The organism is Pseudomonas baetica (assembly GCF_019733355.1).
In the GTDB taxonomy this organism is placed as follows: domain Bacteria; phylum Pseudomonadota; class Gammaproteobacteria; order Pseudomonadales; family Pseudomonadaceae; genus Aquipseudomonas; species Aquipseudomonas baetica_A.
Genome location: NZ_JAIHLQ010000029.1, coordinates 56,679 through 97,395, shown reverse-complemented (window position 1 = coordinate 97,395; position 40,717 = coordinate 56,679). Strand labels below are relative to the sequence as shown.

At 54.3% G+C, this 40,717-nt stretch carries 37 protein-coding genes and 5 pseudogenes (1 of these 42 running past the window's edge); 23 read left to right on the top strand and 19 right to left on the bottom strand.

From position 1 onward, the window contains the following. From K5E40_RS23935 to K5E40_RS23910, 6 genes and pseudogenes are all read right to left on the bottom strand, one after another. A pseudogene (locus tag K5E40_RS23935) lies at positions 1 to 1,246 on the bottom strand (type IV secretion protein Rhs); the annotation flags it as partial. A gap of 237 nt (positions 1,247 to 1,483) precedes the next feature. Next, the gene (locus K5E40_RS23930; RefSeq protein ID WP_221732915.1) at positions 1,484 to 1,891 is read right to left on the bottom strand and encodes a sel1 repeat family protein; all 408 of its coding nucleotides are present in this window, start codon (positions 1,889 to 1,891) and stop codon (positions 1,484 to 1,486) included. Then, complete coding sequence (locus K5E40_RS23925; RefSeq protein ID WP_003223109.1) at positions 1,892 to 2,263, bottom strand: hypothetical protein; 372 nt, start codon at positions 2,261 to 2,263, stop codon at positions 1,892 to 1,894. Beyond that, positions 2,260 to 2,601, bottom strand: coding sequence for a helix-turn-helix domain-containing protein (locus K5E40_RS23920; protein WP_221732914.1), 342 nt, complete (start codon positions 2,599 to 2,601; stop codon positions 2,260 to 2,262). Before K5E40_RS23920 ends, K5E40_RS23925 begins: the two co-directional genes overlap by 4 nt. Before the next feature lie 112 nt (positions 2,602 to 2,713). Further along, a complete protein-coding gene (locus tag K5E40_RS23915; protein WP_221732913.1) occupies positions 2,714 to 3,169 on the bottom strand; it encodes a YkvA family protein in 456 nt (151 codons plus the stop codon). Positions 3,170 to 3,462: 293 nt separating this feature from the next. Then, positions 3,463 to 4,179: an FKBP-type peptidyl-prolyl cis-trans isomerase gene (locus K5E40_RS23910; RefSeq protein ID WP_221732912.1), complete on the bottom strand. Its 717-nt coding sequence runs from the start codon at positions 4,177 to 4,179 to the stop codon at positions 3,463 to 3,465. A gap of 271 nt (positions 4,180 to 4,450) precedes the next feature. Between K5E40_RS23910 and K5E40_RS23905 the strand changes: the two genes are divergently transcribed. The 9 genes from K5E40_RS23905 to K5E40_RS23865 all read left to right on the top strand — a co-directional run bounded on the left by K5E40_RS23905 (position 4,451) and on the right by K5E40_RS23865 (position 13,960). Beyond that, entirely contained in the window at positions 4,451 to 6,259 is a 1,809-nt protein-coding gene (locus tag K5E40_RS23905; RefSeq protein ID WP_221732911.1) for a di-heme-cytochrome C peroxidase, read from the top strand. Positions 6,260 to 6,288: 29 nt separating this feature from the next. Continuing rightward, positions 6,289 to 7,425: a catalase family protein gene (locus K5E40_RS23900; protein WP_221732917.1), complete on the top strand. Its 1,137-nt coding sequence runs from the start codon at positions 6,289 to 6,291 to the stop codon at positions 7,423 to 7,425. Between the two features lie 917 nt (positions 7,426 to 8,342). Beyond that, positions 8,343 to 9,191, top strand: coding sequence for a transporter substrate-binding domain-containing protein (locus K5E40_RS23895; RefSeq protein WP_042558395.1), 849 nt, complete (start codon positions 8,343 to 8,345; stop codon positions 9,189 to 9,191). 7 nt (positions 9,192 to 9,198) lie between these two features. Continuing rightward, positions 9,199 to 9,858 (top strand): amino acid ABC transporter permease, encoded by a 660-nt coding sequence (locus K5E40_RS23890; protein WP_221732910.1) that lies wholly within the window; start codon positions 9,199 to 9,201, stop codon positions 9,856 to 9,858. Beyond that, entirely contained in the window at positions 9,858 to 10,505 is a 648-nt protein-coding gene (locus K5E40_RS23885) for an amino acid ABC transporter permease (RefSeq protein WP_221732909.1), read from the top strand. Before K5E40_RS23890 ends, K5E40_RS23885 begins: the two co-directional genes overlap by 1 nt. Positions 10,506 to 10,509: 4 nt before the next feature. Further along, positions 10,510 to 11,316 carry an amino acid ABC transporter ATP-binding protein gene (locus tag K5E40_RS23880; protein WP_221732908.1) on the top strand — a complete coding sequence of 269 codons (807 nt, stop codon included), beginning with the start codon at positions 10,510 to 10,512 and terminating at the stop codon, positions 11,314 to 11,316. Next, the gene (locus K5E40_RS23875; RefSeq protein WP_221732907.1) at positions 11,313 to 12,545 is read left to right on the top strand and encodes a M20 family metallo-hydrolase; all 1,233 of its coding nucleotides are present in this window, start codon (positions 11,313 to 11,315) and stop codon (positions 12,543 to 12,545) included. Before K5E40_RS23880 ends, K5E40_RS23875 begins: the two co-directional genes overlap by 4 nt. A 16-nt stretch (positions 12,546 to 12,561) precedes the next feature. After that, a complete protein-coding gene (locus K5E40_RS23870; RefSeq protein ID WP_221732906.1) occupies positions 12,562 to 13,272 on the top strand; it encodes a DUF1989 domain-containing protein in 711 nt (236 codons plus the stop codon). An 82-nt stretch (positions 13,273 to 13,354) separates the two neighbouring features. Continuing rightward, positions 13,355 to 13,960, top strand: coding sequence for a cupin domain-containing protein (locus K5E40_RS23865; protein WP_042558390.1), 606 nt, complete (start codon positions 13,355 to 13,357; stop codon positions 13,958 to 13,960). A gap of 463 nt (positions 13,961 to 14,423) precedes the next feature. Here the strand turns inward: K5E40_RS23865 and K5E40_RS35155 are convergent, their stop codons facing one another. After that, entirely contained in the window at positions 14,424 to 14,630 is a 207-nt protein-coding gene (locus K5E40_RS35155) for a helix-turn-helix domain-containing protein (protein ID WP_260455982.1), read from the bottom strand. Between the two features lie 116 nt (positions 14,631 to 14,746). Here K5E40_RS35155 and K5E40_RS35150 point away from each other — a divergent pair, with 116 nt between their 5' ends. Next, complete coding sequence (locus K5E40_RS35150) at positions 14,747 to 14,986, top strand: hypothetical protein (protein WP_260455981.1); 240 nt, start codon at positions 14,747 to 14,749, stop codon at positions 14,984 to 14,986. 536 nt (positions 14,987 to 15,522) lie between these two features. On the opposite strand, the pseudogene K5E40_RS23855 reads toward K5E40_RS35150, so the two are convergent. Beyond that, a pseudogene (locus K5E40_RS23855) lies at positions 15,523 to 15,711 on the bottom strand (serine dehydratase beta chain); the annotation flags it as partial. Between the two features lie 770 nt (positions 15,712 to 16,481). Between K5E40_RS23855 and K5E40_RS23850 the strand changes: the two are divergent. Continuing rightward, positions 16,482 to 17,501 (top strand): GlxA family transcriptional regulator, encoded by a 1,020-nt coding sequence (locus K5E40_RS23850; protein ID WP_221732905.1) that lies wholly within the window; start codon positions 16,482 to 16,484, stop codon positions 17,499 to 17,501. Between the two features lie 88 nt (positions 17,502 to 17,589). Here the strand turns inward: K5E40_RS23850 and K5E40_RS23845 are convergent, their stop codons facing one another. The 4 genes and pseudogenes from K5E40_RS23845 to K5E40_RS23835 form a co-directional block, all read right to left on the bottom strand. After that, entirely contained in the window at positions 17,590 to 18,930 is a 1,341-nt protein-coding gene (locus tag K5E40_RS23845; RefSeq protein WP_221732904.1) for an MFS transporter, read from the bottom strand. 295 nt (positions 18,931 to 19,225) lie between these two features. After that, the gene (locus tag K5E40_RS23840; protein WP_221732903.1) at positions 19,226 to 20,437 is read right to left on the bottom strand and encodes a M24 family metallopeptidase; all 1,212 of its coding nucleotides are present in this window, start codon (positions 20,435 to 20,437) and stop codon (positions 19,226 to 19,228) included. Positions 20,438 to 20,942: 505 nt separating this feature from the next. Then, positions 20,943 to 21,202: pseudogene (locus K5E40_RS35145) on the bottom strand (GlxA family transcriptional regulator); the annotation flags it as partial. Positions 21,203 to 21,457: 255 nt separating this feature from the next. After that, complete coding sequence (locus K5E40_RS23835; RefSeq protein WP_221732902.1) at positions 21,458 to 22,147, bottom strand: isochorismatase family protein; 690 nt, start codon at positions 22,145 to 22,147, stop codon at positions 21,458 to 21,460. Between the two features lie 120 nt (positions 22,148 to 22,267). Here K5E40_RS23835 and K5E40_RS23830 point away from each other — a divergent pair, with 120 nt between their 5' ends. Further along, positions 22,268 to 23,167: a LysR family transcriptional regulator gene (locus K5E40_RS23830; protein WP_221732901.1), complete on the top strand. Its 900-nt coding sequence runs from the start codon at positions 22,268 to 22,270 to the stop codon at positions 23,165 to 23,167. A 147-nt stretch (positions 23,168 to 23,314) separates the two neighbouring features. Here the strand turns inward: K5E40_RS23830 and K5E40_RS23825 are convergent, their stop codons facing one another. Further along, positions 23,315 to 24,649, bottom strand: a complete 1,335-nt coding sequence (locus K5E40_RS23825; protein WP_221732900.1) for an MFS transporter — start codon at positions 24,647 to 24,649, stop codon at positions 23,315 to 23,317. A 291-nt stretch (positions 24,650 to 24,940) separates the two neighbouring features. Between K5E40_RS23825 and K5E40_RS23820 the strand changes: the two genes are divergently transcribed. Next, positions 24,941 to 26,146 (top strand): ISL3 family transposase, encoded by a 1,206-nt coding sequence (locus tag K5E40_RS23820; RefSeq protein WP_221732899.1) that lies wholly within the window; start codon positions 24,941 to 24,943, stop codon positions 26,144 to 26,146. 9 nt (positions 26,147 to 26,155) lie between these two features. Here K5E40_RS23820 and K5E40_RS23815 read toward each other — a convergent pair. The 6 genes and pseudogenes from K5E40_RS23815 to K5E40_RS23790 all read right to left on the bottom strand — a co-directional run. Next, a pseudogene (locus K5E40_RS23815) lies at positions 26,156 to 27,346 on the bottom strand (beta-ketoacyl synthase N-terminal-like domain-containing protein); the annotation flags it as partial. A gap of 863 nt (positions 27,347 to 28,209) precedes the next feature. Then, entirely contained in the window at positions 28,210 to 28,842 is a 633-nt protein-coding gene (locus tag K5E40_RS23810; RefSeq protein ID WP_221732898.1) for a hypothetical protein, read from the bottom strand. A 129-nt stretch (positions 28,843 to 28,971) separates the two neighbouring features. Then, positions 28,972 to 29,769 carry an amino acid ABC transporter ATP-binding protein gene (locus K5E40_RS23805; protein WP_034128263.1) on the bottom strand — a complete coding sequence of 266 codons (798 nt, stop codon included), beginning with the start codon at positions 29,767 to 29,769 and terminating at the stop codon, positions 28,972 to 28,974. Positions 29,770 to 29,777: 8 nt separating this feature from the next. Then, positions 29,778 to 30,443 (bottom strand): amino acid ABC transporter permease, encoded by a 666-nt coding sequence (locus K5E40_RS23800; RefSeq protein ID WP_311775977.1) that lies wholly within the window; start codon positions 30,441 to 30,443, stop codon positions 29,778 to 29,780. Between the two features lie 3 nt (positions 30,444 to 30,446). After that, positions 30,447 to 31,097 carry an amino acid ABC transporter permease gene (locus K5E40_RS23795; RefSeq protein ID WP_169836215.1) on the bottom strand — a complete coding sequence of 217 codons (651 nt, stop codon included), beginning with the start codon at positions 31,095 to 31,097 and terminating at the stop codon, positions 30,447 to 30,449. A gap of 30 nt (positions 31,098 to 31,127) precedes the next feature. After that, positions 31,128 to 31,979, bottom strand: coding sequence for a transporter substrate-binding domain-containing protein (locus K5E40_RS23790; protein ID WP_221732896.1), 852 nt, complete (start codon positions 31,977 to 31,979; stop codon positions 31,128 to 31,130). 178 nt (positions 31,980 to 32,157) lie between these two features. Between K5E40_RS23790 and K5E40_RS23785 the strand changes: the two genes are divergently transcribed. The 10 genes and pseudogenes from K5E40_RS23785 to K5E40_RS23745 form a co-directional block, all read left to right on the top strand. Further along, positions 32,158 to 33,084, top strand: a complete 927-nt coding sequence (locus tag K5E40_RS23785) for a LysR substrate-binding domain-containing protein (RefSeq protein WP_221732895.1) — start codon at positions 32,158 to 32,160, stop codon at positions 33,082 to 33,084. Between the two features lie 114 nt (positions 33,085 to 33,198). Continuing rightward, positions 33,199 to 34,413, top strand: coding sequence for an aminopeptidase P family protein (locus K5E40_RS23780; RefSeq protein ID WP_221732894.1), 1,215 nt, complete (start codon positions 33,199 to 33,201; stop codon positions 34,411 to 34,413). A gap of 320 nt (positions 34,414 to 34,733) precedes the next feature. Next, the gene (locus tag K5E40_RS23775) at positions 34,734 to 35,483 is read left to right on the top strand and encodes a hypothetical protein (RefSeq protein ID WP_042558378.1); all 750 of its coding nucleotides are present in this window, start codon (positions 34,734 to 34,736) and stop codon (positions 35,481 to 35,483) included. 115 nt (positions 35,484 to 35,598) lie between these two features. Further along, the gene (locus K5E40_RS23770) at positions 35,599 to 35,823 is read left to right on the top strand and encodes an AlpA family transcriptional regulator (RefSeq protein ID WP_042558377.1); all 225 of its coding nucleotides are present in this window, start codon (positions 35,599 to 35,601) and stop codon (positions 35,821 to 35,823) included. A gap of 5 nt (positions 35,824 to 35,828) precedes the next feature. Continuing rightward, entirely contained in the window at positions 35,829 to 36,674 is an 846-nt protein-coding gene (locus tag K5E40_RS23765) for a ParA family protein (RefSeq protein ID WP_169864291.1), read from the top strand. Between the two features lie 85 nt (positions 36,675 to 36,759). Further along, positions 36,760 to 36,968: pseudogene (locus K5E40_RS35440) on the top strand (hypothetical protein). Positions 36,969 to 36,982: 14 nt separating this feature from the next. Further along, on the top strand, positions 36,983 to 38,572 hold the full coding sequence (locus K5E40_RS23760) for a ParB family protein (protein WP_042558374.1): 1,590 nt from the start codon (positions 36,983 to 36,985) through the stop codon (positions 38,570 to 38,572). Then, the gene (locus K5E40_RS23755; RefSeq protein WP_010565142.1) at positions 38,569 to 39,117 is read left to right on the top strand and encodes a DUF2857 domain-containing protein; all 549 of its coding nucleotides are present in this window, start codon (positions 38,569 to 38,571) and stop codon (positions 39,115 to 39,117) included. The genes K5E40_RS23760 and K5E40_RS23755 overlap by 4 nt, the downstream gene beginning before the upstream one ends. Continuing rightward, a complete protein-coding gene (locus K5E40_RS23750; RefSeq protein ID WP_131672194.1) occupies positions 39,114 to 40,304 on the top strand; it encodes an STY4528 family pathogenicity island replication protein in 1,191 nt (396 codons plus the stop codon). Before K5E40_RS23755 ends, K5E40_RS23750 begins: the two co-directional genes overlap by 4 nt. A 264-nt stretch (positions 40,305 to 40,568) precedes the next feature. Then, positions 40,569 to 40,717, top strand: the 5' end (the start) of a protein-coding gene (locus K5E40_RS23745; protein WP_221732893.1) for a PFL_4669 family integrating conjugative element protein. 607 nt of this gene lie beyond the right edge of the window; 149 of the gene's 756 nt are visible here — the first part of the coding sequence; the start codon lies at positions 40,569 to 40,571; the stop codon falls past the right edge of the window.

Below are 40,717 nucleotides of genomic sequence, written 5' to 3'. Positions count from 1 at the left end.
CGGTGAGGGTCAGCAGTTCTTCGCCGGTGACCATCGATACGGGGCAGCCGTTGGTGCAGGTCGACGGCACACAATCGGCGCTGTCACCGTTGGGGTTTTTTGCCTGATTAGGGGCGTCGTCGTGATGTTCGTCTTTCTTCAACAAGGCGTTGCGCCTGGCATTCCAGCGCAGTTGCATCCGGCCTTTTTTCACCCCGGCGGCGATACCGCGCGCGGCGACGGTTTTGTATTGATCAACGTACTTGATGAAGCCGTTGACGATGCCAAACAACGCCTTCACCAATCGCTTCACTGCCGACAGCAACTGAACCGCGCGATCCGCCAGACGCAGCGTCAGATACGCGATCCCTGCGCCACCGCTGGCGAAAGTCAACACAACGCTGATCAGCACATCGATCAGCAACTGCACGATCATCATCGACGCCGCTTCCGCGGTTTTGCCGGCGAGTTCACTGGGCGGCAGCATTTCCAGCCAAAGACTCGCGGTGCGCAGCAGCAAGCACAGCGCCGCCTCGTCACTGACCAGCAATTGAAGCTGTGCCATGACTTTGGGAGCCGTTGCAGCCAGATTGATCAGATCAGTCGCACCATTGCCTAACCGCCCCACAAAGGCGCCCGGATCCTGAAGGATCTCCGACAGCAATCCAATGCTGTCCCACACACCCTCGATCGCCGCCCAGCTCCCGGCCAACATGCCGTTGCCTGCCGCCGTCGCCACCGACTGCGACCACTGCGGCTTGAAACCCTGCCACTCGCTGCGCAGCCAGCCATCCAGCTCGCCAGTCAAACCGTCATAGGACTTGAACAGCGCCTCGACCTGCTCTGGGGTGACTTCGCTGTGTACATGCACGCGATAGAACTTGCCCGGCGTTCCCTTGAATTTGCCTTTACCTTCGGCATCCAGGGTGATGGGCGTCGTTTCGCCACCGTCCATGGCCATCACATCGACCACAATGTTGCCCAGCGGGATGTCGTACACCGACTCGAACTTGCTCTCGATCAGCATCAGCCCGCCCTTAGGGCACTGGACGACGCCGGAGAAAAACTCGTTGTCGCTGCTGCTGACGGCAGTACTGCGGTCGCCTAAGCGGATGACCCGCTCCATACCCATCAGGGACGGCAGATCCATGGCATGGCTGACGGTGTCGGCCGCACGGCTGGCCCAGTGCTTGAGCTGCTCGCGATAAAGACTGAGGGTGTCGGGAAAGCTGTCGAGTGCTTGCTCGATACGGGTGATGGCTTCCATCAACGCACGCTTGAGTGCGAGATAAACTGAATGACCGGGTCGAACATGAGCGTTCCCTCGCGCAGAAATTAGGCGCGAGGACTTTGCGGGGGATCACTCAACAAATAAGTCAGGCGAGTAGGCAATTACTGTAGGAGAAGTCTGCAATAAAGCTTTTGATGCCAAGCCAATAAGCGAAAACGCAAACGGGGCGTGAGTTTTCCTCACGCCCCGTTTATTGATCAGACACAAATGGATTTACTGCGTTGAATCCCTAGCACCCAGCTCTTTCAATTTCAGCTCGGCCAATGGATGCCCGGCCTTCGCGGCCATACCCCACCAGCGTGCGGCTTCAGCAGGATCCGGGGCTTTGCTCGCGGTCCCCGCGAAACTGATGACGCCGACTTGATAGGCCGCTTTGCCATCGCCAGCCAGTGCCGCCAGACGCAACAACCGCACGCCCTCCTCACGCGCTGCCAACCCCACGCCGCGAAAGGTCAGGATGTGTCCGTAGAAGCTTTGCGCACCGACATCGCCAAGGTTGGCCATGCGCGCAAACTGGCCTTCAAGCCAGCGCCAGCCACGCGGCTGGCGAACAAACCACGACCAGTGAAACAGCCTACGCGCCAACCAGTAACTTGCCTGCGCCTTGAGTCGTAAAAACACTCAAGCCTCCGCCGATTCCGGGTACTCGTATTCGAACACCCTGACCACTTCCGATGCATGCCAGGACGCCGCCGCAACGCCATCGGACGGCCCGGAAAACCGCCCAAGACGTTCGACACATTCAAAAAAACCGGTACGCGGCAAACGACTGGCGCCTTGGCTGATGACGAGCGAACTGCGCAGCGGTTGTTCGGCCTTGGCATCCAGTGCCGCGAGATGTTCAAGTGCGGCGGTCAAGGTTTGCATTGCCGGCGTCGGCAATTGCAAACGCTCGAGCAAAGCCCGATAAGTCAGAAGATGGCGCTGTCGGCGCGCCTGATCAAGTTCCCCCAGCAATCCGTCCCAATGTTGACGACTGATGCGTACGCTCACGATTCATCCCTCCACCCGGGCACCGTCAGTTCCCAGGCCAGGCTGCGGCGAATCGCGGCGTCGGGTTGACGCTCACCACTTTCAATCATGGCCAGGTAAGACGGGCTGATGCCTACCGTGCGGGCCAACGCCTCAATGGCGATGCCCTTCCCTTCGCGCAAACTGCGTAGTTGATCCAGACCTGGAAGAATCGGGTCTGGCGACGCCGCGAGCGGTGCTTGAGCCTGCCGCGGCGGTGCTTCGTTGATGCCTGCTGCTTTCAGTAGAGCCTGATACTGAGCCCATGGCAAAACCGCATATTCGGGTTCGCCATCGCGTGCAATTATCTGAATATCCATGACTACCCCGTAGGACAACAACACTTAGCGAGTCGGCACTTTTCCCTAGAAGTGTAATCCTAACAGCGGCTAAGGTCGCGGGGGGGATCTATCTGAAAGCGGCCTTCGTGAATCAGGGCTTTTTCGGGCCCTGAAGTTGAAGTTGCTGGGGGGTATCGGGCAGACGCTCGACCACCGCGAGTTTTTCCGGTTGCTGGCGCTTGCGCCAGAAGCGGAAAGCCGTCAGTTCATCGTCGAGGGTTTTCATCAGCCAGGCGAGGACGGCGATGTCGTCGAGCATACCGAATACCGGGATGAAATCCGGTATCGCATCGACCGGACTGAGGAAGTACATCAACCCCGCCACTACCGAAATCAACGCTTTCGGGCTGATCGCGCGGTACTCACCGCGCCAATAGGCCAGGCACAATGCCTGTAGCAAACGCAGATCGTCCTTGAGTTTGCCGAGCCGATTACCTTGCGCGGCGCCTTTGCTGGCGACGGCAAACAATAAGGTCGGCAGGCGACCGCGAGCCAGCAGGCGGCCGGCCAAGGGCAGGAATCGAGCGAAATTCCACGGAGCTTTCATCTATTCCTCCCGTTGAAATGTTATCCACACAAATTGTGGATAACCTTGTGAACAGAGCTGCATTTCAACGCTGAAAGCCCCGTTTTATAAGGGCTGCGCTCAGATCGGGCGTTTTTTACTCACATAAAAAACCCCAATATTTCATTGACTTGGCAGCTCAGGGCGTCTAGTGCGGGCAGCCTCAAAGCTATGACTGTCATGACCGGCATCGGTTCGCTCTGTTTACCTTTGCCATCCTACAGATGCAACAACGCCCCGCATAAGCGAGGCGTTGTTGTTGAAACCGATGCTGATTACTTTGCAGCAGCGTCTTCTTTGGCTGGATCCTTGATGGCCAGCAGTTCCAGGTCGAACACCAGAACCGAGTTGGCCGGGATTGCCGGGCTTGGCGACTGTGCGCCATAAGCCAGATCGCTAGGGATGAACAGTTTGTACTTCTCGCCAACGTGCATCAGTTGCAGACCTTCAACCCAACCCGGAATCACGCCGCTCACCGGCAGATCAATCGGGCTACCGCGCTCGACGGAGCTGTCGAATACGGTGCCGTTGGTCAGCTTGCCGGTGTAGTGAACAGTCACGACGTCGGTAGGCTTAGGCTGTGGGCCGTCGGCTTTCTTGACGACTTCGTACTGCAGACCGGAAGCGGTGGTGGTCACGCCGGCCTTCTTGCCGTTTTCCTCGAGGAATTTCTTGCCGGCGGCTGCCGACTCTTCGCTCATCTTGGCCATGCGCTCTTCAGCACGCTTTTGCAGCGCGGCGAAGGCTTCGACCAGTTCTTCGTCTTTCAGCTTCTGTTCTTTCTTGCCGACGGCATCTTCGATGCCCTGGGCTACCGCTTTGGAGTCCAGATCATCCATGCCTTCCTGAGCAAGGCTCTTGCCCATGTTCAGGCCGATACCGTAGGAAGCTTTTTGCGCCGGGGTTTTCAGCTCTACGCTGGTCTGCGAATCACAACCCGCGAGGACCAGGCTAACCAGGGCTACCGCCGCCGCCAACCGATGCTGTTTCATGCTATTTCCTTGTTCATGCGCCGAAAGGGCAATCGAGTAAAGCCGCGAGCTTATCAGGCCGCCACGACCAATGGCTACCGGCATGAGAGCAGGAATCTTGCGATAAGTTCAGGGATTAAAACGCATTTGGCTAAAGGCACGATGAAGCTTCTGTCATCTATTCCTGACAAGGACCGACTCCCCTCCCCCCCAACATCTGGCGTAATGGCCACTTGCCGCACAGGGCCAAGCTCAGGCATAACAGCGCAACAACTCGACAAGGATGTTTATCTTGCGCCTCTTATTCCGTGTACTGACCCTGATCGTCGTACTGCTGGGACTCGTCCTCGCGTTGGTTTTGTACTACGTCGCCAATCCGAAATTACCCTTCTATAGCCCCGTCCAACAGGTGCACTACCTCAATCAGTGGACTGAGCAAGAGCGGCAAACCTACTATTTCACACCACAGGGCACCCAAGTCAAAGGGCTGCGCTATGAGTGGTTCCAGGCCTTGGAATTACCCTTCTCTGAGCAACGTTTTGCCTCCCCCGACTACCTCGCTCGCTTCGGTTTTTTGATTGATCCGCAGCAAAAAGCCACACCGACAAACCCCGGTAATCTGCCAGTAGGCTTTGCCCGACACCAAAATCCCGGCAGCTCCGAGCAGTACCTGGACATCACTTGCGCGGCTTGCCACACCGGTGAATTGCGCTTCAAGGGTCAGGCCGTGCGCATCGACGGTGGCGCGGCGCAGCATGTTTTGCCTTCCAGCGTTCCTACACTCCGTGGCGGCAGTTTCGGACAAGCACTAGTGGCGAGCCTGACCTCGACTTACTACAACCCTTGGAAATTCGAGCGTTTCGCAAGACATGTATTAGGGGATGACTACAACGCGCACCATGAACAACTGCGCAAGGACTTCAAAACATCACTGAATACCTTCCTGAGAGTCGCCTGGAACGACACCCATCGCGGCCTCTACCCGACTGAAGAAGGTCCGGGACGCGCCGATGCATTCGGGCGCATCGCCAACGCTACGTTCGGCGATGCGATATCCCCTGCCAACTACCGCGTGGCCAACGCCCCGGTGGACTACCCGCAGTTGTGGGACATGTGGACCTTCGATTGGGTGCAATGGAACGGTTCGGCGCAGCAGCCGATGGCGCGCAACATCGGTGAGGCGCTGGGTGTCGGCGCTACCCTGAATTTCTTCGATGACAACGGCCAGCCACTGCAAGGCGATGCGCGTTATGCCTCAAGCGTTCGTGTGCGCGATCTGCACAAGATAGAAGAAACCATACAAAAACTTCAGCCACCCGTCTGGCCGGAGGCGTTATTCGGCGCCATCGACAAGCCACTGGCCGCCAAAGGACGCGCGCTGTTCGCGGAAAATTGCACCGGGTGCCACGTTCCGCGCAAGACTCAAGAAGGCGAACGTTGGGTGCAGCATTTGCACATGTTGCCCGTGGACGTCATCGGCACCGATCCAAACGCCGCCAACAACATTGCCAACCATCGCTTCGATCTGACAGCCCTGCAATGGGAGCTCAAAGAACTGGAGGGTATGGATGTAAAACTGCATCCGACACCGAAGGAGCCGCTGGACCTGAGCCAGCTATCCGTGGCCAAGGGCCTGGCTTACGTCACCGCATTCGTCGAGAACCGGGCCTATCGCGAGGCCGGGGTCACGCCGCAGGAGAAGCCACAACTCGACGGTTTCGGCCTGCCGATCGGTGTTCGTGAAAAAGTCGCCTATAAAGCGCGACCACTGGCGGGTGTCTGGGCCACTGCGCCGTTTCTGCACAACGGTTCGGTACCGAGTATTTATCAGTTGCTGTCACCGCAAGATGAACGCGCAGCCACCTTCTATAAGGGCACCTTCGAGTACGACCCACGACATCTGGGCTATCGCACCGAAGCCTTCACCAACGGTTTTCTGTTCGACACAAGAATCAGCGGCAACCATAACAGCGGCCATGAATTTCGCGCCGGCGAACGTGGTAACGGCGTCATCGGCCGACTGTTGCAGCCCGAAGAGCGCTGGGCGCTGCTCGAATACCTGAAAGTCCTTGGCGGCCCACTGGAGGCGCAATTGCCATGATCCTGTCGACCCTCAGGAAAGAATTACCGATGTTGGCCCGGCTCTGGTTGTGGCTGGGGCGTTTATTGGGCAAGACCCTGCTGATCATGCTTGTGATCGGCCTGCTCGGCTGGGCGGTCTCCGCGGCCTGGTTTGCCTGGCAGCATCGCGGCCCGGTTTCGGCGCTGGAGCAGGTTCCACCCGGTGAAGCGGGCATGACCCAGGAGGTGATACAGACCGCTGTGCGTATCGTCGATCAACACCGTGAAGGCACGCGGTACCTGCGTGACGCGCATGCCAAGGCGCACGGTTGCGTGAAGGCTGAAGTGCAAGTGTTGGCGGATCTGCCGCCGGCGCTGCGTCAAGGCGTGTTCAGTGAGCCGGGTAAAACCTGGCCGGCGATGATTCGATTATCGAATGGTAACGCCTACCCGCAGTTCGACAGTATTCGTGACGCACGGGGCATGGCGATCAAATTGCACGATGTGCCTGGCAAACAGTTGCTGGAGAACCGCCAAGGACAACACGAACAGGACTTCGTGATGTTCAGCCATCCGAACTTCTTTGTCAGCGATGTCGCCGAGTACCGTCAGAATGTGGCGGCTCAGGCTGAAGGCAAAAAGACCACGGCGTTTTTTCCGGGATGGGATCCGCGCACTTGGCAAATCCGCCATTTGTTCATCGCACTGGCCACACTGTCGCCGCCGCCGGACAGTCCGACGGACACGACCTACTTTTCGGTGTCGCCCTACAAGTTTGGCGAGGCCAATGCGAAGTTCCGGGTAGCGCCCGACCCAGACCACTGCCCCGCCTACACGCTGCCCAAGCAGAACCACGACTTGCCAAATTTCTTACGCAGTGCGTTGAATCAGCAATTGTCGACGGATCGTGTGCCAACGTGTTTCGTCTTGCAGATCCAGCGCCAGGATGCGAACCATTACATGCCGATCGAGGACACCAGCATCGAATGGCGCGAGCAGGATTCACCTTTCGAAACCGTAGCGCGGATTACCTTGCCGCCGCAGGACTTCGACACGCCGGCGCTGAATCTGGCCTGCGACAACTTATCGTTCAACCCGTGGTTTGGCATTGAAGCGCATCGGCCCATTGGCGGGATCAATCGTCTGCGTAAAGCCGTCTATGAAGCTGTGAGTGACTATCGACATAGCCAGAATGCTGCACAGTAAACCTGGCACCCATTTCAAGTCGGGCCGGTAAATAGCAAACTCCAGACAGCAAAAAGCCCGCACTAGGCGGGCTTTGCTTGGTGATCTGGCGTTCAGTGTTCCAGATTACCGAATATGGCGCAGCGGACGGGATCATAACTCATCCTCTAAATCATTGAAAGCTTCAGCTTTCTGTCGCTCAGCATACCGCTGATGGACTTGATTATGTACTCATTATTTTAAGTTGGGAATTACGATGCTCAGCGACTCTCTGAATGGCCCGAATAGATTACTTTGGACCAGCTTGACGTTCGCGAGCACCTGATACGTCTTGGTAACGTCAAAACCTCGGAGCCGGAACCCAGTCGCTATGTAGTGGTCGACTGATCCCAGCCAGATGTAGCATTGCCCATTACCGTTGCAGCGGCTCTACGTAAAGCAGTTGACTAAAGCCAGAAATCGGCCAATTGCGGACATTCCGTGCTAATCACTGTAGGTCAATGATCATGCGTTCGGTTTCAATCGAATGCCTCGCAATCGTAGCCTGCCGTCTCAGAGTTCAAACTTCCGGCTCTCGCCAACCCTGCAAAGCGTGCCAAGGCGTTCAAGCTGACCAAAGCTGCCATTAGTGACCGACTGCTTTCGAGCTCTGAATAGTTACTCGTTAGGACATATGTAAGCACTGCGTTTTTTCCCCCGCCCCACGAACAAGCACCCGAGCAGCGTCGGCACATCCAAGCACTACAGACACCACCCACACACTGCGCACCACATCAATGCGTAACACCTGCTATCGCACGCAATTAGCGCACCTCTCCCGACTTCCCATCCTCTCCTACGCCCCTATTCGCGCAAGCTACCTCCTGGCACGCTTCATGCTCTTGTATTAATATTCAAGTTACTTGAATAACAATTTGAGGAATTCAAGGGGAATACCAATGACGCGTTTCACTCTAAAAGCACTCTCGCTGTCGCTCGTCACGCTGTGCAGTATTTCTCTAGCGCACGCAGACGATTTGCTGCAGCGCATCAAGCAGAAAAACGAGATAGTCGTTGCCACCGAGGCGCGTTTCGCGCCGTTCGAGTCGGTAGAAAATGGCAAGATTGTCGGCTATGGCGCAGACCTGATGCATTACGTACTGGATGCTGACTTGCCCGGCGTTAAGGTGCGCCAGCTCGATCTACCGTTCCAGGGGATTTTGCCAGGCTTGGATACCCGTAAATTCGACTTCGTCGTGACATCAGTGACAGTCAATAAAGCGCGTTTTGAGCAATTCGCCTTTACCGTCCCCATTGCCGAGTCCACCGTTGCATTGCTCAAGCGCGCCGACGATAACAATATCAAGGCATTGACCGACTTGAACGGTCGGGTGATTGGCTCTCAGGCAGGTTCCGGCCAGCTGGCAGTGCTACAAGCACTGGACACCAAGCTCAAAGCTGAAGGCCAACCGGGCCTCAAGCGGATCAAAGAGTATGTGAGCTTCGATGAAGCTTATGCGGATCTGGCCAATGGTCGTCTCGATGGCGTGGCACAGTCGCTTTCCAACCTAGGCCCATTGATGAAAGCTCGTCCAGGGCTGTTCACAACGTTGCCGGAGATGGTCGGTCCAGTGACGTATTTCGGCTGGGTCGGTCGCAAGGATGCTGACAGCGCAAGCCTGGTGAAGCTATTTAGCGAGGGCATTGCCCGTGCAGGAAAAGATGGCACCTTAAAGACGCTACAAGATAAGTGGTTTGGTTTCACCATGGACTTGCCTGCTGATGCTATGCCAGTACCGAGCATCTGAGCCGCTGATGATAAATGATTTCAGCAGCCGTCTCGCGCTCTATTGGCCTGCCTTGATCGACGGTGCAACAACCACATTGTGGTTGTGCGCCATCGGCATGCTGCTGGGTTTCATTCTCGGCGTAGTAATTCATCTGATTGCCAATGGTCGCAGTCCTGCCGGCAGAGCATTCACCCGGGTGTATGTCAGTTTCTTTCGTGGCACGCCCATGCTGGCGCAGCTGCTGCTTCTGTTCTATCTCCCATCAGCCCTGGGCCTGGATGTGCCACCCATGGTGGCTGCTGCTGTAGCCCTAGCGCTGAACACGGCGGCTTATCAGTCGCAGATCCTGAGCAGCGGTTTCGCCGCAATCCCCAAGGGCCAGATGGAAGCGGCGGCCGTGTTTGCCATCGGCAAATACAACACGCTTTTTCATATCCAACTGCCACAGGTGTTGCGCCTCACCTCACCCGCGCTGATCTCCGAGTTGATCGATGTGATCAAGGTTTCAGCCGTGGTTTCGGTCATCTCCATCACTGATTTGATGCGCGTCAGCCAGCAGCTGGTTTCGCAGACTTACCGCCCGCTTGAAGTTTATCTGGTGGCGGGCTTGTTTTATCTCGTGCTGACAAGCCTGTTGAGCGTGCTGGGCAGCCTGCTAGAACGCCGCTGGCAGGAGCTCAAGTGATGCAAGAATTATTGAGTTATCTACCGGATTTTGCAGATGCACTGCTGGTCACGGTGGGTATTAGCTTGACTGCTGCTGCCATGGGTTTACTGCTGGGCTTCGGGCTCAACGCATTGCGCATTGCGGTCCCGGGATTTCTGGCGATCTATCGCGTTTACGTATGGCTGATCCGCGGGACGCCGTTTCTCGCGCAACTTGCGGTTATTTATTTCGGGCTGCCAGTCATCGGTCTGCGGCTGGAAGCCGTCGAGGCAAGCATCCTCTCGCTGGCGTTATACAGCGCTGCTTATTTTGCTGAGCTGTTCCGCTCTGCTTGGGCCAGTGTGCCCAACGGTCAAGTAGAAGCAGCGCGGGTGCATGGCATTTCGCGCAGCCGAGTGTTCTGGCACATACAAGCGCCGCAAGCGCTGGCATTCGCCCTCCCGCTATTGGGCAATCAGGTGATCCTGACCATCAAGGAAAGCGCCATCACCTCGATCATTACCGTGCCAGAGCTGACCATGACTGCAGGACGCATCGTATCAACTACCTTTTCCTACGTATTGCCGTACGCCCTGCTGGTGTTGAGCTACTGGCTGCTGACCTCGTCGGTCGCGGCTGTCGCCAGCGCACTGGGGCGGCGCATGACACGCCATCTACGAGGCTGAACAGATGAATACCCTTCCGCTTCTCAACTTGCGTGGCGTTGGCAAATCCTATGGCTCGCACCGCGTGCTCAGTGAGTTTGACCTGAGCGTACAAGCCGGTGAAATCGTGTCTTTGATCGGGCCTTCAGGGTCAGGAAAAACCACCGCCCTGCGCTGTATGAATTTCCTTGAGCGCTATGACGAGGGAGAGATATGGATCGATGGTCAACTGCTGGGCTACAGCGGGCCGGGCAGACGTGAAGCCGACCGCGACAGCGAAGCCAAGATCGATGAGGTGCGCAACCCGCTGTCCATGGTGTTCCAGCAATTCAATTTGTGGCCGCACTTGACCGTGCGCGAAAACGTCATGGCGCCTTTGGTACTCGGCAAGAAAATCGCCAAGGCCGAGGCGCGCAACCTGGCTGATCAGGCACTGGCACGGGTCGGGCTGAGCGCCAAGTCGGACGCGTACCCCGCTCGCCTTTCCGGTGGACAACAGCAACGAGTCGGCATTGCCCGGGCACTGGGGGTAAAACCGCGGTTGATGCTGCTCGATGAACCGACCTCCGCGCTGGACCCTGAACTGGTTGAGGAAGTGCTGCAGGTCATTAGCAGCCTCGCGAACGATGGCATGACCATGGTGATGGTAACCCATGAAATGAGCTTCGCTGCACAGATATCCAGTCAGGTGGTGTTTATGGAAGCAGGAAAAATAATTGAAACCGGTACTCCGCAGGCACTGTTCCAGGCACCAAAGACGGAACGCTTACAGCAGTTTCTCAGCCCCTGGTTTAACCGCAGCCTCACTCCACGCGTGCAGGTGACCCCATGATTGCCGATCAAGTGATGCAAGCCGTTTCATCGGAACGATTGCAGCGTTTGTTGGAGGCCCTGGCAACCTTCGGGCCCGGCATTGATGGCGGAATGAACCGTCAAGCGTTGTCCGAAGAGGACTTCCTGGCCCGCGCCTGGCTGATTGAAGAAGCCCAAAAGCTCGACTGCAAGGTGTGGACGGACGCCAGTGCCAATCTGTTCATCCGCCGCGAAGGCCGTGAAGACTTACCGCCAGTGATGACCGGTAGCCACATAGACACCCAACCCACAGGCGGCAAGCTTGACGGCTGTTACGGGGTGATGGCCGGGCTTGAATGCCTGTATGCGTTGGCAGAACTCAACGTCAGCACCCGTCGCCCGATCGAAGTGGTGGTCTGGACTAACGAAGAAGGCAGCCGCTTCAGTCCAGGAGCGATGGGCTCCAGCGCCTACGTGGACCAGGTACGACTGGAGACTTATAGAAAAAACCTTGACGCTGCGGGTATCTCGGTAGGAGAGGCACTGGACGCTCACGCCCTGCGCTTTGCCGATCTGCCGCAGCGCGAGAAAATCGCCACACACGCATTTGTCGAGTTGCACATTGAGCAAGGCCCGGTATTGGCGCAAGCCAATGTCCCGCTGGGAGTGGTTTCCGGTATTCAGGGCGTGCGCTGGTATCAAGTGAGCTGCAAGGGTGCTTCGGCACACGCAGGAACCACGCCGACTCACATGCGGCGCGATGCGTTGTTGCTCGCCATGGAATCCCTCGGCCGCATCGACGCGCTGGCCGAAAGACTGGCCGGTGACGACAAGCGCCTGACATTCGGACGCTGGAACGTTTCGCCCAATGCAATTAATACGATTGCCGGTGAAGCAACCTTCAGCATCGACTTCCGCCACGCCGATCCGGCGGTACTCGACGCCTTCGACAATGCCCTTAGTGCCTGCCTGCCTGCCGACGCCGAACTGACCAGCCTGTTCAGCCACAGCCCGACCGCGTTCGATCATCAGGTCATCAATTTGTTGGAGAACGCCTGCGAAGCCACAGGACTGACTTGGCAATCGATACGTTCTGGCGCCTTCCACGACGCCATGTATCTGGCCGGGCACTGTCCTACCGCAATGCTTTTTGTACCCAGCCGGGACGGCATAAGCCACAACCCGAAGGAATTCACAGATCCCGCGCAATTGAAAGCAGGCGCCCAGGCATTGGCCTGGAGCCTGGTTGCACTTGCAGAACAACCCTGAACCCATAGGAACTCATATGACCAATGTCACCCATAGCCACGACTATCCAGCCTGCTGCCAGTCCGACAATGGTTCCTCGCTGGGCACCAATGCCACGTTGAAAGAGCCGATCTCGGCCGATGGCACTCCGGTCCTGGGCGAAAGCTACACAGTGCCTGCCCGTTGTGGCCGCGCTGTCCGCCTGAAAGCTGGCCAGGTCATCAAAATCGTCAACACTCACGGCACCCAGGTATGTGACACCTGGTTGTTCAACAGCGAAGACATGAGCGAATTCCTGTCGATGGAACATGCTCGCGCGCATTGCAACAGCATCATTCCCAAGACTGGCGACGCGCTGTTCAGTAACCGCCGCCGCACGATCGGCACCTTGTTGACCGACACCTCACCCGGCATTCACGACACCTTGATGGCTGCGTGTGACCTGCACCGCTACACCAACCTGGGAGTCGAGGGTTATCACGACAGTTGCGCGGATAACATGCGTCTGGCCTTGCAGGCTATTGGTCTGCGCTCCCATGAAGTCCCGCAGCCTTTCAATCTGTGGATGAACATTCCGGTCAAGCCTGATCACACTGTTGAATGGCTGCCGCCGGTATCCAAAGCCGGGGACTACGTTGAAATCCGTGCAGACATGGACGTTATCGTGGTGATGTCAGCCTGCCCTCAGGACATTGTGCCTATCAATGACCTTAACCCGGTGGAAGTTACCTTCTCGGTTCACGGCTGATCTTCAGTACCCCAGTAGACGACAGGCTCCCGTAACCCTAGGATGCCTGTCGCTCACTTCGTACAAACTTTTCGAGGGATGCATGTCCACACCCAGCAAAACGCCAGTAGCCAAATCCCAGCATTCCGATGCCCTGCCGAGTTTGAGCGTTCGTCTTCGCCATGCGCGCAAGGTGGCAGGCCTGACTCTCAAGCAAGTTGCCCAGGCTGCCAACTGCTCCGAAAGCCTGATCTCCAAACTGGAAAACGACGCCGCATCGCCTTCACTGGCCATGCTGCACCGCCTGGCACTCGCGCTAGGCAGCAACGTGTCCGAGCTGACATCCGAAGACTGGGAGTCTGAAGAGCCCGTGCTGCGCGCCGGCGGTCGACAAGTGAGTCGTTTCGCACAAGGCACCGCGAAGGGTTATATCGATCTGGAACGCATCACCCATCTGCAAAAAGGCGGGCTACTGCAAGGCGATATTCATATCGTTTCCCCTGGCATGGTCAGCGACATGATCGAGCATGCGGGTGAAGAGATGGGTTACGTGATCGAGGGCAGCCTCGACCTGACGCTCGGCGAGACCACCTACACGCTGAACGCTGGCGATTCGTTTCACTTCCCCAGCAACGTACCCCATGGCTATCGCAATTCGACCAAGAGTGTCGTCCGTATACTCTGGATCAACACGCCCGCAACCTTCTAATAATCTGCTGTCGGTAAATGGCAACGTCCGGCCATTGATCGCGCACCAATAGCAGCGCCTACCCTTCCTTGAATAACCTGCTGCTGCCTCGACGCCTCGGCAACAATGTTCTCAAATCAACGGTATGGCGGGGATGTGCGTGAAAATTATCAAGCGTGTCTACGTCTCTCACACTGCCAAACCGGGTCGAGAAACAATGTTGCGTAACCCAGCAATGGCGTGCGAACAATGCAACGAGCGGCTTCCCCATAGCGCATTAAAATATTGCTCGCCAGTGGGGCTCACCCGCGAACTAGAAGCACCAAATTCTCGGAAGTGGTTGGCCTGACTCATGGAGGCAGAATTCTTATGCGTACCGGTCCTGAGGTTTGCTTTAACTCAGGAATTGGTGGTTAGCCACTGATTTTTCTTGTTTATAGTCAGAGTCGGCCTGATCGCCTCCGAGCTAAACATACAAGCGAGCTTACTCACGGTTAAGTGAAAAGGGTGCTAGTGGTTGACCTCCTATCGCAAGCAAGTTCACTCCCACGTGGTCGCGCGGGTGTACGCCGAAGTAATGGCGATAGCAGCGAATAAAATGTTGCACCGAGACAAACCCGCAATCTCGCGCGACATCCGGCATTTGACGTTGCCCGCTCTGCAATAGCTGGTTCGCCTGTTGCAGACGCAAGTCAAGGTAATGCCGCGAGGGAGAACACCCCAGATTTTTTTGAATATTCGCTCCAGATGTCGACAGGAAATACCTATCGCTTCGGCCATTTCGTTGATCGGTAGCGTGCGGGTCAGGTGCTCGCTCATCAACGTAAGCGTCTCCTGCAATTTGGCTGGGGCATTATGCGTCCGCTGCAGAGGTCTGACCTGCCGGGCGACGTGCTTTTCCATTCCCAGAATCAGACCACGACCGTGGGTGCGGGCGAGCAGCTCGTGCATCAATCCTTTAACCGCCAGTGGGCCAACGCAGGTCAAACGTTGCCGGTCAACGCAGAACGGCGCGGCCACCAGCGTCAACTCATTGAAGGCATCTAACGACGACGATGGTTCGGGTTCTGGCAAACTACAGCGGTAACCGTCCAGCGCGCCTACTTGCGCTAGCAACCAACCGGCGTTACCCAATGCACCGAGACTTATAGGCTTCTTGGCCCAGCGATGCAGCTGATGATTAAGGTCTGGAAGATCCATCTGAGTATGCAGGTTCTCGCCACCACAGACGATCAGCGCATCTAGCGGTTGTGCCTGATCTAATCGTTTGGTGGCGGTAGTAATGCCATTGCTGGCGTTTAGTGACTGGCCTTCTAGGCTGAGAATTTGCCAGTGACAAACACTGCGTCCAGCAACTTGGTTGGCCAGGCGCAGGGGCTCCAACGCATTGGCCAGAGTATAAAATCGAAGGCTTCTAATAACCAGAAGCCAATACGCACCGCCGGCGATTGTGGATGGAAAGATTCGTTCAATTGCATTTCTATTCCTATAGGCCAAGGTGGCTTAGCACTTGATTGAACTCACTGCCAGCCCGCCACGGGAGGTCTCTTTGCGATCAGTAATGGGTGGACCTGATCTGGCTACTCCTCTAATAGGCCCATGATCACCGCTTTATAGGTACCGAGTGCAATCCCCGTGGCCGACAGAATAATAGAGCCGCACTCCAATGCGACGTACCTGTGTCAGTATTTTCCGCTCGCGCAAGCACTCGACACAAAGAGTCCCAACACGCATCGGCCCGACGGTATGTGTACTGGAAGGGCCGACCACATTTCGAACAAATCAAAAAAATTTTATAGCCATCATTGATCTCCGCGTCGCTTCAAGGTTGTCAGTAGCTCCCCCGATTAATTGTCGGCGCCAGAGATCATTAAGACGTGTCTGATATCGACTCCTAACTACTCGCTACTACCAATAACGAGCTGAAGATATCGATGCGCGCCGAGATTACGCGGCGACTGTGTCGCTTAGCCGCAGCAGGTTTTCAGAAAAAGAACCCGAACCTCTTGAATGGCAAACCTCAAAACCGATAAAGCCCGATATTCAGTCCGCCCAGTGCCAGACATGAAAACCTATTTTGAGAGCCTCGGAGTAAGGTCTAGCTCTACCGGTTTGGACTAGGGAAGAGACTTTGATCAGCCACGCGCTAAGAACGCAAACGACGCATTCAGTCAATACTCGCTTTTGGGGGACACTGAAAATCACTTAGGGTATCGCTTGGCAAAGGAACCGGATAAGAAATCAAGCAGCGTTGCGCATACGATGCTCGATGTCTGGCCATGCGGGTGCCGGGATTTGATACGTTAAAGATTCATGCAGTGGATATTACTTGCGCGGCCAGTTGCTCGGATCGAGCTAGTACCCAATTGACCTAACGATACCTTTTGCGTGCAAGTTCCTATCGCGTTGTCCATTGTCCGGACACTCGGAGTAAGATCCAAGCACCAAAAGCACGGTTCCCCATAGTAGAAACGAGATAATGCTGTGAAGGTCGGCAGGTTGCTGCAAAGCACCTCACTTATGCAGTTGAGGAGTACTAACAATGGCGAAACTCCAAGCGGCGCTCCCCCCAGCTGCGGGACGTTCGGCAAATAAACCACGGCCAGTGAAAACCGTAGGTTTTCTAGTCATACCAAATTTCACCACTATCGGCTTTGCCTCCGCCGTGGAAACCTTGCGCATAGCCAATATGGCGGCGCGTCAAACGATCTTCCGCACGGTTATCATCGCTGCCAACATGGAGCCGGTCACGGCCAGCAATGGCATGCGCATGCTGCCCGACTACACCATCACCGATGCACCAAAGCTGGATATGCTGTTCGTTGTCGGATCAAACCCTATCGTCTCTAATCACAGCAGCCTACCGCTACTCAACTGGCTCCGTAAGCTGGCGCATGATCAAGTGCCCCTAGGCGGGATTTGCACTGGAAGCCACTTATTGGCGCGCGCAAACTTACTTAAAGGTTATCGCTGCACTATTCACTGGGAAGACATCGAAGCTTTGAAGGATCGTTTCCCGGGCATCATTATTTCCAACCAGTTGTTTGAGCTTGATCGCGATCGCTACACCTGCTCAGGCGGCGTGGCCTCTATGGACATGACACTGCAGTTGATAACGCGCGAACCCGGTGGTCGCGAAATTGCAGCCCATGCAGCCGAGTTGCTACTGTGTGACCGGGTCCGGAGCGCGCAGGAACAGCAGCGTGTGCCATTACGACAGAAACTGGGCACCTCCCAACCTAAGCTCAGCCAGATGGTGGCAATCATGGAGGCCAATCTTGAGGAGCCGCTGCGCCTTGAGGAGCTCGCGCGATTGAACGAAGTGTCGGTACGGCACCTGGAGCGATTGTTTCACAAGCACCTACAACGCACGCCGAGTCAGTATTACCTGGAACTGCGCCTGTCGCGAGCGAGACAATTGCTACTGCGTAGCGAGTCGCAAGTTCGTGATATCGCCCTCGCTTGCGGCTTTATCTCCCCTGCGCACTTCTCCAAATGCTACAGCCGTTTCTTCGGCATATCGCCCATCGGCGAACGCAAGCAAGTGGCTGCGATGCATTAATTTATAGGGCGTATCCTCATCGCAATGGCGCCCGCGAGGACTCCATTGAGCAGGCTATGCCCCCTATATACTGGGTTGTACGTTCAGGTCAGTCTTGCAAAGCTTTATGCGCAGTCTCGCGGCTCGCCAGCATGGCAATTAACGCTACGGCAGCGGCCGCCAGCAGATACCAAGCTGGTGCCATTTTGCTACCGGTCAGCTGAATCAGCCAAGTCGCAATAAATGGCGCGGTACCGCCGAACACCGCATTGGCGATATTGAAGCTGAAGGCAAAACCACTGAAGCGCACGCGGGTCGGGAATATCTCGGCGAGGAAGCACGGCAAGGTGCCGTCGTTCATCGCAAGGATCGCGCCGAAGGCTATCTGGATCATCAGGATGACGATCAGCGGCTGGTTGTTCAACATGCCGAACAGCGGCCATGTAAGCGCCAGAAACAGAACCGATGCGGTCAGCAACATGGCCTTGCGTCCGAACAGATCCGACAGCTTGCCCATCAGGAAAATCAGCCCGATATAGGTCGCCAACGACACCGTCGACGCCATGAACGAATCGCTCTCGCTCATGCCCATCTCGGTAGAGAGGTAGGTCGGCATATAACTGAGCAACAGGTAGAACGCTACCGCATTCAGGCATGTCACACCGATCCCGATAATCACGCTACGCCGGTGTAAGGTCAAAAGTTCGCGAACCGGAGCGTGGGTCGCGTATACCTTGGCCTCGAGGCGTTTTTCCATCTCTAAAAATTTGGGTGTGTCTTGCAAACTCACACGGATGTAACGCCCGACTAGACCGAACGGCGCCGCCAGCAGGAAGGGCAAACGCCAGCCCCAGCTGTGCAGATCCTCAACGCTCATCCACGAGTGCAAACCAGCCACGAACACTGCGCCGAACAACAAGCCGGCAGCAGTACTCGCCGGCACGATGCTGGTATACAAACCGCGTTTACCCTCAGGGGCATACTCGGCCAGAAAGGCTGATGCCCCAGCGTACTCTCCGGAAGCGGAAAAGCCCTGAAACAAGCGGATTAGTAACAACAGAGCGGGTGCCCACAGACCAATATGGTTGTAAGTCGGCAGGATACCGATGCAGAAGGTCGAGATTGACATGATCAGAATGGACCAGGACAACGCGCTGCGCCGCCCGTACTTGTCTCCGAAGTGACCCCAGACTAGCCCTCCCAGCGGGCGAACGAAAAACGACAGAGCAAACACTGCGAAGGTTGCCAGCAGCCCGGTCGCCTTGTCGGTCTGCGGAAAAAACGTCAGTGCAATCACGGTTGCCAAATAGCCGTAGGCCGCGTAGTCGAACCATTCGACGAAGTTGCCCATGAAGCTGGCACTGGCCGCGCGCCGCAGTGCCTTGCGCTCGGAAATCCGTTCAAGCTGCTGTTCCAGGATCGGCGTCAGACTTGGGTTTTGGGTGCTCATTGCGCACCTCCGGGGGTAGAGGTGCTGTTACCGGAATGAAGAGGCAACGCTGTATCGCTACCAGAAGCGGTATGGAAATTGAACTGCTTCGAGACTGTGGCCGGAATCGTGACGTAGTACATGACAAATACCCTCTATTGTTTTACTTGGCAGGGTTAAGGGTCAGTAAATGATGCTCGATATCATCGTGCACGCGTTTTTTTTCGGTTTAACTCAGCCGCCGGGACGGTATTTCCTACACTTTTACTATTAACAAAAGAAAACGCCGCAAAGGTTCACTGTGCGGCGCCTAATCTCACTTCTTGATGATGTTATGTTCCGGGCCATACGGGAATTTGGTGATGTTTTCCCCGCCCTGCTCGTTGACGATCAATATGTCATGTTCGCGGTAACCACCCGCGCCCGGAAGGCCTTCAGGCAGCATGATCATCGGTTCAATGGAAACCACCATCCCCGGCTCCAGTACCGTGTCAATGTCTTCGCGCAGTTCCAACCCAGCTTCGCGGCCGTAGTAATGGCTCAGTGTACCGAAGGAGTGGCCGTAGCCGAAGGTGCGGTATTGCAGCAGATCGTGCTCAAGGAAAATCTCGTTAAGTTGCAGAGCGATATCGCAGCAGCGCATGCCCGGCTTGATTAGTTTCAGGCCGGCCTCGTGCACTTTAACGTTCACTTCCCACAAACGTAGATGCTCGTCGGAGCAATGGTCCAGGAACATTGTGCGTTCCAGCGCAGTGTAATAACCAGCGATCATCGGGAAGCAATTGAGGCTCAGGATGTCGCCCTTGTTAACCTTGCGCGAGGTCACCGGGTTATGAGCACCGTCGGTGTTGATGCCAGACTGGAACCAGGTCCAAGTGTCCATCAATTCAGAGTCCGGGAAGGTGCGGGCAATTTCGCGCACCATCGCCTGGGTAGCGTGCAGGGCGACTTCATACTCCGGCACTTGATCACGCAAGGCTTCCACGACTGCTGCGCCACCGATGTCTGCCACGCGGGCACCATGACGGATGATTGCATGCTCTTCGGCGGATTTGATCATGCGCATACGCATGCAAGGTACGCCGATATCCATCAATTCGGCCTGCGGGTAACGACTGGCAAGTTTGTCGCGATTCAGCAGGTTCAGGTGGTCAAATTCGATACCAATGCGTCCAGCTTTCGGCAATGCTTGCTGAATCGCGACGAAATAATTATCGCGCTGCCAGTCGGTGTAAACGATGTTTTCAGTGCCCACGGTGCGGCGCCAAGGCTGACCGCCATCGATGTTGGCGCTGATAGTAACGGCACTGTCTTGGGTAACGACCAGCGCGTACGGGCGGCCGAAAGAGCAAAACAGGAAATCGCTGTAGTAGTTTATGTTGTGATAGGACGTGAAAACTGCCGCATCAATATTGTTTTGCGATAGATACGCTCGCAATTTGGCCTGTCGATTGGCGTATTCCTCAACCGAAAACGTCGATTTCACTTTTTCGCCGTTCTTGATCTGGATGGTTTTAGGCATTTGCATGTCATTTATCCTTGTCGTTGATTGAGCGACGTAAGACGCCACTCTGGCTGGCCGCTGAAGATCATTCGAACAGATGCGAAGTAGGATTTTTTGTGCGAATCCGACCTGTAATTGACCAGACCCGCTATTTTCGAAGGGGAACTCAGGGCTAATCAAAAAAGCGCTACACAGCGCGATGTTTTGGATGACATATGTCCATCAGCGCTCAGCACGTCGCGCGTGAGGCGGCGCCGCACAGGTTGTGCTGGCTATTCGACTCTAGGTAACGCTAGTCAAATCTCAAGCAACTACGTCGTAATCTCGATACGTTGAGCGAGCGCGGCAAAGGCAGACATATGGAGGTCGGCGATCGAACGCCGCTGATTTCTGACGTCAGCCTGGCTGATTACGCGGGTGCCTTGATTACCAAATAGCACCTTCATCAGCCGCACTTACGCCAGGTGTAGATAGCTCTACTTCCAGCAGACAGGCCTATCGGAGTTGTCTGGACCGGCCGAGAGGGCTAACCACCGCATACAACCAGCAAATCCAGATCCTGAATGTCCGCCAGCCTGATACGAGCGCGGGTCTGATAATCACCCCCAAATCGCTTACGACTTCCCCGTCTTGCAAACCAAAGGTACGTGAAGCAAACAATTCAGGACACAACAGATTAGCAGTGACAATAGTGTCCAGTGCCTGGGTGAAAGCGGGAAGCGAGAAATGCTTGAGCAGCAAATACCCTGCTCTAGCCTGGGTTGAAGGCGCTCGAAGTTCATTATTCACTTACCGCAGATTCTTTCCCTTCACGCAGCAGCTGAATTTACGTCGTTCGACCATATCGTCTCACTGTATTCCGAAGACCAAACCAGTGGCGCCCCCCCCCTTAATTGATCGGCCACCACCCCATCGGATCGTCCTGAAAAAGGCGGCGCCGGTGGATGCACAAGACAGGAAAAGAAAAAGGGCCGTAAAGCGTAAGCGCTCGGCCCTTCTATTCCGCTGGGTCCTTACCCTACGGATCGCGTCATTCACTCACCGTTACTTCTGACCTGCAGTGGTCAAGTAATCCAGACATGTGTCGACTGTCTCCACGTCAGCGAATTTGGCGTCGATATCAAACAAGTTCCAAGCCACCGCTCCCGGTACTCGGTCACCGATACATTCTTTCACTGCAATCGTACGGAAGCCTTCGGCCAGGCCGTCACACAGCGTGGTGCGGACACAGGCTGAAGCCGTGACACCTGTGACCAGAATAGTGTCGACACCGGCTGAACGCAGATAGCCTGCCAGTGATGTTCCGCTGAACGAACTGGCGCGCTTTTTGATAAGGACGAATTCACCGTCAATAGGGGCTATACGCGAGTCAATGGCCCAGAGGCTTTCCTCACTCTGGTTGACCACATCCACGGGTATCTTGTTGTGCCACTGCCCCATGTCGGTATTCGGGTCATTTCGATCCGTGTTCTGGTAGCAAGTCGTCACGTGGACGATTGGAAAGCCCTTAGCGCGAAACTCTTTCATAAGGCGCTGGACGCCCGGAATTATTTCGTCGTCAATTTTATCGCAGGTGAATGGATTTCCCGGACGGGTCCAGGCGTTGGCCAGGTCTACGTTAATCAACGCTGGGTGTTTACCGAAACCAATCCGGCGCTGAAAACCTCGCTCCTTGTAGAGCTTGGTGGATTCTTCAAAAGCGCGCTCCAGCATAATCATCAGTTCTTGCGACATAGTGAGTCTCTCCGATCTAAGTAATAACGGTTGGCATTTGGGTTTGCCTTGACCTAGAGCTCAAGATAATCTGGGAAATAAATTACATCCAATTCATTATTTTCCACTATTGATACCAATATGAACATCAATATCCGCTTCGATCTCAAGCAAATGAAAGCCTTTATGGCAGTGGCGGAACATCTGCATTTCAAGCGAGCGGCTGACGTGTTATTCATTACGCAACCGGCACTGAGCCGCTTGATCAAAGGGCTGGAGGAAGAGCTTGGAGCGGAGTTATTCCAGCGCACCACCCGGCAAGTTGCGCTTACTGAGGCAGGTCGTTTGTTTCTGCATGAGTGTCAGCAGGTATTTCGCCACATAGCGAGAGGCATCGAACTGGCGCGTAGTGCCGCGGCGGGTGATGTTGGTCATCTGACCGTCGCCTATAACGACTTCGCCATCAACGGTGCCCTGCCCGCGATACTTGAGCGCTTCAAGGATCTGCATCCCAACGTCTTGGTAGAGTTGCTCTACATGCCGTCACACGAACAGTACAAAGCAATTGATGATTGCCTGATCGACGTGGGTTTTCTGCTGGGGCCGGTGTCAATGCCGGGGATCGAATCTTTACCTGTTTCGCGAGAAAAAATGGTCGCCATTCTTCCAGCCAAGCATCCCATGGCCAACAAGGCCAGCATCAAAGTCGAACAACTCAAAGACGAGCGCTTCATCTTCGGTGCGGCGAGCGGCTGGAGTCTGTTTCGGGACCAGTCATTTCGACTTTGCCAGCGCTTTGGCTTTACGCCAAACATCGTTCAGGAGGCGACGACCAGCATCGGTATCTTTGGGTTGGTGGCCGCCAATATGGGGGTGTCGATCTATTCGGAATGCGCCTACAAGATCCAGCGCGAAGGAGTGGTCATTCTACCCTTGGAAAACGATCACGCTTGGGTGCAAACCATAGCCGCCTGGAACGAGGAGTACGAAACGCCCACGGCCGCCAGATTCAAGGCGTTGTTGCGAGACCTGACCGCCTAACGGCTTAGCTCAGATGGCTACTGCTGAATGTGCGGCGAATGCCTCAGACGCCCAGTCTGAGGCATTCAGGATAATGCAGGAACATTATGGTATGGCACGCATCGACGTGGTGTTGGTTCTATCTGGGAAGCCTCAATGATCGAACGATCAGACTAAGGGCTTAAACCTGGGCTGTTGCGTAGCCACGTCTCTATCTAGTGAACGTCCGCAGGTCTCCGGCAGAGACAAACCACCGGCCAGAGCAAAGAGTGCAATGCCGGCGAGGTAGAACGCAGGGGCCATGGAACTTCCGGTCTGCTCGATCAACCAGGTCGCCATGAACGGCGCGGTGCCGCCAAAGATCGTGTAAGCCATGTTGTAAGTAATGGCCGAAGCGGTGTACCGCGTATGCGTCGGAAAAACTTCGGATAAAAGCACAGCCGTAACGACCCCGCAGAGCACTGCGCCGACGGCTAGTAGGCATGCGCCGATCAGACTCGCTACGAAAGTGCCTGAACTGGCCAGCAGAAAAGCCGGATAAATCGTCACTAGCAGCCATAAAGCGGCGGTCAGTATGGTGCGCCGCCGGCCAATGTAGTCAGAGTAAGCGCCGGCCAGCGGGCATAGCCCGGCGGCGAATACCAGCGTGAGTACGGAAATCAACAGTGCAGTAGGTCGAGGCAAGCCACCCTGAAGCTGCAGATAGGTTACAAAATAGGTGGTGCAGATATAGAAGGACAATGCTGTCAATGAGATGAATGCACCTAGGCAGCACATCGCGCCAGCCTGCTCACGCAACGTTTCTCTGAGCGGCGCATGCACACCGCGTTCGGTTGCTGCGATGGCCTTAAATGCCGGGGTTTCGTCCAGCTGCCAGCGCAGATACAAACCTACCAAGCCTAGGGGGGCAGCAATCAGAAACGGTAGACGCCAACCATAGCTGAGCATCTCCTCGGTGCTTAGGAAAGTATTGAGCAGATAAGTGACCACGGCCGCGGCGGCGAACGAGGCAAACGTTGAAACCAGAGCAGCACTGCCGTAGCGAGCACGTTTGTGGGACGGGGCGTGCTCGATCAAATAGATACAGGCGCCAGCGTACTCACCTCCGGCGGAAAAGCCTTGTACGCAGCGAATAAGCGTCAGCAGCACCGGAGCCATCAAGCCAATGCTCGCATAGGTAGGTAAAAAGCCGATCAGAGTCGTTGCGCCGGCCATTAACAGGATAGTCAGCGAGAGTACACGGCGTCGCCCCAGCCGATCCCCCAACATGCCAAAGACGAGGCCGCCCAGCGGGCGGAAGGCGAAGGCAACGGCAAATACTGCGAACGTCTTGAGCAGTGCGGTCGTCGTGTCGCCGCTGGGGAAGAATATCTGCGCAATCGTAGTCGCAAGAAAGCCGTAAATCGCGAAATCAAACCATTCGACAAAGTTGCCGATGGAAGCCGCCCAGACTACTTTTTTCAACTCCACTGGTTGCTGGGGCGTGTGCGTATTAGTTGTCATATCCACCTCACTGTCAGTTGTCCGAACAAGCGATGGGCAGTAGCTAACTAAATAAAAAAGGCAGAGGCGCTGTTAGTCTCTGGCGGACCTTGGTTGCCGCTCGCAATGACCCGACTATTACCGGCCAAGTCGCAGCGATTTCACTCCAGTCGATTTCCCCGGATCACGCGTCGAATGCGCGTTTGCTAAAAATAAGGTTCTTCACGGAATCCCGGGAAACACAGAAACAAGAACGCCGATTTGATTGATGATGTTCGTGCGAGCAAACACATCTAACAAACCGGCGTTCTTATGCGCGATATTAATACTTTCCTTCCTTTTTGGGAGGGCTTTTCTGTCGTCACAATCAAGCCTGATGGTGACGCCCTCCAGATCGATCTGACACCCCACGCCACCCGATTCCCTTCCTGTGGCGGGTGCCAAAAACCCTGTTCAACCACGCATGAGTATTGCGAGCGAGTCATTCGTGATTTGCCCATTCTCGGTCGTGCGGTGCGCCTGAACGTTTTGCTCCGGCGCGTTGGTTGCCGCGACTGTGGTAAACGCATGGAGGCCGTCAGTTGGCTGGATCGCTATGCCCGCATGACGCGGCGTCTGGCAGAGGCGGTCATTCAAGCCTGTGAACGTCTTCCCACGCTGCACGTGGCGCAGATGTTTGGGCTGCATTGGGAGACCGTTAGGTTGCTGGAGCGTCGAGCCTTGCAAGCAGCATTGAGCGTTTTGCCAAAGGCGCAACCGCGACGTTTGGTGATGGACGAGTTCGCACTGTTCAAAGGTCATCGTTATGCCAGCGTTGTCCTGGATGCGGATACGCGACGGGTGCTGTGGATCGGCGAAGGCCGCAGCCGGGCGGCGGTCAGGCCATTTTTCGAAGAGCTGGGGCCAGAGGGTTGCGCCCGAATCGAAGCGGTGGCAATGGACATGAATACCGCTTTTGACCTGGAGGTTCGTCAGCACTGCCCAAAAGCGCGAGTGGTCTACGACCTTTTCCATGTGGTGGCCAAATATGGTCGAGAGGTAATTGACCGGGTTCGCGTCGACGAAGCCAATCGACTGCGTCATGACAAGCCGGCCCGAAAGGTCATCAAGCAGGCGCGTTGGCTGCTCCTGCGCAACCCGCAGAACCTGAAAACACCGGAGCAACAGGTCCGCTTGGAGGATCTGCTGGCGGCCAACCAAGCGTTGATGAAGGTCTATTTGATGAAGGCTGAACTCAAAACGCTTTGGACGCCGAGTACCGCCTGGGGCTGGAGATCGACGTGGAAGCAATGGCTGCGCCATGCTCATGAAAGTGAGATACCGGCTCTGATCCAGTTCGCCAAACGGCTAAAGGCTTACTGGCGGGGCATCGTCAGTCGGGTTCGCTGGCCGATGCACACGGGTCAGTTGGAAGGAATAAATAATCGAATAAAGGTCATCAAACGGATGGCGTACGGTTACCGGGATAGCGAATTCTTTTTCATGAAGATCAAGAGCGTCTTTCCCGGTAATCCGTGAAGAACCAAAAATAAGGCTGGCGTTTGCCCCCCCGAAACCGAAACTGTTACTCATGACGCAATTTACGAGCTGGTTAAGGCGCGTAGTGCGGATGATTGGCAACGTTTCAACTTCCGGGTCCAACTGCTCGATGTTGTGGGATGCCGCGAGAAATCCGTGCTGCATCATCAACAGCGAAAAGATAGCTTCATGAACACCCGCAGCGCCCAGTGCATGACCTGTCAATGATTTGGTTGAACTGAACGGCGGCAAGTTGCCATCGAACGCCAGTGAGGCAGCCCGCAACTCAACCAGATCTCCCGCCTGAGTGCTGGTGCCGTGGGTATTGAGGTAATCCACAGTTTCATCGCAATGAATCAATGCGGCCTGCATGGCACGAAGTGCGCCGTCGCCGCTGGGCGATACCATGTCCTGGCCATCGGAAGCGGTGCCGTAACCAATCACCTCTGCATAGATTTTTGCACCGCGTTCAAGTGCATGACCCAGTTCATCTAGAACCAGCACCCCACCGCCACCGCTTATCACGAAACCATCGCGTGCAACATCGTATGGCCGGCTTGCCCGGGTCGGGGCATCATTGTAGCCCGTCGAAAAAGCCCCCATGGCGTCGAACATACAGCTTTGGCTGACATGTTCGGCCTCGGCTCCCCCGGCGAATACAACATCCTGTTTGCCGAACTGGATCTGCTCGTACGCATGACCGATGCAGTGAGCACTGGTCGCGCAAGCCGAAGCGATGGAGTAGTTGAGTCCTTTGATGCCAAAAAAACTGGCCATACAGGCCGACACCGTACTGGTCATGGTCCGCGGCACTCGATAAGGACCGACCTTGCGAATGCCCTGTTCGAGCAACTGGTTAGCCTGGACGATATCTTCGCTGGAGCCGCCGCCCGACCCCATCACGCAGCCCGTTCGGGGATTAGACACCTGCTCTGGCTTAAGCTCGGCGTCAGCTATTGCATCGCGCATCGCAAGATAGGCATAGGCAGCGGCATCGCCCATTAAGCGGCGCTGGCGGCGGTCAATTTGTTGCAGATCCACGGTCAGCACACCGCTGACGTGGCTACGCAGTCCTGCTTTGGCGTAGGTAGGGTTAAAGACAATTCCCGAGCGCCCTTCACGCAATGCCTGCACAACCTCCGCCTGGCTATTGCCCAGGCTGGATACCAAGCCCATCCCGGTCACTACTACGCGCCGCAGGCCTGTGGTGTACTTGGATGACTCGTGTGTTTGCACAAAGTAACTCCTTTCTCTTTTCGCAACGTGAAAAATGCGGCGATGAGGTCGAGTCTAGTGGGGATTTATCATTCTGATAATTCGTATTAGGACACCGTTTATTACCTAAAAACGCATTAATAGAGGTGAGACATGGACAATCTCGACCGTCGATACCGAGCCATAAACGCAGCTTAGATGCTGGCGATAGGTGACCAGCGCAACGAAGCGAGCGAGTTCGAGTGCATGGGTCTTCTCTGGGTGAGGCGAGCGGTCATGGGGGAAGGAGAAGCAACATTTACTGACACAAACGGTTCAACCGGAGAATAACTCCATGCGCGCCGAGCTGCGCTGCATCAGGACTCTGCTTTGTGGAGCGACATCAGACTACAGATTATTACGTAGTCGCCTGGGGCGGACAGGATCAAACATGAGCAGGCCGCCTAACCGCTAGCCTGTAGGGGTCTGCCAAGTGCAGCGTATTTGCGCTGTTATCGGTGATCAGAGCGAAAAAACGCTTGAGTTCCGAGTAGCCCAACACATCTCAGATGTGCAGACCGGCTTCCAGAATGGGCGAGGGATGCAATTCATCAGCGGATATCATGATATAGACGATAACATCCTTGCCGAGGCAGATCTTCATTCTAGCCCGATCAATCTCGGGACAAGGGTATGGCCACGATGCTAGAGAGATTACCGAAACAAGCTTGGCGATGGATAATTTCGGTCGAGAAGTAAATAACATTGATATGCGAACGGTTGAGCACTTTCGAATCGGCCACACAAAAAACCCAGGGCTCTGTCTCTTAATTTACATCGATAAGCCAGTTCACAACGATTATCTGGAATTAAGTTCGGACCTGAGGGATCGTACCACTTGCGCCTGATTTAACTGCCAGATTCTTTTCAATTTCTAACATAATATATCCCCCATACTCTTGTGCTAGAAATTCGCACATGAGCCCTTGAACAGCTTGGCGGCCAATACATGTCAGGCGTCCACGGTCGACACAGAATGGCGCGGTAACAAATTTGATGTCTTTGTAAATACCGAGGTGCTGGGAATACCCTATTTCAGGTAGGCTGCAACGAAAACCATTTAGCGCGCCACTCATTGCCAACAACCAGCCCGCACCACCGAAGGCCCCCAGATTAACAGGCTCGGTGGTCCAATGGTCGAGCCGCTGCATGATAGCATCGTAATCCGCATCGGAATGTATATTCTCCGCGGTACACAGGATCAACACATTAAATAACTGCGCATGGTCCAGCCGAGTAGTCTCGGTAGCTATGCCGCTGCTTGCGTTAAGCGTGCCCCCTTCTAAACTGAGAATTTGCCATTCACAAAGCTGAAAGCCTGCTACATGATTAGCGGATCGTAATGGCTGTATAGCATTCGCTAATGAATATAGGTCAAACCCCTCAGAGAGCAAGAACCCAACTTTCACAATATGCAAGTCACCGCCAGGGAATTTAGACACTTTTCTGCATCCTCAGTACCATGCTCAAACGCGACACCGCACAAGATAATATTTAGCACCTAATGTTTCTGAAAAGAGATCAAATGATAGCTTGATCACAAAGTAAGACCATATTGATGTAAATGCAATTCAATTTACACTGCCACCATTCTGCCGCTCATTCCATGACGTAAGGAACTGAAGTAAGCGAGGGCTGGTGGGAGCCCCAAATATTTGGCTAGGAGGTCCCTGTTCCTCTACGCGACCATCAGCGAGAAAGACGACTTTATCCGATACCTTTGCCGCAAATCCCATCTCATGCGTCACGATAACTAATGTCATACCTTCACTCGCAACGTCCTTAATGACATTGAGCACCTCTCCTACTAATTCGGGGTCTAAAGCTGAGGTAGGCTCGTCAAACAGCATAATGCTGGGTTCCATCGCCAACGCTCTGGCTATTGCCACCCGTTGCTGTTGACCTCCGGAGAGTTGACTCGGGTAGCTGGAAGCCTTATGAGCGAGACCGACCTTTTCAAGCTGGGCCTCCGCCATTGCATATGCCGCAAGTTTCGGCATTTTTTTTACAAGCCTCAGGGGGGTGGCAACATTATCAAGAACACGCATATGCGGCCATAAATTGAACTGTTGAAAAACCATGCACACCTTGCGAAGCGAACTCTGGATTGTGTTTTCGGGCAATTGGTACAAACCTCCAGTAACAGAGCTTCCGTAACCAATAAGGCGGTTATTTACCAATACCTCACCACCGTCATATTCCTCAAGAAAATTTATACATCTCAGCAACGTTGATTTACCAGATCCAGAACCTCCGATGATGCTAACAACCTCGCCTTTTGCGACGGTGAGTGAAATGCCTTTGAGCACTTCATGCTGGCCATAGCTTTTTTGCAAATCACGAATTTCTATAGCGTATGAATTGGACATGCATAACCTCAGCGCTGCAGATAATTTTTAAAATGACGCTCAGCTCTGGAGCCAATGCCAGCTAGTACAATGGCAATAGCCCAATACGTCAACGCCAATATCGTATATGGTTCCAGCATCGAGTAGCTCTGAACAGCAATTGTCATCGCCACATTAGTTAACTCAGCGACTGTTATAATCGACAAAACAGACGACTCTTTTAGTAGAATTATCGTCTGCCCGACAACTGCTGGTACGCACCGAGCCATCATCTGCGGCCACAGCACAACTCGAAATGCCTGGGTACCTGTCAGTCCCAGATCTCTTGCAGCTTCGAGTTGACCTTGTGGAATTGACTCACGTCCAGCACGAAATATCTCTGCAAAATAGGCTGCACCATACAACCCTAGACCTATCAATCCTACGGTTTCTGCAGTCCAGTCAATACCTATGTATGGTCCCCCATAGAAAACCAAGAATAATTGTAGAAGAAGCGGCGTACCCCGAAAAACATTTAAATACAGCTGATATAAAAAGGCAGCTGGCTTGTTATTAGGCTTGTAAAAACTCTGTAACGCCAGGCCTAAAACCATCCCCAGCGCAATTCCCCCAATACTCATTTTCAGCGTAACGCAAATCCCGGCTAGGATTGAGCCACCGTACTCGTCAAACAGACCAATGCTGATCAAAGGCACCTCCTACGCAATTTTTAGCCTAGCTTCCAGCCAGTTACCCACCCGTCCAGTCGCCATTGTTAGGGCCAAGTAAAGCAGTCCAGTCACGATAAAGAATTCGATGGGGCGGTAGGTAGTTGAGGCAAGGGTTTGAGCTGTCCTCATAAGCTCATGTACAGCGACAGCAGAAATCAATGAGGAATTTTTAATGATATCGATAGTTTCGTTTACAAGAGCAGGCAACATGGCCTTCAACACTTGGGGTGTTTTAATATAAATCAATGCTTGCCAGCGCGACAGACCAAGATCTCTGGCCGCCTCAGTTTGACCGTATGGCAGAAGCTGGAAACCGGAGCGCAATATTTCACCCTGGAAGGCTCCACTATTCAAAGTTAACGCGACAATCGCGGCGGCCAGTGGAGGTAAACTTATTCCGATAGAAGGCAGTGCATAAAATACTAGAACAAGCTGTACCAACAAAGGCGTGCCTCGAAAGAAGCTTACATAAGCAGCGCAGAACATCCGGAGCCACCTATGCTCACCCATCAGACCAAGGCAAACAGCCCAGCCCATCACCAGCCCTAACGCAATAGCGGTCAAAGATACCCATAGTGTGGTAAACAGGCCTGCCAAAAGCTGTGGCAAATAGTGGGCTGTAGCTGTTAAATCAAACATACCTAATTTTCCCGACTAGCATTACTGCATTCAGTTTATCGGTGCTGGAACAGCATCAGTAGGTAGAGGCATTTCGAAGCCGAACCATTTGCGCTGGAGCTTGGCTAACTCACCACTTGCGTTCAGCTTTGCAATACCGTCACTAAAGAATTTAACAAGAGAGGCGCTGTCAGCATCTTTACGACCGGCCCACGCATAGTATGTCGGCGGTCCGAAGGGAGGCTGTACAATTTCAAATACATCTCCACGTTCCTTGATTAAAGGCGCGAGATTGGGTAGGGATTGAACGACTGCATCGACGCGACGGGAGGCCAAAGCCGCATAAGCCTCATTATAGTCCATAAATGCCTTGATTTCTTTCACGCCCGAGTTCTTCGTAGGCTGCAGTACAGTCCGCTCATACTCCTTGAGCACGTCGATTTGTGGGGCTCCAGCTTGACTTCCTACTACCATGCCAATCAAATCTTCGGCACTATTGATCCGGGAGTCTCCTTTACGCTTCAATACTGCCACACTAGCAGTGGAAAAAGGCAAGGTAAAAGCAAAACTTTCTGCTCGCGCCTTAGTTATAGTAAGTGACGTGGCAACGAAGTCGAATCTTTTGCTGGATAATCCAGGAAGTATACCCTGAAATGGCACATCTAATTGTTTAAGTTTGACCCCGGGCAAATCAAGCATAATCGCGTCGAGCAAGTCTTTCCCGTACCCGACAATTTTACCGTCCTCGATCATCTCAAAAGGCGCATAACGTGCTTCGGTTGCGACGACAATCTCGCCACGCCCCTTGATGTCAGAAAGTAAATCAGCCTTAGCCTCAACAGCTGCAAAGGACGCTAAAGTGCCAACTAACAATGGAGTCAGCAGCGAGTACAGTGGTCTCATGACGCGATCCTTTCGATGAGTTACGAGTAGAAGTGGGCGAATCGGTTGGCGCTCACACAGCATGTCCACAACCGAAATCATGAACAAACGGCTATTTTTAACGTCGACTCATTAGGTTTACTAATGTCGGCATGACTCATGCTTGTACTGGTAAAATCCCAACTGCTGGAGCCTCGTCATGTCTCGTGCCCTACCTTCTCTTGAGGGATTGCGCTACTTCGATGCTGCTGCACGGCACTTGAGCTTCACTCGCGCATCAAAAGACCTGTTCCTTACACAAAGCGCTGTAAGCCAGAAGATTCAAGCGCTTGAGCAGGAACTGGGCTATGAGCTTTTTTATCGCCTGCCTAGGGGCTTGAGGCTTACGCACCGCGGTGAACGCTTGCACGTCGGAGTCGACCAAGCGTTGAGGCTTTTAGGAACGACTTTGCACCAAATTGGAGATGAAGAGCTAAGTGGCACGCTAAAAGTGCGCGTGATGCCCTCCTTCGCTAGCAAGTGGTTGCTGCCGCGGATGCCATCCTTCAATCAAGCCTACCCTGGCATACAGTTGGAGGTAGAAGCGGATCTGAGTACCCCTAATTTCAATAGCGACGGCGTCGACTTGGCAATCAGCTGCGCTTGGACTGACAATGCCAAGCTCTCTCAGCTACACCTATTCGATGACATCGTTTATCCAGTAGCCAGCGCGGATTTGTTGGCACGATTAGAAATCAAAGATTATGGTGATTTGTGTCAGACGATCTTGTTACATGACTCTATGCCTCACGCTGCCTACAGCACCAACTGGGACGCTTTTTTCTCCCGGCACAGCCGCTACGATATCAATACCCGTGGAGGCTGCTCATTTTCACGGGCAGACCTTGTGTTGCAGGCGGCTTGTGATGGTCAGGGGGTCGCGTTAATGCGGCATTCGCTGTGTGCAAAAGAGATAGCAAACGGTACTTTGGTCAGGCCGTTCCCTGAGGTAATGCAAGATGGCCAAGTATGGCTAGTGCACCCTAGCATCCATGAAGACCGCCCTAGGGTTCAGGCGCTGAAGAAGTGGATTAAGAGCGAGGTGGAGCAGCACCTGTCACAGCGGCGCTTGAACCTAGGCAGCTAGATATCTGTCTGAGCCATAAGCTCTGCTAATAGTACGGAATTAAAAATCGTCATTTGTTCCTATTGGGCGTGAAGGAGATGCTACGCGCTGCCTTCACTAGACAGGAACCTCGGCATGAGCATGCCTAATTACATTACACTTCAAAATGGACCTAAAACACGGTCTACTTTCAGTGTGAAGGAAATGTCCCGACGCCTTCAACTGTTACGTCAGCATATGACCAGCACCAGTTTGGACGCCATTGTATTGAGCTCAATACACAACATAAACTATTTTGGCGACTTCCTCTTCTGCGAGTTTGGGCGTAGCTACGCATTAGTAGTAACGCACGATAGCTCCATTCTTATAACGACCAATATTGATGGAGGCCAAGGTTATCGCCGCAGCTGGGGAGATAATCTTGTCTATACAGACTGGAAGCGTGATAACTATTTTGTTGCTCTACGTAAAGCAATCCCATTAAAATCTCGCCGTATAGGCGTAGAGTTCGATCATCTATCCCTCGATAAATTTCGCAAGATAGAAGCCGCTCTTGACAATGCGGAACTAGCTGACATCGCGCCTGGCACCAACCGTATTCGCATGTTCAAGTCAACCGAAGAAATCCAGCTGATTCGTATTGGTGCAGCGGTAGCGGACGTAGGAGGTGCGGCTTGTTTAGACGCGATATCTGAAGGTGTGCCTGAATACGAGGTAGCACTTGCGGGGACGTCTGCAATGACCAGGGAAATTGCTAAGCGCATGCCTTACTGTGAGCTTCGTGACACGTGGACGTGGTTTCAATCCGGCCTGAACACTGATGGCGCCCATAATCCCGTTACCAGTCGTCGAGTTAAATCCGGCGATATACTTTCAGTTAACTGTTTTCCGATGATCGCAGGCTATTTTTCTTCATTAGAACGAACGGCTTTTTTGGGTGAGCCAAATGCCCAGCAGCGTCGCATATGGGAAATCAACTGCAAAGTACACCAACGCGGGCAGGAGATAATTAGACCAGGGGTTCGTTGCTGCGATATTGCGGCAGAGCTAAATGAAATCTATCTACAAGCGGATCTGCTCAATTATCGCACTTTCGGTTACGGTCACTCAAATGGAGTCCTTTGCCACTATTACGGACGGGAGGCTGGGCTCGAATTACGCGAAGATATCGAGACGGTGCTAGAACCGGGCATGGTGGTATCGATGACACCAATGGTAATGCTACCGGAAGGTACGCAAGGTGCTGGCGGATATCGAGAGGGCAGCGTGCTCATTGTAAATGACAGGGGTGCGGAAAATATTACGAAATTAGGCTCTGGGCCTGAGCACAATATAATCAATCTTCCCTAGCAATTAACGTCCAGAGCGGTTCAATTGATCAAGAAGTTCCAAACATCAAGAATCTGCATCATTGATTAATGATATCTGCACCTCTGGGTCATGTGGAGGATACCTAATCAGAACCCGAATTTTTGGTTAAGAGACCGAGATTGTGGCTCTGGATTGCGTAAAAACATCGATTGCTACTCGGGTATTGCTTTCTGGTAGCACTCGAAATTAAATGACCTCACCGATTTGGTCGATGGAGGAAACAGCTAGCATGAATCGCTAGTTTGAATATTGATAGTCGGTGAGAGGCCTATCCATTAGGAATGGAGGTCCGTCACGCTATGGCTATTAATGTTTTTAATTCGCATAGCAAAAGCTTCTATCGCCCTATAGATGCAGCATTGCGCTGGTGCAATCTCACTCGCTACGAAGCCCAAATTATGCAGGCGGATTGGTCTCGTCCTGAGAACCTTGCAACCCTCTTTCCCCAATGGCCCAATCTTCACATCGCTGTCGAAAGGATTTTAGACGCCATACGCAATGGAGAACTGCCGTACGGCTGCCTCGGCGTTTCTGTTCCTTTGGGAAGCTACGTAGAGCCCTATCAGCTGACCATACGCCATTCAGACTTACGCCGCTGGATGGAAATTCATTATCCCGACCATAAGCCCAGCTTTTTATTCGAGTCCGGTGAGGATACATCTGCAAAGGTCAGTCTCGGAACGTTTCTTTCAGTGAAAGCAGATCGAGACGAGTTATCGAGAGCGTTGAAAGCGCAACAGCAACACATTCAAGAAATCTTGGGAGAACTCCAGTCGATTGGACTTGAAAGAGATGATCTCAAAGCCTTGGCCAAAACGAATGGTCAACTCAGCGAGCGTAGTGAACTGACCTATCACAATATGATCGGGGCATTGGTCAGCCTTCTTTTGGACCATTCGCCCGCCGGAAAACCTCTTTCGGTATTCACGAATCAAGCAGCCATCGTCGACGCCATTGTCGCCCGTCACAAAGATGTGCCCGGCCTCAGCAAGCGGACGCTGGATGAAAAGTTTGCCGTGGCCAATCGTAGCCTCAAGAAAAACAACTGATCCAGTCAATTGCGTTGCAATGGGCTTGATTGCAGTGCAATGACTCAGCCGCGCTAGTGCGATTCAATCCAAGTCACTTCCCACCACACGCCAACAGGCGCCAGGAGTGACTAGCATGTCCAACCCATCGGTACCCGCACTCGAAGCACCTCAACCCCAACGCCACATCATGCGACGTGACGAGGTTGAACTAAAAACCGGCTTCAAACGTGCGCATATTTACAACCTGATGAAGGAAGGCAAGTTCCCGCGGGCGAAGCGTATCGGGCTGCGCGCAGTCGGCTGGGACTCTCTGGAAATCGAACACTGGATTGCAGAACGCCTTTCACAACAGGAGTGAGGGTGATGCACGTGGTCTCGGTGGTTTCCACCAAGGGTGGTGTAGGCAAAACTACAGTAGCGGCGAACCTCGGCGGCCTGTTGGCCGATGCTGGTCTCCGTGTTCTGCTCTTGGATCTGGATAGCCAACCCACCCTCTCCAGTTATTATTCATTGAGCCAGAAAGCGCAGGCAGGTGCGTACGAGCTCATTGCACTCAATCTAACAATACCTGAACGAATAATTTCTAGGACTGCAGTCGTCGGTCTCGACCTGATTTTCTCTAATGACGATCAAGGTCGACTGAGCACTTTGTTGCTACATGCCCCTGACGGACGACTACGCCTACACAATTTGCTCAACGATTTGCATCTCAATTATGACCTGCTTTTGATTGATACTCAGGGAGCCCGCGGTGTGCTGTTGGAAATGGCCATCTTGGCCTCCGATCTCGCCCTCTCTCCCATCACGCCGGAAATGCTCGCTGCCCGCGAAATGCGTCGGGGCACCTTAAAACTACTGAGTGAGCTCGAACCGTTTCGTCATCTAGGCATCGACCCGCCGCCGTTGCGGCTCTTACTGAACCAAGTGAACGTCAATCGAGTGGACACCCGGATGATCATCCGAAGCCTGCGCGAGAATTTCGCAGAGGCTACCAATATCTCGGTTCTAGACACCGTAATCCCGGACCGGGTGGCGTACCTCAATGCCGCCTCCCTCGGCTTACCGGCCCACCGAATAGATGCTCGCCCGTCGAGTAAACGCCGACGCTCGCAGTCTGCGCTAGAAGTAATGCAAGCGCTGGCAATCGAATTATTCCCGGAATGGCGCGAAGCGATCTCATCGGTAATGAGGTGTGCGGAGTCTCGATAAACCAAATCGCCCAATTAGCTTTTTCACCGAATTATTTTTGTTTGATCGACCTTGAAGCCATCAGGGCTTGGTAAGGAGTTTTCTAATGTTGGATCAGTTTCCTATCGTTGTTCAGCCTTCCATTCGACCACACGACGCGGCTTGCGGGGAGTGCTGCACTTTAGTTTTTCGTTTGCAAGGGGGCGCTCGGCCATGTTGTGGTTCCTCGCAGAACTCTCCCAACATTTCGAAGGTTCAGGGACTGCCGAAATCGTGAAATTCGAGGTCGGTGACCATTTGCGTAGCCGGCGTTAACCGAGGCGGTTCAGATGAAGAAGCTCAGTCAGGAGGAAATTACCGACAAGCTGCACCAGGACCACTTCACTCAAGGTCCTGGACTGGAGCGACTGTCCGATCCCGTCATCGACACTCCCATGCTGGTCACTCTGGAACAGTTACGTCCCTACGAACACAACCCACGCTTCATTCGTAACCCGCTTTATGACGATATCAAGGCGTCGATCCGTGAACGCGGGCTGGATCAACCGCCACCGATAACCCGCCGCCCGGGTGAAACCTCTTTCATCATCCGCAACGGCGGTAATACGCGCTTAGCCATTCTCGGCGAACTGTGGCAGGAAACTCGCGACGAGCGTTTCTTTCGGATCCACTGCCTGTTCCGACCTTGGGGCAATGAAATCACCGCCCTACTCGGCCATTTGGCGGAAAGCGACCTGCACGGTCAACTCACGTTCATCGAACGGGCGCTGGCAGTAGCCAAACTCAAAACCATGCTTGAGTCCGATGGCGCAGATCTATCACAACGGGAGCTGGCTCGACGTCTTGCCGCTGGAGGCTATCCGATTTCGCAGTCGCATATCAGCCGTATGCTGGACACCCTCGAACACTTATTGCCCGCCATTCCACAAACTCTGTATGCCGGATTGGGTAAGCCTCAGATAGAGCGCCTGATCGGTCTACGTAGTCAGGCTGAGCGAACCTGGAATCGTTATCCAACCGCTGCCGTTTCATTTGCAGAGTTCTGGCTAGAAACCATGGGCTACTTCGATGGCGATCCTGAATCTTTTGATCTTGAGCAGATCCAGGACGAATTGCTCGAACGCATGAGCCACCTGCTTGGACAGTCCTACCGTATGCTGGCCCTGGAGCTGAGCGATACCCAACGGGTCGTCGCCACGCCTGGGGCTGTCACCACCACGCCTCCAGAAAACAGCCATCGGCCAAGCGTGCATGAAACTGCGGCAGAGTCGCCCTCCTCCGACGCTAATCCCGAATCAACTGATGCCCAGAGCAAGATAGAACCAATTTCAGAAGAACGGCTCACAGCCCCCGAAAAAAATACTTCACCTGCGGTCAGTCATCTATCACGCGTTCAACAGATTCGTGAGCAAATCGATCGCGAGATCTCCACCGAGCCGACGTCTCCAGTCGAAACCTGCCCAATCGACGACCTTTGGATCATCACACCACAGCTGGATACACCTGAACAACTGCGTTTAGCCATTGCTGGACTAGCTCGAGAAATGGCGGCCTATGCCGGAGATGCCGAGAGCATCATTGATCAAAAGCGTGGCTTGGGCTTCGCCCTGAACATTGAGCGACTCGATCTTTCAGCGCCTCGCTCGACGGGCGTTCACCTAATGCTCCTGGCCCTGTTACGGGCTCAAGACGAGGTGAACTGGGAGGATCGCAAGCAAATCCCCTCCGCACTGTTCGGGCAGTTGTTGCTGGGGGTCTATCAACTCCCTCTACCAGATAGACCAGTCACGGACGTGGGCCTGGAGCGACTGCCTGACAGTATGCTAATCAAACTGTTTCGCCTGATCCGCTTGGCCCGGCGCCTAATCGACTTAACACTCATCTTTGAAGACAAAAACTCACCGGAGGAGCTGAGATGAATTTGTCCTTCAATATGCTCAATCAAGCCATGCTAACCCAGGTACTGCACGAACTACGCCTGGGCAACCTGCAACGCTGCAAGGCACTTGGACTGAGTGAGGATGACATCTTCATGCTGCAATCCTTACCACCGACCACGTTATCGCGCCTGGCCCATGCCACTGTCCCTTGGCTTGAGGTCAAGATTGACTCGCCGGTGCTGCATCGTTTGATCGAACAAGCTGAACGTGATGAACAGAACGAACGGTTGATCAACCGAGCGCTCAAACTCGGCGCCAGCAGCACCATTATGTACCAGTGTTTTGGCTTGGCGCATTCGGAAACAGCCATGCGTCGGCGTCTACTCAAGATAGAAACTCGTAAAGGCCGCCCCCAACATTTAAGCGAAGCGCAGGAGCATGCGTTGTGGCAACGTTGGTGCCAAATACGAACAGAGGACGGCACCGAGGATAAACTCGACGCTATGATGATGCTTGCCGAAGAACAGCAGATCAGCTTGACCATCGTTTGGCAGCAAATCGACCAGTACAGCAACAAAACATGAATGCTGTTCCTGCCAGTCGCTGGCAACGTGTCCTGCAGCAATGCACACAGCAGCTGCATGAGCGCTGGCCAGCCCGCCCTGCCACTGAACAGCCCTCCAATCAGGCTCTACAGGCTGGCTTTCTGTTCAGTGGCCAATCACACGAAGTCGTGCCGCGTCGCCTGCTGTTGGATAGTCGGCTGACGCCACTGGAACGTAATGCCTGGCAAGTGTTTCGACTCATGCTGCAAGGCCAGGGCGTGGTCACGCCGCGCTATGAGGATCTGCAGCCTTACTTATCGAGTGTGCCCTACGGCGCCTTAGCCTCCCGTGAAACCATTGCTCGGGTGTTGACGATGCTCAGGTTGACGCGCTGGCTCAGTTTGGTGAGTCGCGGACGCGATCAGCTCAGCGGACGTCTCCAAGGTTCTCTGTATGTCCTGCACGATGAGCCGTTAACCCCCGCCGAAGCCTTGGAACTGGATCAGGATTACCTGGCGCTGGTCGGACATGCCCTCGGTCATGCCACCAAGGCGGTGCGTATTGTCGCCCAGCACGTTGTGGAGGAAGTCCGCCAAGACACGAATATCGATCAGGATCGGTTACCGACGCGGCTCGACAGTTGGGGCGAACTTTGGGCGCAGCAAGGATTGGATCCGGCAACCGATGCCACTCTGCACGATTCCGAACGGAGGGAAGATGCCCTCGTTCGGAATCGTGCAGGCCCTCGTTCGGATTCCGAACCGAGTCTGAACGCCAGTGTTTCCCGCACCGTTCGGAATCCGAACGCCGCCTGTACTGTATTAAAAGAAAGTATTTGTACAGTACCGCGCGCGACCCCAGCGGTGGTTAACCTGCACTGGCCTGCTGCGCTGCACCTGAGCCCAAACGAGCGTCAGGCCATCGCCGTGGCGCTGAACAAGCTCAAGCCCGCGGATCGGCAGGCGGTGCTCAACGAAGCGGGAGCACGCTGTACGGCCGGCGGTATCCGCAAGCCAGCGGCGTATCTGATGGGTCTGATCCAGCGTGCGCTGAAAGGTGACTTTCGTCCTTGGGCAGGTCAGGCCGAACCGTCACCCATTGCAGAACCGCCCCCACCCGCCCCCTCGCGGCCATCTCGACAACAGGGCGAACCCGCGTCTGCCCTTGCCCAAGCGTGCCTGAATGAGCTGCGCCAACTGCGTGGCAAACGCGGTGGACGTCAGTAGATTTGATGCCAGTGGCATCAAATCCAGGGAGTTCCACTCTACGAACACATCGGACCATACCATGAAATTTTTAGGAAAAAGCCGGGGCATCTCCTCCCATGAACGTAGACGTCAATGGATTTGATGCCACTGGCATCAAATCCACTGACGTCTCCATAGTTAACCCTCTTAAACCAAACCGAACAGACCGCATTCAGCTTTTTGGCTGTCCTTCACCTTCATCTGTCGCAACGTTCCTGTCCAAGCGAATGCGAGGACACCACCGTGGCCGATCACTATCAACTCAATCTGGGTTCATTGCGCAGCAGCATCACCCTGACCCTGCACACCCACCATGCCGCCCGTATCTGGCAAGGTCGAGCCGCACGCGAAGGCGTCCACTCGATCATGGGTATGGCCGGCTACATCAGTGT

Excerpts from the sequence above, each read along its gene's own strand:
- K5E40_RS23865 (WP_042558390.1), top strand. The coding sequence starts at position 13,355 with ATGTCCACACCCAGCAAAACGCCAGTAGCCAAATCCCAGCATTCCGAT.
- K5E40_RS23775 (WP_042558378.1), top strand. The coding sequence starts at position 34,734 with ATGGCTATTAATGTTTTTAATTCGCATAGCAAAAGCTTCTATCGCCCT.
- K5E40_RS23840 (WP_221732903.1), bottom strand. The coding sequence starts at position 20,437 with ATGCAAATGCCTAAAACCATCCAGATCAAGAACGGCGAAAAAGTGAAA.
- K5E40_RS23825 (WP_221732900.1), bottom strand. The coding sequence starts at position 24,649 with ATGACAACTAATACGCACACGCCCCAGCAACCAGTGGAGTTGAAAAAA.
- K5E40_RS23790 (WP_221732896.1), bottom strand. The coding sequence starts at position 31,979 with ATGAGACCACTGTACTCGCTGCTGACTCCATTGTTAGTTGGCACTTTA.
- K5E40_RS23750 (WP_131672194.1), top strand. The coding sequence starts at position 39,114 with ATGAATGCTGTTCCTGCCAGTCGCTGGCAACGTGTCCTGCAGCAATGC.
- K5E40_RS23820 (WP_221732899.1), top strand. The coding sequence starts at position 24,941 with ATGCGCGATATTAATACTTTCCTTCCTTTTTGGGAGGGCTTTTCTGTC.
- K5E40_RS23765 (WP_169864291.1), top strand. The coding sequence starts at position 35,829 with ATGCACGTGGTCTCGGTGGTTTCCACCAAGGGTGGTGTAGGCAAAACT.
- K5E40_RS23890 (WP_221732910.1), top strand. The coding sequence starts at position 9,199 with ATGATAAATGATTTCAGCAGCCGTCTCGCGCTCTATTGGCCTGCCTTG.
- K5E40_RS23760 (WP_042558374.1), top strand. The coding sequence starts at position 36,983 with ATGAAGAAGCTCAGTCAGGAGGAAATTACCGACAAGCTGCACCAGGAC.
- K5E40_RS23920 (WP_221732914.1), bottom strand. The coding sequence starts at position 2,601 with ATGGATATTCAGATAATTGCACGCGATGGCGAACCCGAATATGCGGTT.
- K5E40_RS23755 (WP_010565142.1), top strand. The coding sequence starts at position 38,569 with ATGAATTTGTCCTTCAATATGCTCAATCAAGCCATGCTAACCCAGGTA.
- K5E40_RS23780 (WP_221732894.1), top strand. The coding sequence starts at position 33,199 with ATGAGCATGCCTAATTACATTACACTTCAAAATGGACCTAAAACACGG.
- K5E40_RS23910 (WP_221732912.1), bottom strand. The coding sequence starts at position 4,179 with ATGAAACAGCATCGGTTGGCGGCGGCGGTAGCCCTGGTTAGCCTGGTC.
- K5E40_RS23785 (WP_221732895.1), top strand. The coding sequence starts at position 32,158 with ATGTCTCGTGCCCTACCTTCTCTTGAGGGATTGCGCTACTTCGATGCT.
- K5E40_RS23885 (WP_221732909.1), top strand. The coding sequence starts at position 9,858 with ATGCAAGAATTATTGAGTTATCTACCGGATTTTGCAGATGCACTGCTG.
- K5E40_RS23770 (WP_042558377.1), top strand. The coding sequence starts at position 35,599 with ATGTCCAACCCATCGGTACCCGCACTCGAAGCACCTCAACCCCAACGC.
- K5E40_RS23795 (WP_169836215.1), bottom strand. The coding sequence starts at position 31,097 with ATGTTTGATTTAACAGCTACAGCCCACTATTTGCCACAGCTTTTGGCA.
- K5E40_RS23870 (WP_221732906.1), top strand. The coding sequence starts at position 12,562 with ATGACCAATGTCACCCATAGCCACGACTATCCAGCCTGCTGCCAGTCC.
- K5E40_RS23895 (WP_042558395.1), top strand. The coding sequence starts at position 8,343 with ATGACGCGTTTCACTCTAAAAGCACTCTCGCTGTCGCTCGTCACGCTG.
- K5E40_RS23845 (WP_221732904.1), bottom strand. The coding sequence starts at position 18,930 with ATGAGCACCCAAAACCCAAGTCTGACGCCGATCCTGGAACAGCAGCTT.
- K5E40_RS23850 (WP_221732905.1), top strand. The coding sequence starts at position 16,482 with ATGGCGAAACTCCAAGCGGCGCTCCCCCCAGCTGCGGGACGTTCGGCA.
- K5E40_RS23900 (WP_221732917.1), top strand. The coding sequence starts at position 6,289 with ATGTTGGCCCGGCTCTGGTTGTGGCTGGGGCGTTTATTGGGCAAGACC.
- K5E40_RS23915 (WP_221732913.1), bottom strand. The coding sequence starts at position 3,169 with ATGAAAGCTCCGTGGAATTTCGCTCGATTCCTGCCCTTGGCCGGCCGC.
- K5E40_RS23880 (WP_221732908.1), top strand. The coding sequence starts at position 10,510 with ATGAATACCCTTCCGCTTCTCAACTTGCGTGGCGTTGGCAAATCCTAT.
- K5E40_RS23805 (WP_034128263.1), bottom strand. The coding sequence starts at position 29,769 with ATGTCCAATTCATACGCTATAGAAATTCGTGATTTGCAAAAAAGCTAT.
- K5E40_RS23830 (WP_221732901.1), top strand. The coding sequence starts at position 22,268 with ATGAACATCAATATCCGCTTCGATCTCAAGCAAATGAAAGCCTTTATG.
- K5E40_RS23875 (WP_221732907.1), top strand. The coding sequence starts at position 11,313 with ATGATTGCCGATCAAGTGATGCAAGCCGTTTCATCGGAACGATTGCAG.
- K5E40_RS23835 (WP_221732902.1), bottom strand. The coding sequence starts at position 22,147 with ATGTCGCAAGAACTGATGATTATGCTGGAGCGCGCTTTTGAAGAATCC.